This window comes from Candidatus Nitrospira nitrificans, from assembly GCF_001458775.1.
GTDB classification, from domain to species: Bacteria; Nitrospirota; Nitrospiria; order Nitrospirales; family Nitrospiraceae; genus Nitrospira_D; species Nitrospira_D nitrificans.
The window spans coordinates 57,672-115,342 of record NZ_CZPZ01000006.1 but is presented as its reverse complement, the minus strand read 5'-3'; the positions used below and the strand labels follow the sequence as shown (position 1 = coordinate 115,342).

General features: G+C 56.2%; 50 protein-coding genes, 3 tRNA genes and 1 pseudogene (2 of these 54 cut by a window edge). 34 read left to right on the top strand and 20 right to left on the bottom strand.

The genetic code is table 11. The features are described from left to right. Nucleotides 1–26 carry the final stretch of a 30S ribosomal protein S12 methylthiotransferase RimO gene (gene rimO, locus COMA2_RS05490; protein ID WP_090895369.1) on the top strand. It extends 1,429 nt beyond the left edge of the window, so 26 of the gene's 1,455 nt are visible here — the last part of the coding sequence; its start codon lies beyond the left edge, outside the window; the stop codon is at nt 24–26. 65 nt (nt 27–91) lie between these two features. Continuing rightward, nucleotides 92–958: a formyltetrahydrofolate deformylase gene (gene purU, locus COMA2_RS05485; RefSeq protein ID WP_090895367.1), complete on the top strand. Its 867-nt coding sequence runs from the start codon at nt 92–94 to the stop codon at nt 956–958. 99 nt (nt 959–1,057) lie between these two features. Here the strand turns inward: purU and COMA2_RS05480 are convergent, their stop codons facing one another. The 4 genes from COMA2_RS05480 to COMA2_RS05465 form a co-directional block, all read right to left on the bottom strand. After that, entirely contained in the window at nt 1,058–2,545 is a 1,488-nt protein-coding gene (locus tag COMA2_RS05480) for a DegQ family serine endoprotease (RefSeq protein WP_090895366.1), read from the bottom strand. A gap of 259 nt (nt 2,546–2,804) precedes the next feature. Beyond that, nucleotides 2,805–4,208, bottom strand: a complete 1,404-nt coding sequence (locus COMA2_RS05475; protein WP_090895364.1) for an ATP-binding protein — start codon at nt 4,206–4,208, stop codon at nt 2,805–2,807. 93 nt (nt 4,209–4,301) lie between these two features. Then, on the bottom strand, nt 4,302–4,973 hold the full coding sequence (locus tag COMA2_RS05470) for a response regulator transcription factor (RefSeq protein WP_090895363.1): 672 nt from the start codon (nt 4,971–4,973) through the stop codon (nt 4,302–4,304). A 97-nt stretch (nt 4,974–5,070) separates the two neighbouring features. Further along, nucleotides 5,071–5,715: a nuclear transport factor 2-like protein gene (locus COMA2_RS05465; protein ID WP_090895361.1), complete on the bottom strand. Its 645-nt coding sequence runs from the start codon at nt 5,713–5,715 to the stop codon at nt 5,071–5,073. A gap of 49 nt (nt 5,716–5,764) precedes the next feature. Between COMA2_RS05465 and COMA2_RS20075 the strand changes: the two genes are divergently transcribed. The 3 genes from COMA2_RS20075 to COMA2_RS05455 all read left to right on the top strand — a co-directional run bounded on the left by COMA2_RS20075 (nt 5,765) and on the right by COMA2_RS05455 (nt 10,328). After that, nucleotides 5,765–5,932: a hypothetical protein gene (locus COMA2_RS20075; RefSeq protein ID WP_175304414.1), complete on the top strand. Its 168-nt coding sequence runs from the start codon at nt 5,765–5,767 to the stop codon at nt 5,930–5,932. Between the two features lie 78 nt (nt 5,933–6,010). Then, on the top strand, nt 6,011–8,899 hold the full coding sequence (gene gcvP, locus COMA2_RS05460) for an aminomethyl-transferring glycine dehydrogenase (protein ID WP_090895359.1): 2,889 nt from the start codon (nt 6,011–6,013) through the stop codon (nt 8,897–8,899). Nucleotides 8,900–9,008: 109 nt separating this feature from the next. Further along, the gene (locus COMA2_RS05455) at nt 9,009–10,328 is read left to right on the top strand and encodes an aminotransferase class V-fold PLP-dependent enzyme (protein ID WP_090895357.1); all 1,320 of its coding nucleotides are present in this window, start codon (nt 9,009–9,011) and stop codon (nt 10,326–10,328) included. A gap of 99 nt (nt 10,329–10,427) precedes the next feature. Here the strand turns inward: COMA2_RS05455 and COMA2_RS05450 are convergent, their stop codons facing one another. From COMA2_RS05450 to COMA2_RS05440, 3 genes are all read right to left on the bottom strand, one after another. Next, entirely contained in the window at nt 10,428–10,967 is a 540-nt protein-coding gene (locus COMA2_RS05450; protein ID WP_090895355.1) for a tetratricopeptide repeat protein, read from the bottom strand. A gap of 283 nt (nt 10,968–11,250) precedes the next feature. Further along, nucleotides 11,251–11,337: transfer RNA gene (locus COMA2_RS05445), tRNA-Leu, on the bottom strand. Nucleotides 11,338–11,553: 216 nt separating this feature from the next. Then, a complete protein-coding gene (locus tag COMA2_RS05440; RefSeq protein ID WP_175304413.1) occupies nt 11,554–13,008 on the bottom strand; it encodes an AAA domain-containing protein in 1,455 nt (484 codons plus the stop codon). A 155-nt stretch (nt 13,009–13,163) separates the two neighbouring features. On the opposite strand from COMA2_RS05440, the gene COMA2_RS05435 reads away from it, so the two are divergent. Next, nucleotides 13,164–13,433, top strand: a complete 270-nt coding sequence (locus COMA2_RS05435; protein ID WP_090895351.1) for a hypothetical protein — start codon at nt 13,164–13,166, stop codon at nt 13,431–13,433. A 312-nt stretch (nt 13,434–13,745) separates the two neighbouring features. On the opposite strand, the gene COMA2_RS05430 is transcribed toward COMA2_RS05435, so the two are convergent. Together COMA2_RS05430 and COMA2_RS05425 are read right to left on the bottom strand one after the other, a co-directional pair. After that, nucleotides 13,746–14,777, bottom strand: coding sequence for a tetratricopeptide repeat protein (locus tag COMA2_RS05430; RefSeq protein WP_090895349.1), 1,032 nt, complete (start codon nt 14,775–14,777; stop codon nt 13,746–13,748). Between the two features lie 16 nt (nt 14,778–14,793). Continuing rightward, the gene (locus tag COMA2_RS05425; protein WP_217490636.1) at nt 14,794–16,281 is read right to left on the bottom strand and encodes an FAD-dependent thymidylate synthase; all 1,488 of its coding nucleotides are present in this window, start codon (nt 16,279–16,281) and stop codon (nt 14,794–14,796) included. Nucleotides 16,282–16,478: 197 nt separating this feature from the next. Between COMA2_RS05425 and hisS the strand changes: the two genes are divergently transcribed. From hisS to COMA2_RS05380, 8 genes are all read left to right on the top strand, one after another. Beyond that, nucleotides 16,479–17,741 carry a histidine--tRNA ligase gene (gene hisS, locus COMA2_RS05420; RefSeq protein ID WP_090895347.1) on the top strand — a complete coding sequence of 421 codons (1,263 nt, stop codon included), beginning with the start codon at nt 16,479–16,481 and terminating at the stop codon, nt 17,739–17,741. 92 nt (nt 17,742–17,833) lie between these two features. Beyond that, entirely contained in the window at nt 17,834–18,154 is a 321-nt protein-coding gene (locus COMA2_RS05415; RefSeq protein WP_090895344.1) for a DsrE family protein, read from the top strand. 12 nt (nt 18,155–18,166) lie between these two features. Continuing rightward, on the top strand, nt 18,167–18,508 hold the full coding sequence (locus COMA2_RS19700; protein ID WP_139077085.1) for a hypothetical protein: 342 nt from the start codon (nt 18,167–18,169) through the stop codon (nt 18,506–18,508). Nucleotides 18,509–19,076: 568 nt separating this feature from the next. After that, on the top strand, nt 19,077–20,420 hold the full coding sequence (gene dnaA, locus COMA2_RS05400) for a chromosomal replication initiator protein DnaA (RefSeq protein WP_090895339.1): 1,344 nt from the start codon (nt 19,077–19,079) through the stop codon (nt 20,418–20,420). A 23-nt stretch (nt 20,421–20,443) separates the two neighbouring features. Continuing rightward, the gene (gene dnaN / locus COMA2_RS05395) at nt 20,444–21,571 is read left to right on the top strand and encodes a DNA polymerase III subunit beta (RefSeq protein ID WP_090895338.1); all 1,128 of its coding nucleotides are present in this window, start codon (nt 20,444–20,446) and stop codon (nt 21,569–21,571) included. A 93-nt stretch (nt 21,572–21,664) separates the two neighbouring features. After that, nucleotides 21,665–24,133 (top strand): DNA topoisomerase (ATP-hydrolyzing) subunit B, encoded by a 2,469-nt coding sequence (gene gyrB / locus COMA2_RS05390; protein WP_090895336.1) that lies wholly within the window; start codon nt 21,665–21,667, stop codon nt 24,131–24,133. A gap of 81 nt (nt 24,134–24,214) precedes the next feature. After that, nucleotides 24,215–26,692: a DNA gyrase subunit A gene (gene gyrA / locus COMA2_RS05385; protein ID WP_090895335.1), complete on the top strand. Its 2,478-nt coding sequence runs from the start codon at nt 24,215–24,217 to the stop codon at nt 26,690–26,692. Between the two features lie 25 nt (nt 26,693–26,717). Continuing rightward, a complete protein-coding gene (locus tag COMA2_RS05380; protein ID WP_139077083.1) occupies nt 26,718–27,335 on the top strand; it encodes a hypothetical protein in 618 nt (205 codons plus the stop codon). Here the strand turns inward: COMA2_RS05380 and COMA2_RS05375 are convergent. Further along, nucleotides 27,262–27,765, bottom strand: a complete 504-nt coding sequence (locus tag COMA2_RS05375; protein ID WP_090895332.1) for a DciA family protein — start codon at nt 27,763–27,765, stop codon at nt 27,262–27,264. The two genes, COMA2_RS05380 and COMA2_RS05375, sit on opposite strands and share 74 nt — an antisense overlap. Nucleotides 27,766–27,815: 50 nt before the next feature. Here COMA2_RS05375 and smpB point away from each other — a divergent pair, with 50 nt between their 5' ends. Beyond that, nucleotides 27,816–28,289 carry an SsrA-binding protein SmpB gene (gene smpB / locus COMA2_RS05370; RefSeq protein WP_090895330.1) on the top strand — a complete coding sequence of 158 codons (474 nt, stop codon included), beginning with the start codon at nt 27,816–27,818 and terminating at the stop codon, nt 28,287–28,289. Nucleotides 28,290–29,423: 1,134 nt separating this feature from the next. Here the strand turns inward: smpB and COMA2_RS05360 are convergent. The 4 genes from COMA2_RS05360 to COMA2_RS05345 are packed head-to-tail and all read right to left on the bottom strand — an operon-like array spanning nt 29,424 to nt 32,637. Then, nucleotides 29,424–30,860: a sensor histidine kinase gene (locus tag COMA2_RS05360; protein WP_090895327.1), complete on the bottom strand. Its 1,437-nt coding sequence runs from the start codon at nt 30,858–30,860 to the stop codon at nt 29,424–29,426. Continuing rightward, nucleotides 30,857–31,540: a response regulator transcription factor gene (locus COMA2_RS05355; protein WP_090895325.1), complete on the bottom strand. Its 684-nt coding sequence runs from the start codon at nt 31,538–31,540 to the stop codon at nt 30,857–30,859. The genes COMA2_RS05360 and COMA2_RS05355 overlap by 4 nt, the downstream gene beginning before the upstream one ends. A gap of 42 nt (nt 31,541–31,582) precedes the next feature. Next, complete coding sequence (locus COMA2_RS05350; RefSeq protein WP_090895324.1) at nt 31,583–32,200, bottom strand: hypothetical protein; 618 nt, start codon at nt 32,198–32,200, stop codon at nt 31,583–31,585. Further along, a complete protein-coding gene (locus COMA2_RS05345; protein WP_090895399.1) occupies nt 32,197–32,637 on the bottom strand; it encodes a ferredoxin-thioredoxin reductase catalytic domain-containing protein in 441 nt (146 codons plus the stop codon). The genes COMA2_RS05350 and COMA2_RS05345 overlap by 4 nt, the downstream gene beginning before the upstream one ends. 99 nt (nt 32,638–32,736) lie before the next feature. Between COMA2_RS05345 and COMA2_RS05340 the strand changes: the two genes are divergently transcribed. From COMA2_RS05340 to folE, 11 genes are all read left to right on the top strand, one after another. After that, a complete protein-coding gene (locus COMA2_RS05340; RefSeq protein ID WP_175304412.1) occupies nt 32,737–35,733 on the top strand; it encodes a nitric oxide reductase activation protein NorD in 2,997 nt (998 codons plus the stop codon). 13 nt (nt 35,734–35,746) lie between these two features. Beyond that, nucleotides 35,747–36,157: a hypothetical protein gene (locus COMA2_RS05335; RefSeq protein ID WP_090895320.1), complete on the top strand. Its 411-nt coding sequence runs from the start codon at nt 35,747–35,749 to the stop codon at nt 36,155–36,157. A 154-nt stretch (nt 36,158–36,311) separates the two neighbouring features. Beyond that, nucleotides 36,312–37,250 (top strand): malate dehydrogenase, encoded by a 939-nt coding sequence (mdh, locus tag COMA2_RS05330; protein WP_090895397.1) that lies wholly within the window; start codon nt 36,312–36,314, stop codon nt 37,248–37,250. 162 nt (nt 37,251–37,412) lie between these two features. Beyond that, nucleotides 37,413–38,000: a urate hydroxylase PuuD gene (locus tag COMA2_RS05325; protein WP_245630890.1), complete on the top strand. Its 588-nt coding sequence runs from the start codon at nt 37,413–37,415 to the stop codon at nt 37,998–38,000. 388 nt (nt 38,001–38,388) lie between these two features. Further along, entirely contained in the window at nt 38,389–39,870 is a 1,482-nt protein-coding gene (locus tag COMA2_RS05320) for an Eco57I restriction-modification methylase domain-containing protein (RefSeq protein WP_217490635.1), read from the top strand. Continuing rightward, nucleotides 39,867–40,826 carry a BsuBI/PstI family type II restriction endonuclease gene (locus COMA2_RS05315; RefSeq protein WP_217490634.1) on the top strand — a complete coding sequence of 320 codons (960 nt, stop codon included), beginning with the start codon at nt 39,867–39,869 and terminating at the stop codon, nt 40,824–40,826. The genes COMA2_RS05320 and COMA2_RS05315 overlap by 4 nt, the downstream gene beginning before the upstream one ends. A 343-nt stretch (nt 40,827–41,169) precedes the next feature. Further along, on the top strand, nt 41,170–42,471 hold the full coding sequence (nuoF, locus tag COMA2_RS05310) for an NADH-quinone oxidoreductase subunit NuoF (protein WP_090895319.1): 1,302 nt from the start codon (nt 41,170–41,172) through the stop codon (nt 42,469–42,471). 219 nt (nt 42,472–42,690) lie between these two features. Then, nucleotides 42,691–43,026 carry a 2Fe-2S iron-sulfur cluster-binding protein gene (locus tag COMA2_RS05305; protein WP_090895317.1) on the top strand — a complete coding sequence of 112 codons (336 nt, stop codon included), beginning with the start codon at nt 42,691–42,693 and terminating at the stop codon, nt 43,024–43,026. A gap of 75 nt (nt 43,027–43,101) precedes the next feature. Then, nucleotides 43,102–43,422, top strand: a complete 321-nt coding sequence (gene erpA, locus COMA2_RS05300; RefSeq protein ID WP_090895315.1) for an iron-sulfur cluster insertion protein ErpA — start codon at nt 43,102–43,104, stop codon at nt 43,420–43,422. A gap of 102 nt (nt 43,423–43,524) precedes the next feature. After that, nucleotides 43,525–43,929, top strand: coding sequence for a 6-carboxytetrahydropterin synthase (locus tag COMA2_RS05295; protein WP_217490633.1), 405 nt, complete (start codon nt 43,525–43,527; stop codon nt 43,927–43,929). A 17-nt stretch (nt 43,930–43,946) separates the two neighbouring features. Next, entirely contained in the window at nt 43,947–44,594 is a 648-nt protein-coding gene (folE, locus tag COMA2_RS05290; RefSeq protein ID WP_090895313.1) for a GTP cyclohydrolase I FolE, read from the top strand. Nucleotides 44,595–44,626: 32 nt separating this feature from the next. On the opposite strand, the gene COMA2_RS05285 is transcribed toward folE, so the two are convergent. After that, on the bottom strand, nt 44,627–45,454 hold the full coding sequence (locus COMA2_RS05285) for an alpha/beta fold hydrolase (protein WP_090895312.1): 828 nt from the start codon (nt 45,452–45,454) through the stop codon (nt 44,627–44,629). Nucleotides 45,455–45,533: 79 nt separating this feature from the next. Between COMA2_RS05285 and COMA2_RS05280 the strand changes: the two genes are divergently transcribed. Both COMA2_RS05280 and COMA2_RS05275 read left to right on the top strand, forming a co-directional pair. Next, nucleotides 45,534–46,829 (top strand): replication-associated recombination protein A, encoded by a 1,296-nt coding sequence (locus tag COMA2_RS05280; protein WP_090895310.1) that lies wholly within the window; start codon nt 45,534–45,536, stop codon nt 46,827–46,829. A 50-nt stretch (nt 46,830–46,879) separates the two neighbouring features. Then, entirely contained in the window at nt 46,880–47,272 is a 393-nt protein-coding gene (locus COMA2_RS05275) for a PilZ domain-containing protein (RefSeq protein WP_090895308.1), read from the top strand. Nucleotides 47,273–47,353: 81 nt separating this feature from the next. Here the strand turns inward: COMA2_RS05275 and COMA2_RS05270 are convergent, their stop codons facing one another. The 3 genes from COMA2_RS05270 to COMA2_RS05260 form a co-directional block, all read right to left on the bottom strand. Next, complete coding sequence (locus tag COMA2_RS05270) at nt 47,354–49,195, bottom strand: ABC-F family ATP-binding cassette domain-containing protein (RefSeq protein ID WP_090895307.1); 1,842 nt, start codon at nt 49,193–49,195, stop codon at nt 47,354–47,356. Nucleotides 49,196–49,380: 185 nt separating this feature from the next. Then, nucleotides 49,381–49,456, bottom strand: a tRNA-Ala gene (locus COMA2_RS05265). 246 nt (nt 49,457–49,702) lie between these two features. Further along, on the bottom strand, nt 49,703–50,947 hold the full coding sequence (locus COMA2_RS05260) for an ISNCY family transposase (protein ID WP_217490632.1): 1,245 nt from the start codon (nt 50,945–50,947) through the stop codon (nt 49,703–49,705). Between the two features lie 202 nt (nt 50,948–51,149). Between COMA2_RS05260 and COMA2_RS05255 the strand changes: the two genes are divergently transcribed. Then, the gene (locus COMA2_RS05255) at nt 51,150–52,466 is read left to right on the top strand and encodes an adenylosuccinate synthase (RefSeq protein ID WP_090895305.1); all 1,317 of its coding nucleotides are present in this window, start codon (nt 51,150–51,152) and stop codon (nt 52,464–52,466) included. 227 nt (nt 52,467–52,693) lie between these two features. Further along, nucleotides 52,694–52,769: transfer RNA gene (locus tag COMA2_RS05250), tRNA-Lys, on the top strand. Nucleotides 52,770–52,781: 12 nt separating this feature from the next. Here the strand turns inward: COMA2_RS05250 and COMA2_RS20670 are convergent. Then, nucleotides 52,782–53,273, bottom strand: a complete 492-nt coding sequence (locus tag COMA2_RS20670) for a tyrosine-type recombinase/integrase (RefSeq protein WP_456236589.1) — start codon at nt 53,271–53,273, stop codon at nt 52,782–52,784. A gap of 116 nt (nt 53,274–53,389) precedes the next feature. Between COMA2_RS20670 and COMA2_RS05240 the strand changes: the two are divergent. The 4 genes and pseudogenes from COMA2_RS05240 to COMA2_RS05225 all read left to right on the top strand — a co-directional run. After that, nucleotides 53,390–53,960: pseudogene (locus tag COMA2_RS05240) on the top strand (IS3 family transposase); the annotation flags it as partial. Between the two features lie 306 nt (nt 53,961–54,266). Continuing rightward, a complete protein-coding gene (locus COMA2_RS05235) occupies nt 54,267–54,473 on the top strand; it encodes a DUF1653 domain-containing protein (RefSeq protein ID WP_090895303.1) in 207 nt (68 codons plus the stop codon). Nucleotides 54,474–55,926: 1,453 nt separating this feature from the next. Further along, a complete protein-coding gene (locus COMA2_RS05230) occupies nt 55,927–56,304 on the top strand; it encodes a hypothetical protein (protein WP_090895302.1) in 378 nt (125 codons plus the stop codon). Between the two features lie 118 nt (nt 56,305–56,422). Next, on the top strand, nt 56,423–56,734 hold the full coding sequence (locus COMA2_RS05225; protein ID WP_090895300.1) for a hypothetical protein: 312 nt from the start codon (nt 56,423–56,425) through the stop codon (nt 56,732–56,734). A 362-nt stretch (nt 56,735–57,096) separates the two neighbouring features. On the opposite strand, the gene tatA is transcribed toward COMA2_RS05225, so the two are convergent. Continuing rightward, a protein-coding gene (tatA, locus tag COMA2_RS20885) for a twin-arginine translocase TatA/TatE family subunit (protein ID WP_175304411.1) crosses the window boundary here: on the bottom strand, nt 57,097–57,671 show its 3' portion. The gene runs 220 nt beyond the window's last position; the window shows 575 of its 795 coding nt (coding positions 221–795); its start codon lies off the right edge, out of view — the gene reads right to left on this strand; the stop codon is at nt 57,097–57,099.

Genomic DNA, 57,671 nt, shown 5'->3' with positions numbered 1-57,671 from the left:
GACACATCATCACGACTCCTGTCTAAGGGAGTGTGGTTTCTTGCCGCTCCTGCTACACTCTGAGCAGCCAGCAACAGCGGGGAGAGCACCGATGTCGGCACAGGGAAAAGATTCGATCATTCTGTTGATCCATTGCAAAGACCGCAAAGGCATCGTGGCGCGTGTGTCGGGGTTCATTCACGATTTCGGCGGCAACATTCTCGATTCCGACCATCACACGGACAAGGATACGAACGATTTTCTCATGCGGATGGAGTTCGCCACGGAGGGATTCCAGATCCCCTCGGACGACATTCCGGCTGCCTTTGCGCCGATCGCGAAAGTGTATGAGATGCACTGCGAAGTGTATCCGTCCAGTCGACGAACCCCGGTCGGCCTGCTGGTTTCCAAACAAGATCACTGTCTGGCCGACCTCCTGCAACGGCACCGCCGAGACGAACTGCGCATCGATATTCCCGTCATCGTCTCGAATCACGACACCTGCGCGAGCTGGGCGGAGCTCTTCAAGATTCCGTTCGCCGTCTATCCCGTGACCAAAGAGACCAAGCCGCAGCAGGAACAGCAGATCGTGGCGCTGCTGAAAGAGCAGCGGGTGGAGCTTGTGGTGATGGCTCGCTACATGCAGATTCTCAGCGCGGACTTTCTCGCCCAGATCGGCTGCCCGGTCATCAACATTCATCATTCCTTTCTTCCAGCCTTTATCGGAGCCAACCCCTACCGGCAAGCGTACGACCGCGGCGTCAAGATCATCGGAGCGACGGCACATTACGCGACCCAAGATTTGGATGAGGGGCCGATCATCGAGCAAGACGTGATTCGTGTCGGGCACAGGGATACAGTGGACGATCTCGTGCGGAAAGGGCGCGACCTTGAAGAAATCGTCCTGGCACGCGCTGTGCGACGGCACATCGAGCGGCGAGTGTTGGTCTATGCAAAAAAGACGGTCGTGTTCGATTAAGCCTTGAGCACCACATCGTGGCCGACAGACGAAGGGGGAGCAGGCATGAGCCTGCTCCCCTTCTCCTTTGACGGGTCCTTTGACGTGATTTGACCCCCCTTACACTTTTGCGGATAGAAACAGGGCATTCCCTTGCCGATTGACGAGGATCAAGACGTGCCCCCCCTTCTTCATGTGCGCGGATACTTTCTCAAAGTCCTTCACGGACTTGACCGGCTGCCGGTTGACCTCTCGAATGACGTCGCCTGGCATTAACCCAGCCTTCTCGGCCCCACTATCAGACTCAACCTTGGTCACCACGACTCCCTGGGCCTTACTCCTGAAACCCAACGCTCTCGCGGTGTCCTGATCCAGATCCTCGACCGACAGACCGGCCAAGGCATGCTCGTTGTGGTCGCCTTCCGCCTTTGCGATTCGAGGTTGGTCCGGTTGCTCGCCGACGCGCACGGTCAGCTCATGCTCCCGTCCATCGCGAACCACTTTCAGCGGCACCGTGCTGCCGATCGGTGTCCTGGTGACGAGCCGCTGGAGAGCGACGCCGTCTTCAACCCTGATGCCTTGATACTCGATGATCACGTCGCCCTGTTTGAGTCCGGCGAGATCCGCCGGGCTGTCTTCCTTGACATCGCTGACGAGGGCGCCTTTCGAATCCTTGATGTTGAAGGACGTGGACAGATCCTGGTTCAAGTCTTGAAGACCGATCCCCAGATACCCTCGAACCACCGTGCCGGTCTTGACCAGGCTCTCATAGATCGGCTTGGCCATCGTCGTTGAGACCGCAAAGCCGACTCCTTGATACCCGCCCGTCTGCGAAAAGATGGCTGTATTGATGCCGACGAGCTCTCCTTTGGTGTTTACCAGCGCGCCACCTGAATTCCCCGGGTTGATGGCGGCATCCGTCTGAATAAAGTCTTCGTACTGCGTGATTCCCATATGGCCGCGGCCCACGGCGCTCACGATCCCGAGCGTCACGGTGGAATTCAACCCGAAGGGATTGCCGACCGCCAAGACATACTCACCGACCTGCAGTTGCGAAGCATCGCCCCATGGTATGGCAGGAAGACCGCCGACATTGATCTTGATCACGGCAAGATCGCTCTTTGGGTCAGCTCCGATAATCTTGCCCTTGAATTCCCGCTTGTCGGGAAGAGTGACGCGTACTTCATGCTCCTTGGCGATCACATGATTGTTGGTCAAGATATATCCATCCGAAGAAATGATGACGCCCGACCCTTGCCCTCTCCGAGGCCCTCGGTGTTCAAAAGGGTCAGCCGGTCCACGCCTTTGAGGCCCAAAAGGTCTTCCGAAAAATTCTTCCATTCGGTCTCGTAGCTCGTCGGGAACGGAGGACCCGTCCGACACCTTCTCCGTCATGACGGTCGTGATGTTGACGACCGCGGGAGTGACTTGTCTTGCGACATCCGTGAAACCGTTCGCGGGAGTTGTGACGACCGCGGCGACGGGAGTTGCAGTCGGGGCACTGGATGCCTGGGACGCACTGAACGAGTACCCACCCCAAACCAGAACCCCACTCACGAGACAGATTCCGATCGTGGAACCGACCTTGCCAAGCAGGTGTGATGACATATGTCCTCCGTTAATTTTTGAAGCCGGCTGATCCAAACCCTTGGAATGCGTCTATGTCTGGTCATCAACCCTATCGACAGGAAGGTAACTATCGGTGATGAGAGGGAGATTAATCGGGGATTAAACTTCGCTAACAGGGTATCGACGATTGCACGGTTCAAAAGGGCACTGTTCTCACCCACCCGGCCCCGGCGCGCCCGCTTCGCGAAGCCGCTTCGGTAAGGCAGGGAGGCCGCTGACCGACTTTTTCAACAGCCTGCTAAGCAGCGGGATGAGCGAGCGGTAAGACAAGGGTAAAGGTTGATCCCTGGCCGAGATCGCTTTTGACTTCTACCCGACCCTTGTGCAACTCCGCGATCCAGGTACAGATGGCGAGGCCGAGACCCGTCCCCTTCTTTGTGTGGCCTCGGGCAACGTCGGTACGGAAGAAACGTTGGAAAATCTTCTTATGATCGGCAGTGGCGATGCCGATCCCATGGTCCGCCACCGACAGCCGGGCCTCCCGACCGTCGTTCAACAGCGAGATCTCGACCTTGCCACCGGGATACGAATACTTCATCGCATTCTCGACGAGATTGAGCAGCAGCTCACGAAGCCGCAAGTCGTCGCCCTGAACCACTACCGGCATGACGGTCCCCAGCAGGACCTCGATATTGCGGTCCTGTGCGAGCAACTTAGCCTGACGATAAATATCTTCGACGAGAGACTCCATCGCGACAGGCAGCGACTCCACTTTGACTTCACCCATGTCGGCACGCGACAGGAACAACAGTTCGTCGACGATTCGAGTCATTCGATCGATCTCTTCTAGATTGCTCTCCAGCACCGACTTATAGTCGTCGAGCGAACGAGGTCGCCGCAGAACCAGATCTGTTTCGCCTTTCATCACCGTGAGAGGAGTCCGCAACTCGTGCGAGGCATCGCTGGTGAATTGCTGAATCTGACGGAACGACGTATCCAGCCGCCCGATCATATTATTGAAGGTCGCGGCGAGGCGGCCGATTTCGTCGTGAGCCGCCGGCATGCTCAGGCGTTGACTCAGATCTCCGGCGGCGATGCGCTGCGCGGCCAGGGTAATCTTATCGACAGGACGTAACGCTCGTCCCGCCAAGAACCAACCCCCTGCCAGAGACACCGCCAGGGCGATGGGGATCGCCACAACCAGCAGCACAAGGAAACGCTGGAGGGTCTCGCCGACCGATTCCATCGATGTACCGACCTGCACGATATATAGGAGATTGCCTCGATACATGATCGGCATGGAGATCAGCCTCAACGGAGGCTCCCTGGGATACTTGGCCGATTCAAAAATGCTCTGCCCGGCGAACGCGGCATCAAGAGCGGTCCGGCTCAAAGGAACTTCGTGTTGTTTGATATTCGGAGAACGGATGGTGATCGTGCCCGAGGGGCTGAAGATTTGGAAGAACTTATCGATTCGCGTCAGTTCGGGAAATTGGGAGAGGAGTTCCTCTTCATCCAGCAGAGGAAGAAACCCACGTGCTTCGAGCGATCGCACCGCCGTCGTGGCCGTGTCTTCCAACGATTCGTCGACCGTGTCGCGGAGATTTCTCGCCGTGATGGCGTAGAGAACCACGGAGAAAACGATCAAGACCAGCGCGAGGGCGGTTCCATACCACAGGGTCAGCCGGACGCGTAGCGGCATGGGTCAACTCCTGATGGGTGGCGTCGTCGTCGCGCTGTCCGCTCGTTGTGTCTCGAGTCACCGGATAACCGGGGGGCTTGTTTCAAGATCACGCTAGTCGGCCTTCAGCATATACCCGCTACCGCGAATGGTATGGATCAGTTTCTTGGTTCGGCCTCGATCGATCTTGTTCCGGAGGTAGTTCACATAGACATCGATGACGTTCGTAAAGGTATCGAAATCTTGATTCCACACATGTTCGGAGATCATCGGTCGGGTAAGGACGCGGCCCGTGTGACGCATCAGATATTCCAGCAAGGCGTACTCTTTCAGCGTCAGATCGATACGTTGCCCCCCTCGGGTGACATCGCGAGTCGCCGGATTGAGCATCAGGTCATCCACCTGCAAGATTCCTGGGTTTTCGGATGCCCCACGGCGCAACAGGGCTCGAACACGCGCCAAGAGTTCATCGATCGCGAACGGTTTGGTCAGGTAATCGTCGGCGCCGGCGTCCAGTCCTTTGACCCGCTGGTCGATCTGGGATTGCGCCGAGAGGATCAGCACCGGCGTGTGGATCCGTTCCCGGCGGATGTTCTTCAGCACATCCAGACCGGACATGGAGGGCAGCATCACGTCGACGACCAAGAGGTCATAGTTGGTCGCCAGGGCCATTTCCAACCCTTTGGCTCCATCTTCGCAGAGGTCGACGGCATAGCTTTCCTCTTCAAGCGCTCGCTTAATAAAACAGCCGACTTTGGTTTCATCTTCTATGACGAGGACCCGCATACGCACTCCAATGAATGATGATCAGCGGCGTGATTATACCAGACCGATGACTGTGAATCTTATAGCGTGCGGATACGCTCGATCGTCCGCGAAGTGACTAAGTTGAATCCCCGGGGAAGGTCTGTTCCAGAGAAGTAATCATGGGCTTGCCGTCGCGGATAGTGAACACCAGCGTTTCTTCGCCTTCCGTTTTGAATTCCCGATTGGCTTGGAGAAGCGTCTCCGTCGACTTGAAGGAGACTTTCGCGCTCCGCTCATCCGAGGCCAACGAGACGGATGTATTCGTACGAGTGAAGTCGTTGGCGCTGGGAAAGGCGAAACTCATGGCAAGGGTCTTCCGGTAGTCCTCCCGCGTCAGCATGGCCGTCTGTTGTTGCGGACCTTGTTTCAGATGAATGGTGATGGTCGCGTCGTGCGTCATGTGGCGCAGGACGCCGTCGACATCCTTTCGTCGAATCGCATCGTCGAGTACGTCGAGAAGAAGGTCGATTCCTTCACGAGTCAGACGGACATCGGCCTGGGCAGGCTTCGACTGCGAATCTGTGAGCACCACGCCGGGCTGACCTGTCGGTACCGGGGGAGACAGAAACTTGGTGACCAGATTCTGGTCCTTAAAAATTGCGTATCCCGCGTATCCGATGCCCGCGATGCTACCGAGCACAAGGGTCACGACGATCGCCTTGACCATCGAGAAGCGCTGTGGCGATGGCTTCTCATCGGGGTCCCGTTTCATGGCCACCATGGGTCAGCTCCCCAGACTGGAGGTATGAGTCAACCATAACGCGAATTATGTGAAAAGCAATCAAAAGCCGGCGGCTCTGCAAGACAATGGACCTCGCGGCGCGCCGGGAGAGGTCGACGGCTCCTTCGGACAAGGCCTCCTCGCAAATACAGCGATCGTCAGTACCACCATGAAATTATCTCCGGAAACCGAGCCTGATCTCTTGGAAAAGTGGTGATGGCGTGATACGCTGCTCGATCGACAGGGGCACTGCTCATCCCATTCTCTACAAGCTAACCAGAGGGTAGCCGACTCCATGACCACTCAGAATTGGCGCCGACCGACTGACGACTTTATTCACCGGCACCTGGGTCCCACAAGGGCCGATATTCAAGAGATGCTGGCCACATTAGGCCTCCGTTCGCTCGACACGTTGACCGATGCCGCCATTCCTCCTGATATTCGATTTGGTCGAGCTCTTGACATTCCGACCGCCGACGGTGAGCAGGCCGTCCTCACCCGCCTGAAAGACATCGCGTCCAAAAATCAGGTCTATCGATCGCTGATCGGCATGGGCTACTACGATTGCGTCATCCCGGGCGTGATCCAACGAAACATTCTAGAAAACCCGGCTTGGTATACGCAATACACCCCATACCAAGCCGAGATCTCACAAGGCCGCTTGGAGGCGCTGGTCAACTTCCAGACCATGGTGGCGGACTTGACCGGCCTGCCGCTGGCGAATGCCTCGTTGTTGGATGAAGCGACCGCTGCAGCCGAAGCGATGGCGATGTGCTACACGATCGCCCGCAACAGAGGCGATGAACGAAAAGAATTCTTTGTCTCGCGCGACTGTCACCCACAGACCTTGGCGGTGTTGCAGACCAGAGCCGAACCTCTGGGTATCGTCATCAAGACCGGTGTCGCCTCGTCCGTTGATTGTTCGCGTTCTCAGCTATGCGGCCTGTTGTTGCAGTATCCGGCCACGGACGGCTATGTGAGTGATTTCAGCACCTTGGTCGCGCAGGCGCATGAGGCCGGTGTTCTCGTGGCGGTTGCCACCGATCTTCTCGCCCTGACCTTGCTCCGCTCGCCCGGAGAATTCGGTGCCGACATTGCCGTTGGTTCGACGCAACGCTTCGGTGTGCCGATCGGCTTCGGTGGACCCCACGCTGCGTTTCTCGCGACCAGAGAGGACTACAAACGGCAGGTGCCTGGTCGCCTGGTTGGTGTCTCGAAAGATGTGACCGGCAAGCCGGCCATCAGGCTTTCGCTTCAGACGAGGGAGCAACACATTCGGCGAGAGAAGGCCACCAGTAATATCTGCACGGCTCAAGTCTTGTTGGCTGTCATGGCCGCCATGTATGCCGTGTACCACGGGCCGGACGGGTTGCGTCGGATTGCCGAACGTGTCCACGGCCTTACGTTGCTGCTGGCGGAAGGATTGCGTCGGCTTGGGTTCGACGTATTGCCGAAAGTCTTCTTCGATACGGTTCGGATACCGGTCCCTAACGCTCAAGCCGATCAAATTGCGACCAGGGCAAATGAACAAGGGGTCAATTTCCGGCATTATGAAGACGGCTCCATCGGTATTTCACTCGATGAAGCCAGCTCCGAGGAAGAAGTGCGCCGCCTCCTGCACATCTTCGTCGGGCATGACCAGTTGCCGTTTCGCCTTTCCGATCTCGCTGATGCCATCGATCTCGCCTACTCGTCCCCCTTGGCCAGGACGAGTAAGTACCTGACGCATGAGGTTTTCCATCGCTACCACTCGGAGCACGAGATGCTCCGCTATCTTCACAGACTGCAGGCCAAGGACCTGTCCCTCGTCCATTCAATGATCCCGCTGGGTTCATGCACCATGAAGCTGAACGGCACCACGGAAATGCTGCCGGTGACGTGGCCGGAGTTCGCTCGTTTGCACCCCTTCGCGCCGGCTGAACAAACACGTGGCTATCAGACGTTGTGTGGACAGCTCGAATCGTGGTTGGCTGAACTTGCCGGATTTGCGGCCTTCTCGCTCCAACCGAACGCGGGGTCCCAGGGCGAATATTCCGGCCTGATGGTAATTCGCGCCTATCATCGCTCGAAGGGGGAAACACATCGAGACGTCTGCTTGATCCCTGTATCGGCCCACGGCACGAATCCCGCCAGCGCCGCTATGGTCGGCATGACGGTGGTGGTCGTCGCATGCGATCGGAACGGAAACGTGGATGTCGCCGATTTGGAGGCCAAGGCCGCTCAATATCGGGACCGATTGTCGGCCCTGATGCTCACGTATCCTTCTACTCATGGAGTATTTGAGGCAAGCGTGCGGCGTATCTGCCAAATCGTCCATACGCATGGCGGACAGGTCTATATCGACGGGGCCAATATGAATGCCATGGTGGGCCTCTGCCGACTCGGCGACATCGGGGCGGATGTCTGCCATCTCAACCTTCATAAGACGTTTTGTATTCCCCATGGAGGTGGAGGACCCGGTGTCGGACCGATCGGAGTGGCGCGGCATCTCGTGCCCTTTCTTCCAGGGCACCCGGTGGTCAAGCTGGGTGGGTCTCAAGCTATCGGTCCTGTCTCGGCGGCTCCGTTCGGTAGCCCGAGCATCCTTCCGATTTCCTGGGTGTACATTGCCTTGATGGGTCGTGACGGATTGACCACGGCCACACAGGTAGCCATCCTCAATGCCAACTACATGGCGAAGCGGATGGAAAAGCATTACACCATTCTGTACCGGGGCGAGTCCGGATTGGTGGCTCACGAGTTCATCCTGGATCTCCGTGAATTCAAGGAAAGCGCCGGGATCGAGGCGATGGATGTCGCCAAGCGATTGATGGACTACGGCTTCCATGCGCCGACCGTGTCGTTTCCGGTGGCCGGCACGCTCATGATCGAACCGACGGAAAGCGAGACCAAGAACGAACTCGATCGGTTCTGCGAAGCCCTCATCCTGATCCGCGCCGAAATTCAGGAGATCGTTGACGGACGCCAGCCGCGAACGAACAATGTGCTCAAGAACGCCCCTCATACCGCCGAGGTCGTGACGGGGACGGAATGGAACCGCCCCTACAGCCGGGAACAGGCGGCGTTTCCCGCTCCCTGGTTGAAGAACAGCAAGTTTTGGCCCAGCGTGAGTCGCATCGACGAGGCCTACGGCGATCGCCATCTCATCTGCAGCTGCCCACCGATTGAAAGTTATCAGTCCTAGCCGGCTCATCCGCCGCTGTCCTCGCTGCATGAGCGACGGTCGACCCTGCCTTGTCCATTTTGCGCGCGCACAGTAGAGTACGGAAGCGGATTCTGACCAGGAGGATCGTATGAGCGACCTTGGACGTCGAGGTTTCCTTGTGCGGACTGGATTGACCTTGGGCGCGGCGCTTCTTACCGGTGCCTACGCTCGCGCGTTTGCTGATCGACAATCTCCCCGGAGCAGGTTCAAGAACTGGGATGATCTCCGGGCGCAGTTTCCTCTGTCTCCGCAACTCATCCATCTCGCGGCGTTCTTTCTTGCGTCCCATCCCACACCGGTGCGCGAAGCGATCGATCGTCATCGCGCCGGCCTCGATGCCGATCCCATCGGCTATTGGGTTGAGCAGGAAGAGAAGCAGGAAGCGAAGGTCCTCCAGGCCGCCGCCGACTATCTGGGCGTCAATCCCACGGACATCGCGTTGACGGACAGCACCACGATGGGTCTGGGTCTGCTCTACGGAGGCTTGCAGCTTCGAACTGGGCAGGAAATCCTGACGACGACACACGACCATTATTCGACAGAAACCGCTCTGCGCCTCCGTGCCGAACGCACAGGCGCCAAGATTCGCCGGATCTCCCTCTATCGTTCACTCAAGACCGTCTCTCGTGACGAAATGGTCGATTCCCTGCGTAAGGCCATCTCGCCGGCTACGCGCATCTTGGCGGTCACCTGGGTCCATTCCAGCACGGGCTTGAAACTGCCGATCCACGACATGGCTCAGGCCATTCAATCCATCAATCGCTCACGAGACGAGAGGGATCGGATTATCTTCTGCGTGGACGGGGTTCATGCCTTGGGGGTCGAGGACTTCCGCTTGGGCGACCTCGGCTGCGACTTCCTGATCGCCGGGACCCACAAATGGATGTTCGGCCCGCGCGGAACCGGTCTCGTCTGGGGCCACCCAAAAGCATGGCCGATCGCCAGGGCGACGATCCCGACCTTCAACTCACAGGCCTATGACCTCTGGATGGAGAACAAATCGTCAAACGATCTTCCTCCATCGGTCCACATGACGCCCGGCGGGTTTCATTCATTCGAACATCGCTGGGCACTGGACGAAGCCTTCGCGTTTCATCACGCCATTGGAAAAACCAAGGTCACGCAGCGGATCCATGAGCTCAATCAGCAATTGAAGCAAGGATTGGCGGCCATGCCGCACGTGACGCTCCATACCCCAATGTCTCAGGACCTCTCGGCTGGGATTGTCTGTTTTGAAGTCGCGGGCCTGGCGCCCCGGGCCGTCGTGGAACAGCTCCGTCTCCGCGGCATTGTCGGCAGCGTCACGCCCTATGCAACAAAGTATGTCAGGCTTGCGCCGAGTCTTATCAACTCACCGAAGGAAATCGAGACCACGCTGGAGGAGGTCGGGAAGTTACGCGCGTCTTAAAGATCACGCTGCGGAGCAAGTTGGATACTCAGGATGAAGTCTGCCGCGAAGGCTTGGTGCTTGTGGGGAGGGTAATCTCGACGCCTACGGCCCATAGTCTTACTTCTCGCCGCACTTCTTGAATTTCGATTCTTGGCACTGCTCGGCCAGCTGCTGCGCCTTCGTGATCTGCTCCGGCGTCATGCGTGATGCCGTACGATCCCGATCCTTCATGATCTCGGTCTTCGACCCGCCGCTCGACGATGCGATCGCCACGGTGAACCACACATAGGCCAGAACCTGATTCGGCTGAACGCCTTGTCCCTTCGCATACATCTGCGCGAGTTCGTTTTGGCCCCCCGCATGGCCTTGGGCCGCCGCCATCCGATGCCATTTGAGTGCCGCTTGGTAGTCTTGCTCCACGCCCAGTCCACTGGCATACAGCAACCCCAGGTTATACTGAGCTCGTGCGTCCCCTCGTTGGGCGAGGGGGTAAAAGAGTCCCGCCGCGACTCGATAATCTCCACGCTGCAGCGCGTCGTATGGCTCCTCCCCGGCCAGAGGGATCGTTTTCTTCGAATTACCACTCAACGGTTCCACCGCCGAGGAGACGGTTGCACTAGTCAAGATCAAAACAGCTACGAGTACGAGAAGCCTCATCCTGTACCACCTTTCAGCACCATCAACCGCGTTGGAAGTCCCGTACTACCCTCGGTAACAAGACAACCGAGCTTCCTCAGCCCCCACAGCAGGGCAGATTGCGGACGAGCCATTCTTGTCGAGCGAGGCACAAATGTCATCAAAATATTGTTTTCGGCATTCACTCCAACGGATGGAAGGTCACTGGACATGGTTCCCGGGTCGAGGCGAACCCGACGTAGAGCCGGTCCATTGGAAGCAGCGTTGACGCGATGAAGACTCGCAGTGCAAACACAGGCTGTGGTGGTGCCGAAGCCGGGATTTGAACCCGGACACCCTTGCGGGCGCTAGACCCTGAATCTAGTGCGTCTGCCAGTTCCGCCACTTCGGCATACAGGCTGCTGAAAATGTCTTCCAACGGGGTTCTCAGTCGCCCATCCCGCTCAACGTACCGACAGCGTACGTCTCGGGATCAAAACTCCTTGCGGCCTTGCTCCGGTCCGTTTTGAGCACCCTCACGTCAAGAGCCAAACCGCTGAACCACGGGGGAGCCGGATTATCCTGAATTCTCCTCATCGGCGTCAAGCAAACGTTGCCGCATCCGTTTTCACGGTGCGGCACGGATGGCCGGCTGAGGCATGGCCCATTGCCCGACCATCGCGATCTCACGAGGATCGCCGCTCACGATAATGCGTTCGCGGACAAGCCCGGCCGCGGCCAGAAGCGACGGCGCGGCGATTCTCGGAGCCTCATCGACCATAAGGACATCGAAGCGCACTCGGCTGAATAGGGGATCGCTCGCAACCCGCATGGGTGTGGCAGCCACGAGGCGGCGATTTTGAAGGAAGGCTTGACGGTTTGGCTGTTCTTCGGCCGCCAGTAATTCGCGGACTTTCTTGGTTCCCCCCAGTTTGGCGATCTGTTCGTGGAGTTCCTCGAACTCGGCTCGCTTCCCCCTGGGAACGGCCGCCTCCGGAACAAGCTGCTGAATGCGACCTTTGGCGATATCGAGTTCGCTGTGCAGTCGGTCCATCTGCCCCTGATACAGGGCGCCATACTGTTTGAGGGATGCCGCATTTTTCCCGACCGCTTGCATCGTCAAACGTTGAAACAGGGGCAGGTTCTCGAAGTCCTTGAGCAGCTTCTGGACATCGGCCATCTTTACTTGAAGGTCACGCAATTGTGTGACGAGGCGCCATTCCAATAAGCGGACTTCGTCCAGATCTTTTTGTTTCGCTTCTTTCTGAGACAGAAACGGGGCCAATTCACGGAAGCGGTCATACTTGTGTTTCAAGGAGGCCTTGTTCCCTTGCGACTTGGCATAAAATTGATGCATTTGCGCTTCGAACCCCAGTTCCTGAAGGTCGACGCCGCCGGCCTGCGAGGCAATCGGGAGTTCGTACCGAGTGATCCACGTTGTGTGATTCAATCCACCGGCCTTCATGGTACGCCCCACCATCCCCACCATCTCATCGCACGCGAGGTGGTCTGGGCTGATTAGGAGGATGCGCTTGTTGGCGCGAATCAGCTCCATCGCTAGATTCGCCAGCTTTTGACGCCGGACTGACGGGTCGTCCGACCACACCGTCGTGAAGACGGGTGAAACGGAGGAGAACCCTTCATTCTCGACTGCTTGCATCTGCAACAGAGAAGCCAACCGCTCGGTCGGCCCGAGGTGATAAAGGTTGGGCTTTGCCAGCATATCCTTCAGACGGAAGGCTGCCGTGCCGACAAGGCCGGCCTGATCTGGAACAATAGTTACGGAAGGGACTTCACGCCCGAGAGCATCGACCAGTTGAACGGATAGGCTGCTCCCTACCTGCCGCAGCACGATTCCTTCCGTCGTATCCGCCTCATCTGCAAGGACGACGGATACCGGAAGGTCGACGGACAGTTGGACGCCAACAGCGACGGTAAACTCGTACAGATGAAGCCCGCCGGTGGTGCGCATCAAGCGGCCTTGCGACGCCACGACAGGACCATCATGCCCTGTTTCAGTCAGTCGAGCTTGCTCGGTTTCGAGGCGGGTGATCCATAGTTCGATGAATTCCGTTGCAGTCATGAGCACTGATCTCTCCCGCGTTGCAAGGCAAAGAACGGCCATGATAAATGCCCGCCGCAATACCTGTCCACCACGGGGATCACGAGGTTGCCCTTGTCTTCATGACTAGATCTTGTCTAGAATGAGCGGCTTCAGATGGACTTTTGGAGGAACCTGTGAAGGGTCTACGGTTTGAGCGGATCGCCAATGGACGTCACTACAATGTGGTCTTCCACATCGGCAGTACCTATGTGCCGGTGAGTGACGACACCATAGAAGAACTCAAGGAACAAAGTCTGCTGCCCGCCGAACGATTTCTGGATCTCCTCATCGACCGCGTGGGCTATTCATCCTACCTGAAGGATCAGATCCGCAATGAACTGAAAGCGACAGGCGACCCAACCACGCAGATCACCGTTCTCCAAGGCGCGATCCGGGAACTGTAGCTCTCGTCGTTCGTGAAGCGTATCTCGTCGAAATCTTACGGTTGGAAGTTTCTCTTCTGTTTTTCTCAGAGATCAGCTGTCGTTGTTATTCCCGTCGACCTCCTCTAAGAGAGCGGAGCAACCGTACGGATTCGTGCAAGGAGTGCTTCCGAGTCGATCTGGGATTTCGGTTTCATCTTCCTTGCTCCACTTGCTGTGGCGGGCTTTGGTCCTCCCAATGCGCGCATCGAGGAAGCACCTCCCGCGATCTAAAAATCTAACTAGCCTTTGCGTGCGCACTCGGCGAGCACAGAAGAACCAAGCCCGCCACACTCAATCCCCCACCTGCCCTTCCTGAAACAGCTGATTCATGATCTGATTTCGCTTTTCCGGGTCCTGATAGTACTTCAACGCCTTGCTGTAGTTTTCCATCGCGCTTTGGCGCTTGCCCCGAATCGCGTAGATTTCGGCGATGCCGTGATAGGCCCGCGCGTCTTCCTCATTACACTTGAGCGCCCGGCTGAAGATGTCCGCCGCCTCTTGAAGCCGATGTTTGCCTAATGCAAGCCAACCGAGCGCGGAATGGGCAGCGCCAAAGTCCGGATTGGCGTTGAGCGCGTCTTGGTAACTCTTTTGCGCCAGGTCCAGACGCGCGCGCGTTTCGTAGAGTCCGCCCAGCGCGAAGTGGACTTCGGCGTCCTGCGGGTTCAGTTTCAAAGCCGTCTTGTAGGATTGCACCGCCGGTTCCATCTTCCCCTGTTCCGCGAGCGCACAGGCGAGATTGGAGTGCGCAGCCGAATCGTTGGGGGTGAGCTTGACCACTTCTCGGTATTCTTTGATCGCCATTTCCAGACGCCCTTGGTCTTGATACGCGACGCCAAGATTCATCCGTGCCGGGGCAAAATCGGGAGCCAGTCGAACAGCTTCGCGATATTCCTTGATCGCCATTTCCGGATGGCCGGCCCGTTCGTGAATCTGGGCCAAAAAGTAGTGTGGATAGGCAGAGTGTGGAAGCAACTTGGCGGTTTCTGCGTAGAGTTGCAGGGATTGTTCTGATTGACCTGACTGCGCGAGGAACAAACCCTTGATCAAATGGACGTAGCCGCACTCCCTGTGCCTGCCGAGTAGATCATTCACCCACTCCCCCACCACGGCGATGTCCTGTGCGGACTCCAGGCAGAGGGCATGGGTTTTCCAGGCCTCGGCAAACCGGCCCTGCACGAGATACACGACGTTGCGGGCAAACAGCGGACGTGGATCCTTGGCCCCATCCGGATCCCGGCTCCAGGCCATCGACTCGGCAAACACGGTGTCCCATGCTCCGGCCACGATGGCCGTTTCGCATTGTTGCTGATAGGTACTCATGAGCGATATGAGGATTTTATCGAGTCAGCGCGTCTTCGACGTCGGGCGGTGTCGCCTGAATACCTTCGCCCAGGAAAGGAAATTTCTTGGCCAGCTGCTGTTTCATCTGCCAGGCGATCGTTCTGTACGACCAATGGCCCTTCACTCCGGACCGGAGCTTGGCGATATATTCCGCCTCGGCATAGTCCATCTTGAACAAACAGCGCACCTTGAAGCCGAACGGAATGGCATAGAGCGAGGCTTCCTGGTCCTTCTTCTTGAGCAGCTCAATGTCGTTCCGCACCGCCGCCATCGCTTGCCGATATTCCTGATCCAAGCCGGCGGCGATCAACGGCGGTGGAACATCATAACCGTGGACGGACGTGAAATTCTGCTGCACTTGCTGGCACCGCCGATGACGATGCATGTCTCGCCACGCCCCGATGTCCATCAGGATGTCGAAATTGAATGCGTAGCCACAGCGGAATTCCTTGATGAGTTCATCGTACGGCCCGCGCTGTTTTGTGGCGACTTCGATGGTCGCGTGTTTCTCCTTTTCAGACCACTCTTTCACGACCTCAAGTATCTTCCGATACGGGGCCTGCGACACGCGATAGAGGAGCGTCGCCACGATTTCGTCCAGCGGATGGTGCGGATCGATCAACTCGACGGACTCGATGGTCCCCCAGTTCCCAGGTTGATCGAGCCCTGCCCCGCGCAAGACTTCTTTCGCATGGCGGGCCAAATCGGAGTAGACCGATTCCTGATAGGTATTCGCCGTGGCATGCCGCGCGAGTGTCGGAGCCAATGGATCACTCAGGCCGGCGGTCTGCCCGCAGAGCTCACCCCACAGATTCACCGGCGGACGTTGGCAGGCCTCTTTCAAATCTTCGCCGATCGCCCGTAGTTCCGGCAATTGCGACGATAACAGGCGCGTAATCTGCTTTTCCAACGTCCGGATGCTGACGACCTGCCCGACGTTGGTCTTTGCCGAAAGGGGAAGGAGGTAACGGGTAACATCGAACGCGCGTGCCGCGATCGTCCGCTGATAATCGGCCGGTTTCATGGACGCCGGACAGGGATCTCGCTCGGCGAAGTACGCGATCAAGGGATCGTGCAGCAACCGGTAAATTTCGGACAGACTGCGGAGAATGCCTTCATAGACTGCCTCGGTTTCGCTCCCTCGAATCTGGCCCGGCACAAACCACCGGCTTGAGGCAAAGTTCTGATAGCGGCTCGATTTGGCCTGACCGTCCCAGAGCGGCTCGTCCTCCAGGCGGATGGCGGCGAGCTCCGAGATCTCCTCAAAACAGATGATGACGTGGCCGAGATCGGCAATGGACGCATGACCGTAATCGAAATAAAACTGCTCCCAGAACTTTTCCGAGGAGTGTCCGTGAACCCACCGGATGCTTTGTTCGATGGAATCCGGCGAGCGGCTGTAGCGCGCCAGCGCATAGGCAGATTTCTCCGGCGGCATGGGCGCGATGGCCACGACCCGGCGACCTGATTGATCCTGACTCATAGAATGTCTTTCACGTCGGCTCCTCCCCGTAACAAGCTACAGGGGAATCACAAGTTGAACCGTAGGCCGCGCACTATACCTCTCGATTCAGGATGGCGCAAGCTTGGGGGTCCGTTGACTTGTCGCAGAAGGCGCCGTTATAGTCCGCGCGAATTGTGCCTTGTGAGGTGCCACGGGAGAGGAGACGGCCGTTTTTCATGATCAAGGGTATTAAAGGCGTCAAAGATCTATTGCCGGAAGAGACGCCGCGTTGGCGCCTCATCGAAGAGGCCGCCAGACGGTGGGCAGGCCGATATGGATTTCATGAGATCCGTCTCCCGATCTTTGAGGTGACGACCCTCTTCGCGCGCAGCATCGGCGCATCGACCGACATCGTTGAGAAAGAGATGTACACCTTTCCGGATCGCGACGGCACATCTCTCACTCTTCGGCCTGAAGGGACTGCCGGGACCGTCCGAGCCTATATCGAGCACAATCGGGCCGCGATACCTGTTCCGCAGAAGTACTTCTATCTCGGGCCCATGTTTCGTCACGAGCGTCCCCAAGCCGGTCGCCTGAGGCAATTTCATCAATTTGGCGTCGAGTCGCTTGGTATGGCGGATCCCCGAGCCGATGTCGAGGTCATGGCCCTTCTCTGGCGGATCCTGTCCGACCTCGATCTCCCCAGCCTCACCTTGGAGATTAACAACTTAGGCTATACCGCCGATAGAGACACCTATCGGCCTCACCTTGTGAGTTTCCTCACACAACACGAATCCGGCCTTTGTGCAAATTGCCGTCACCGCATCGACGCGAACCCGCTACGAGTTCTGGACTGCAAAGTCCCCGAGTGTCGCGCAATTACAGAGACCGCGCCGCGTCTCGGTGACTTCCTTTCCGAGGCGGCTTGTTCATACTTCACACAAGTCCTAGCTGGTCTCGATGCCGTCAAGATTCCTTATTCATTGAATCATCGTCTGGTGCGAGGACTCGATTACTATAACCTCACCACCTTCGAGGTTACCGCGACCAACTTAGGCGCGCAAAACGCCGTAGGGGCAGGTGGACGCTACGATGGATTGGTTGAAACTCTTGGAGGGCCACCCACCCCAGCTGTTGGCTTTGCCCTCGGCCTCGAAAGAATGTCGATGTTGCTGCCGGAGTCCGCACTAGGAAGAGCGCTGAAGTATGCGGCTATCTATGTCGCCGGCTTCGGCGGCAACGGCGCTGTGGCTGGTCTGACAGCACTGGAAGAGCTTCGTCTGGCCGGACTTCACGCAGTTTCCGATTTTCGGTCTACAACCCTCAAAGCTCACTTACGCCAAGCTGACCGTCTGGCATCTCGCTTCACTCTCATCATTGGGGACGACGAAGTCGTGAAAGGATCAGCTGTTCTTCGCGATATGGAGACGAAAGTACAATACGATGTGAATCTCTCTACTTTAAGTCCTGAGATTCAGTCTCTCCTTCCCAAGTCCTAAGTACGCTTTTTCGGATTGACTTTCCCTTAAAAACAACCTAATCTTCATAGTGGATATAATATATAACTATATATAATTGATCATAAATTCCTGTGGATTCAAAGAAGATAGGTTTTCTCCTAGCTCTTCCCCCCTCACACACCAGCGCTGAGACGGTGCACGGTCTCGTGCGTACGGCCCTTGATGCCGGCCATGAGGTTTACTTATATCTCATTGATGAAGGTGTGAAGAACATTCACACGGACAATTACCGAGATCTCGCCAAAAGGGGAGCCCGCGTTTTTGCCTGCGCTTATGGCTGTCAACAACATCACGTTCCAACCGCAACGATAGACCCCAAAATGTCACTCTGTGGCCTCGTTGTACTGTCTGGAATCATTGAGGCTTGTGATCCATTTTTATCGTTTACCTGATTGTTTTTATCCATGTCAAAAAACGTCGTTGTCGTGATTCAAGAAGATCCTCGAAAGTCCCATAGACCCGTCGAGGCTCTCCGTATCGCTCTTGGCCTTTCGGCTGGATCCCACATGACAACTGTTATTCTCCTTGGCGAGGCTGTCCGTCTCATAGGAGATGAAACTGACGATATTCTCGATATGGAGATCCTTGAAAAGTATCTTCCTAGTATTAAACAGCTCGAAATTCCATTTATTATCCAAGATATACAAAATCATGTCCTCCTCCAGGACGACTTCTCCGTGAAACGGGAAGATGACGAGACTATCAGCTCCTTTATACAATCCACGGACTGCGCACTCGTATTTTAAGTGAGGAGCTCTCTGTATGCTGCCGGTTGTCTATGTCGTTCGTTCTCCACTGAATGCTCTGTCACAAGCACTCTTATCCGAGAACACTTCAGATGTGATACTTTCCCTGGAAGATCCCCTGCTTCCAGGAAGAGTGTTGCGCGCGGCGAACAATACACAATTAACAGAGGGAGACAGATTACCTTATGAGCAGGTACTCAAAATACTCCTTGCCAGCAAGAGGGTCATCACACTATGACTCCGAAGTTGTTCAGTAAAGAAAATTCGCAGTAGTAGGAGGAGTAGTAGGGAAGTGAATAGGGAGTATAGGGGTGAAGTGGTTGATTTTATAAAGTAAGTATTAATTGATAGAGCAGGATAACATTGGGGATTAGTTCTTTATGGAGCAGTTGGAATCTGTGAAAAGATTGTGAAGAGGGAATAAACGACAGTTGTACCTTCTTTTTATAACTCGACATGCCCTGGTATGACATGGTATTCAGCGTCGCTTTTATCAGGTATAAGGAAGACTGTAATGGTAGTTATCCACAAGTGTGAATAATCCTGTGTATAGCCATTAAAGCGCGTTATGAGCATTGACACTGTTTGGCAAGAAGCATTGCAGTACATCCAAGCGAAAGTTCCTAAGCAGGTGTATGACACATGGTTCATACCGGTTCATCTCGACCGGATTGAAAATTCAACGGCGCATATTGGGGTGCCGAATAAGTTTTTTGGCGAATGGTTGGATGCTCATTATGGACCGCTATTAGCGGAAGCCATGGCCACGGCTCGTGGTGGAGGGCTGATGGGCGTTGCATTCACCGTCCGTCAAAAGAACACTATGCCGGATGTTGAACCACAGAGTGTCGTCACCGCGCCACGCGGCGTCACTCAGTCCAAGGCGCGGCGGGGAATCCAACTCAACCCCAAATATATCTTTAAGAACTTTGTTGTCGGCGCTGGGAATCAATTCGCCCATGCGGCTTGTATGGCGGTAGCGGAACAGCCGGGGCAGACCTATAACCCTCTCTTCATTTACGGAGGGGTGGGACTCGGGAAGACTCACCTCTTAAACGCTATCGGAAATCATGTCGCCGAAAAGAGCGATTTACGCATCGCCTATCTGACGACAGAGCAATTTACCAACGAGGTGATCAACTCCATTCGATACGACAAGATGATGGATTTACGGAAACGGTATCGGCATATCGATATGTTGATGATCGACGATATTCAGTTCCTGGTCGGGAAGGAACGGACCCAAGAGGAGTTCTTTCATACGTTCAATGCCTTGTATGAGGGACACAAGCAGATTGTCCTCTCAAGCGACCGTTTTCCCAAAGATATGCCGGATATTGAAGAGCGTCTACGATCCCGCTTCGAGTGGGGATTGATTGCGGACCTACAGCCGCCTGACGTGGAGACCCGCATTGCCATCCTGAGAAAAAAATCAGAGGATGAGGGCCTGAAACTGCCGGAAGACGTCATCCAGTTCCTGTCGATTACGATGAAGAGCAATATCCGTGAACTGGAGGGCAGCCTGGTTCGGTTAGGCGCCTATGCCTCGCTGACGGGGCAGGTGATAAGCCTCGACCTTGCCAAGAACGTGTTGCGCGATCTCATCGGGGACAAGAAAAAGATCGTTGCGATGGATGATATTCAAGAGGCAGTCTGTACGCAATTCCATGTGAAGATGACGGAGCTGAAATCTCGCCGCAGGAGCAAGACGCTCGTACATCCTCGACAGATCGCCATGTATCTCTGTCGAGAGCTGACTGACGCATCGTACCCGGAAATCGGGCGCCAATTCGGCGGCAAAGATCATACGACCATCATTCACGCCTGTCGTCAGGTCGCGAAGGCCAAGGAGGCCGACACAGTCTTGCAAGCAACCCTTGAAACATTGAAAGAGCAAATTCTTCGAAGTTAAGAGCTTGGCAGGGAGAGTTCTCCATGAAAATACGCATTGGGCGAGATGAATTATTGACGGGACTCCAGCGGGTCCAAGGGGTCGTGGAAAAGCGAAACACGATGCCGATTCTGTCGAATATCTTGTTGGAAGCCAAGCAAGATGGGGTGGAGATTGTGGCGACGGACCTCGAGATCGGCTTGCGGGGCCTCTACAAAGGAACGGTTCTTTCAACCGGCGGTGTCACCATCTCGGCCAGAAAACTATTTGAAATCGTGAAAGAGTTACCCTCTGGTGACATCGAACTGACGGCGATGGACAACAACTGGACGACTATCCAAGCAGGGAAGAGCCAATTCAAAGTTGTAGGCCTCCCCAGCAGCGAGTACCCCGCGCTGCCGACGATCGAGCGCGAGGGGTTGACACCGCTTTCAGGAGAAGGGCTTCTGGAATTGATCCGAAAGACGCTCTTTGCCGCCGGTGATAACGATGCCCGATATATTTTGAATGGCCTCTTGATCACTCTCGTGGCAACCGACAAGAAAACCTCGCTGCGATTGGTCGGCACCGACGGGCATCGTTTGGCGGTGGCGGAGCAGGAAGTCGGCAAGGCCGGCAATAAAGGCGTGCCCCAGGAAATGAAAGCCATCATACCGAAGAAAGCCGCGCACGAAATCCGCCACCTCTTGGAAGAGGGCGGTGACACCGAACCGCTCATCGGTTTCTCGAAGAACCTCATGATCTTCCGCAAGAGCGGATTGCTGCTGACCTCTCGGTTGATGGAAGGCAACTACCCCAATTACCAACAGGTCATTCCAAAAGAAAGCGGCAAGAAGATCAGCGTCAATCGAAGTGAATTAGAGAGCGCCCTGCGCCGGGTGTCGGTACTGGCCAAGGATAAAGCCAGCGCGGTAAAGATTTCGTTCGCGTCCGACAAGATGACCTTGTTTTCCAGCAGTCCGGACTACGGGGAAGCCATGGAAGAATTACCCGCCCAGTATGAGGGAGAAGCCATCCATACCGGATTCAATGCCCGTTATCTTCTGGATGTCTTCAGTGTGATGGACGGGGAAACTCTATCGCTTCAGATGGAAACTCCGCTCAGTCCCTGTCTGATTCAGGAACCGGAAAGCCCCGGGTTCAAGTGTGTCGTCATGCCCATTAAGATTTAGCGGGATGATGGTGGAAAAGTCCGCCGGCATCGTGCGCGTGCCACAGGATCAAACTATGCGAGCCTTGTTTCTCGACAGGCGGTTAAAAAACGGATGACCACAGACGACTCTTCCCAGCCCAAATCAGACAGCTACAGCGCCGATCAGATCAAAGTCCTTGAGGGCCTCGATGCCGTCCGAAAGCGGCCGGCGATGTATATCGGGAGCACGGGTGTCGATGGACTCCATCACCTCGTCTATGAAGTCGTCGACAACAGTGTCGACGAGCACATGGCGGGGTACGGTGAGGCCATCGAGGCCATGATCCACATCGACGGGAGCGTGACGGTCATCGACAACGGGCGGGGCATTCCCACCGGCATGCACCCCACGCAAAAAAAATCCGCCGCCGAAGTGGCATTGACGGTGCTTCATGCAGGCGGCAAGTTCGAGCAGGGAGCGTATACGGTCTCCGGCGGCTTGCACGGAGTCGGTATCTCCGTCGTGAACGCCCTCTCGGAGTGGCTTGAGCTGGAGATCTGGCAGGATGGTCAAGTGTTCGAGCAACGCTATGAACGCGGGAAACCGAATGCCCCGCTCAAGGCGACAGGGAAAACAAAACGCCGAGGGACCAAAGTTCGGTTCAAACCGGACAGCCAAGTCTTTGAGACGCTGGAGTTCAGTTTTGACGTGTTGGCCCAGCGGCTCCGCGAACTGGCATTTTTAAACAAAGGCCTGGCCATTAGCCTGAGGGATGAGCGGAAAGAGCCGGCGAAAGAGCAAGTGTTTTTGTACAAGGGTGGCATCATGTCCTTCGTTGAGCACCTCAACGAAGCCAAAACGCCACTGCATAAGCCGATCTACGTCAAGGTCGAGAAGCCCGAAATGGTTCTGGAAGTGGCGCTCCAGTACAATGATAGCTACGCGGAAAACCTGTTTTCGTTCGCGAATAATATCAACACGAAGGAAGGCGGCACGCATTTAGTCGGGTTCAAGGCGGCTCTCACCAGGACGATCAACACGTACGCCAACGCGAACGATCTCTTCAAGAAAGAAACCGAATCGTTGACCGGAGACGATGTGCGGGAGGGCCTGACGGCGGTGGTCAGCGTCAAGGTCCGTAATCCGCAATTCGAGGGCCAGACGAAAGCGAAGCTCGGCAACAGCGAAGTGAAAGGCGTGGTCGAGGCCGCCGTCAACGAAGCCTTGGGCAATTACTTCGAGGAAAATCCTCCGGTGGCTCGCAAAATCATCGGCAAGGCCGTCGACGCGGCCCGCGCCCGCGAAGCGGCTCGGAAAGCCAAGGATCTGATCCGGCGAAAGAGCGCGCTCGACGGCGGCTCGTTGCCCGGGAAGTTGGCTGACTGTTCGGAGAAAGATCCGGCCTTGAGCGAACTCTACATCGTGGAGGGTGACTCAGCCGGCGGATCAGCAAAACAAGGACGTGATCGTAAGTTTCAAGCGATCCTGCCTCTGAAAGGCAAGATCTTGAATGTCGAGAAGGCGCGCTTCGACAAGATGCTCTCCAGCGATGAGATCAGGACCCTGATCATGGCATTGGGGACCGGCATCGGCCGCAAGCGCGAAGAGAGCGACAAGCCGGAGAAAGATGCGTTCGACATCGCAAAGGCCCGCTATCACAAGATCATTCTGATGACCGATGCCGATGTGGACGGCAGCCACATTCGAACCTTGCTCTTGACGTTCTTTTTTCGGCAGATGCCTGAGCTGATCGAACGCGGATATATCTACATCGCGCAGCCGCCGCTGTTCAAAGTGAAAAAAGGCAAGACGGAGCGGTATCTCAAAGACGAAGGGTTATTGAACGAATACTTAGCCGATCTGGCGGTCGAAGATGTCGAACTGTATCTGGAAGGGGCACAAGGGTATGTGACCGGACGTCGGCTGTTGCCGACTCTGAAGAAAATGATTGCCTTTGAAACCTTGCTCGGTCGGCTCAATAAGAAGTCCCACGAAGCCGGGATGCTCCGTACCTTTGTCGACGAACCAGGGCTTGATCGCGAGCTTCTCAAGGATCGAACCGCGCTCCAACGATCGATCGAGAACGTTAAGAGATCGCTGGCTGTGGTATTTCCAAAGGTCACGCCGGAGTTCGACGTGCTGGATGACGAAGAGCATCGATCGAACAAGGTCATCTGCCGGTTGCATGCGAACGGCGTCACTCATGAACTGTGCGTCACACATGAACTCGTCGGTTCCGCGGACTTTCGTGAACTACAGAAACTGACTCCGTCCGCCATAGGGCTAGGACGTCCTCCCTACAAGCTCAAAGCCAAGGGGCAAGAACATCACCATCGGGCGACCGATGAGCTGGTGAAGGCTATCTTGGATATGGGGAAGCAGGGGCTCGGCATCCAGCGCTACAAAGGGCTCGGCGAGATGAACCCGGGGCAGCTCTGGGAAACGACCATGAATCCTGAAATGCGCACGCTGTTGCGCGTGACGCTTGAAGATCTCACCGGAGTCGATGAAATCTTTACGATCTTGATGGGCGATGAGGTCGAACCGCGACGCAATTTCATCCAAACCCACGCCCTTGAGGTGAGAAATTTAGACGTGTAACGTCGTTCGTGAAGCGCAGGCTGAACAGGATTTCGGGTCCTTGCGCTTCACGTTTCACGAGATCCGCTTCACGAGGATAGAATGCCACCTGATGAACGTTTAGGCCACATCGCGATAGAAGACGAGATGAAGTCGTCATACCTCGATTATGCGATGAGCGTGATCGTAGGACGAGCCCTGCCCGACGTCCGCGATGGGCTTAAACCGGTCCATCGCCGCATCCTGTTCGGCATGAACGAAATGGGCCTCGCCTCCAATCGGGCCTACCGCAAGTCAGCCAAGATCGTGGGCGAGATCATGGGCAACTATCACCCCCATGGGGATACGGCCATTTACGATACCCTCGTGCGGATGGCGCAGAACTTCAACATGCGCTATCCCCTCGTCGACGGCCAAGGCAACTATGGCTCGATGGACGGCGATTCAGCGGCCGCGATGCGCTACACCGAAGCGCGCATGACCAAACTTGCCGAAGAGATGCTGGCCGACATCGACAAGGAAACCGTCGATTTCGGCCCGAACTACGACGAATCAAGGCAGGAGCCGCTGGTGTTGCCGAGCAGGGTGCCGAACCTTCTCATTAACGGAGCGGGCGGCATCGCGGTCGGCTATGCCACGAATATCCCGACGCACAACATCGCGGAGATCATCGACGGATCGCTTCTGCTGTTGGAGAATCCGGACGTCACGATCGCCCAGTTGATGAAGAAGATCCCGGGGCCGGATTTCCCCACGGCCGGGTTCATCTACGGCATGAGCGGTATCAAGGAAGCGTACGAGACCGGTCGGGGTCTCTTGAAGTTGCGGGCAAAAGTCGTGGTCGAGATCGATGAACGCACCGAGCGCGAACGGCTCATCGTCACGGAGATTCCGTATCAGGTCAACAAGGTGTCATTGATCAAAAAAATTGCCGAGCTGGTTCAGGAAGACCGGATCAAAGGCATCTCCGATTTGCGGGATGAGTCATCGGACCGTGAGGGAGTCCGAGTGGTCATCGAGCTCAAGCGAGGTGAAATCCCGCTGGTTGTGCTGAATAATCTGTACAAACACACCCCGCTTGAAACCACCTTCGGCGTTATTATGCTGGCGCTGGTCAACAATCGTCCCGAAGTTCTGAATCTGAAACAAATTCTGCATCATTTCCTCGACCACCGACGGGAAGTCGTCGTCCGCCGCACCGCCTATGAGCTGCGTAAGGCGGAAGAGCGGGCCCATGTTCTCGAAGGGCTTAAGATCGCACTCGATCATCTCGATGCCGTGATCACGCTCATACGGAGGTCGCAATCGCCGGACGAAGCGCGGGCCGGGTTGATCCGGCAGTTCGGTCTCACCGATATCCAAGCTCATGCGATCCTCGACATGCGGCTCCAGCGCTTAACGCAGCTTGAGAGGACCAAACTCGTCGAAGAGTATCAAGACGTGCTGAAGCAGATCGAGTATCTGAAGTCCGTCCTCGCCAACCAAGAACTGGTTCGGACTATCATTAGGGGGGAGCTGACCGAAATTCGGGAGGCCTATAAGGACGAGCGGCGGACGCAGATCGTCAAGGAAGAGGCGGAAATCAGCCTGGAAGATCTGATTGCCGCGGAAGAAGTGATCGTCACGATCTCTCATGCCGGATACATCAAACGAAATGCCGTGTCGCTCTATCGTGCCCAGCGGCGTGGAGGCAAAGGCAAGATCGGCATGGGGATCAAAGAAGAAGATTTCGTCGTGAATCTCTTCACGGCCTCCACCCATGATTCGCTGCTCTTTTTCACGGATGCCGGCAAGGTCTATTGGTTAAAGGTCCATGAAATTCCTGAAGCCAGCCGTGCCGCGAAGGGCAAAGCGCTCGTCAATCTGCTCGCGCTGTCGAGTAATGAAAAGGTCACGGCCACATTGCCGGTGAAAGAGTTCAGGGACGATCGGTATATCGTGATGGGCACCAAAAAAGGCATCATCAAAAAGACGGAACTGTCTGCGTTCAGCAATCCACGGCAAGGCGGGATCATCGCCTTGGGACTTGAGAGCGGCGACAAACTGATCGGTGTGCAACTGACTGATGGACAGCGGGAAATTCTTCTCGGGACACGGCAGGGCCTCACCATTCGATTCAAGGAAGAAGAGGTGAGATCCATGGGTCGAATGGCGTATGGCGTGAAAGGCATCACGCTCGAAGAAGGAAACGAAGTTATCGGCATGGAAACCATCACCCCTGATTCCACGACATCCATTTTGACCGTCACGGAAGGCGGCTACGGCAAACGAACGCCCGTGGGCGAATATCGCATTCAGGGTCGTGGCGGCAAAGGCATCATCAGCGTCAAGACGACGGAGCGAAACGGTCTGGCCGTGGGATTCCTTCAAGTACGAGATGACGACCAAATCATGTTGATGGCGGCGCAAGGGAAGGTGCTCCGTTGCAAAGTGGACGATATCCGGGAGATCGGCCGGAATACCCAAGGGGTCCGCATTCTCGACCTCGATGGTGAAGGAGATCGAGTGGTGGGCGTCGCCAGATTGGCGGAAGTGGTCGAACGAGAGGACGCGGGTTCGGAAGACGCCCCCGAAGCCTAATCCGACCGAGCCGCGCAGTGGTTCCATGCATGAGCAAGTGTCTTCTCCCATGCCTCCGTCTTCCTCCGGTCCCAAGACCAAGAAGCCGCTGGATATCGTCGTCAAGTTCGCGCTGAGCGTCTTCGTTGGATCGTTCGCGTTGATCTGGGGGGGTATGTATCTCAGCCGTCCCGATCGAACGATTCCTCCGTATACCGTCGGAGCTCAGTCCGGCCCCATCGTGACGACTGATGTTCCTGCAGGGACGGAAGATGATCAGATCGAAAAACTCTTAAAACGGTTTCGGAAAGTCGGCCATCAGACGCGCGATTTCGGTCCCATGAAGATCTACCCGACGACTCCAGGCGATTCAGAAGGCCGGTACCGGCACATTGTGATCTATGTGTTCGATGATCACAGGCGGACGGATCCCGAAGTCCTGGCGAGGTATCTGGGCGGAGATGGGGGAGTGATCAGGGACTATGAACATTCGATGCGTGGATACTATCGCTTACAGGATCAGGAGGAAGAAGGGGGACTGGGGCCCATTCCCAAGAACCACGATGTGTCCAACGACACGAGAATTCTCTTTAAGGGACGCGTGACGGACCCCTTGCCGGTGGAGGCGGAGCCTGGACCAGGTAAGCCGATATCACCTTTCTGAAGTGTTCCCGGAGCGCGGGATCTTGAATGACGGTGGTATGCGAGCATACCTCAGCTGAAGACTCCTCCGGCCGAGGTGTTCCGAGGTCGGTGGTGAGACATGATGAAGAAGCCGCCGAATCGGCGGGAATTTCTCCGACACGACACGCAATGTCGGTCACGCATTCCGTTCCGAACTCTGCCTGCAGTTTGGTCAAGAGCGCCGGCTTGAGGAACGTCAGTTGTTGCAGCCAGACGGAGTTTCTGACGACGAGGTAGAGCTTCTTGAAGCGGATCTGTGCCGGCCAGGTGTGGGACGCCATGGGCTCGCCCACGAGCTCATGCCAACGACGCTGCAAGCGAAGTTCCAACAGTCTCGATTCAAGACCCAGCCGCTTGGAAAGACCGGACAGGATGTTCCCAAAGGAATCGAGCGTACGAGGGCCAGCCATGTGGCATCATAGGCGGTAGCAGAGAACGGATCAAGGCATCGGTTCAGTTCATGGCCAAAGAGACAGATGATCAGCAGGCAGTCGTCGCCACCAATCGGAAGGCGTACCACGATTATTTTATCGAGGAAAAGTTTGAGGCTGGCATTGTCCTCAAGGGGACCGAGGTGAAATCGCTTCGTGACCGGCGAGTGAATTTACAGGACAGCTACGCCAGTGTGAAAGAGGGGGAGGTTTTTCTTCATCACTGCCACATCAGCCCCTACAGTCACGGCAACATGATGAACCATGATCCGATCAGGACCCGCAAACTGCTCCTACATCGAAAGGAGATCAACAAGCTCCTGGGGAAAACCCAGCAGAAAGGCCTCACGCTGATTCCGCTCCGCATCTATTTTTCAGCGCGGGGCCAGGCCAAGGTCGAGCTCGGGCTAGCCAAAGGAAAGAAGCAACATGATCGCCGAGAATCGATCAAAGCTCGGGAGGCCGGCCGAGAAGTGGAACGGGCGATCAAAGAACGGAAGTGAGGAGGACATTCGCGACCCGTTCGAAGGACGCCGTGTCGCCGTCCATAGGCAAGACTGCGGACACGGCGCGCTTCAGGAATATGTCGGCGAGAGGACGCTCCTTTTTACTCACGGTCGAGGAACGCCAGCTTGTACATCGTTCCGAAAACAGCGGTCAGCGCGAGCAACGCAAAGAATAATGTCGTCATGGTCTTTACCTCCTGTTACGATCAACTCACTTGAATAAAAGATAATGCTCGAACATGAATGGGCGATGATGAAATTATGAAGAAGTCTTCATAATTCAACGAGAGCCAGCTAACTCAGTTCCGTCCACCGGCGAGCTGCACCATTGCGTACAACACTCCGAATATAGCGGCCAATAGGAACACTTCGATAAAAGAAATCATGATTGTTGTCCACCCCCTTTCACTTTCATGTTTTTATACACCGTCAAGATGAAGTCTCCATGATGAAATCGTGAAGAGTCCTTCATGTAGAAGGTTTCCTCAATGGGCTATGAAGCACATCTTAGTATTCCTCTGATGTTCCATGTCCTGATCCTCAACGTGGTGCAAACACGGAACAGCCCGGTATAAAGCAAACCTTGCAACGTGCATCTGCTTTGCGCGATGCCATGAGTCCCTCGTCAAATATCGCGAGAGGGATCTTCCGACCTATCATCTCGTCGGCTGTATCACGGACTGTTCGTCCGGCCGAGTGCGTCCCCACGATAATTGCTTGTCCCAATCCCGCCATAACGTACGGAAAACACACCATGGAAGCATCGATTATATTGGCCATGTTGTTCCCTTCCTTTCTATGGACTCTTTCGTAAAGTATTTACAAATTCAGCATAGCGGACCGTCGTGAAGAGATTATGAATCCATAGTGAAGATCTCTTCATGTTCTCGCTGGAACACGGCTGCCGCCGATGTTATTGTGCCACGGCGCCCGGCGGGCTCTCTCTATCCCAATGATAGGACTTCATGGGGACAGGCTATCGAAAGAACGTTTCGCGTTGGTTATGGTCGTGTACTTGTGTGAAGAGATGCTGCGATGGCCTAATCAGAGGTGGGTGAGGATAAGCGCCGCATGAGAACGCCGTGCGCACGCACGCGCTAAAGCGGTCGGAGCCAGGCGCTTCGAGAATCGCTAGGCAGAAACCGTCTGCTGAGGGAGAGCCGGCAAGCGCAAAGTGAAGATGGAGCCTTTGTTGACTTCGCTTACGACGGAAATGCTGCCGCCGTGAGCCTCCATGATTTCCTTCACGATAGGAAGTCCCAGCCCGGTACCGGCCGAATCTTTCGCCCTGGCCCAATCGGTGCGGTAGAATCGCTCGAACAGATGGGGAATATTCTCCGGCTCGATTCCGTGGCCCGTGTCCTCGACCGCCACCGCCACCTCTTGGCCGACGGTCTGCAGTCGGATGGTGACGGCTCCACCGGATGGAGTGTAACGCAGCGCATTGTCGAGCAGATTGATCATGGCCTGTTTGAGCCACTGGGCATCGCCGAGCACGAAGGGAACCGGTTGAGATTCAAACCGTAAAGTGATCTGACGATCATCCGCCAAGAGCATCAACTCATCCACAAGCTCTTGAATGAGAGGTTCCACGGCGAGCGGCACGAGATTGACCGGCGGTTTACTGCTGGTGAATTTCGCGAGCGTCAAGAGTGGACGGGTCAAGGCGATGAGCCGATCCACTTGCTGAAGATTGTTGAGTAACACTTCATGATATTCTTCCGGAGTCCTCGCTTTCATGAGCGCCACTTCCAGGTTTCCCTGCAGGATGGTCAGGGGCGTCTTCATTTCGTGGGCGGCGATTTCACAAAAGTTCCGTTGGACCTCACTGCCTCGCTGGAACTGATCCAACACGGAATTGACCGCCTGGGTGAGTCGCCGAAACTCTCGATAGGGTGAATCCATCGTCAAGCGTTTTCCAAGGTCGGATTCCGACAGGGTTTCCGCTCCCGTACACAACGCGTCAATGGGAGCCATCACTTTCTTTGCCAGCCAGAGGCTGCCGACCCAGGCCAGGATCAGAGTGGCCCCGGATCCAAGGGCGAGCAGAAACACAAGGCCATTCAGAGTTTCCTGATAATGGAGCAGCGAGGTTTCCGCCTGCAAGATGTACCGCGCATGGTCCTTACCGGTAAAGAAGAGGAACAGGTGCCGCGCAGGCGTCCCATCGGGCGCGTCGAGGGTCTCGAACCAGATGTTCTTGAGTCGGACCTGCTCCAACACGCGAGGGGGAAGCGACTCTTGCGCGGTCGCGTGCGCGCTTCTCCACAAGAGCGAGCCGTCCGTTGAAAAGATACGAAGGGCGTGAGTCACATCGGGCAGTACCTGTTGTTCCGTGGCGCTGTGAGTCAATTCGTTGGTCGGAGCGGAGTCCTTGCCGCCGGGTTCAAAGAATTCGGGATGCCACTCCACAAACTCGGCTAGGGTTTCCGCCAATACGAGCAGCCGTCCATCCACAAAACGATGGAGCAAGATCTCACTCGTGGCATACACGAGAGCGGAAAAGAGGAGAAGCCCCGCCATCAAGACGAAGGCGGACCAACTGATCAAACTACGCAGGGATTTCATGCGGAGGCGTCCGGCTCTTCCAGCATATACCCGGCGCCACGCACCGTGGCGATCAAGGCTGGCGAAAAGTCTCGGTCGATCTTTGCCCGGAGGGCTCGGATGTGGGCGTCGACGATGTTCGTCATGGGATCATAGCTGATGTCCCACACATGTTCGATGATCGCCGTTCTCGTGAGCACACGATTCTTGTTCCGCAAGAGGAACTCCAGCAGGGCATACTCTTTATTCGTCAGGGAGATTTCCTGTCCAGCGCGCCAAACGCGATGAGACGCCGGATCCAATCTCAGGTCGGCCGCCTGCAGATGGGCGAGTGGTTGAGAACTACCCCGGCGCAACAGCGCTCTGATCCCAGCCAACAATTCCGCGAAGGCGAACGGCTTCGCCAAAAATTGATCCGCGCCCGTATCAAAGCCGGAGACCTTGGTCTCCACCGTATTGCGCGCCGTCAACAGGAGCACCGGAGTGGAAATGCCCTTGTCGCGAACGCGACGGCAGAGAGTCAGGCCGTCAAGCTTCGGCAACATGATGTCGAGGATCAAGAGATCGTACGCGTTGTTCAACGCCAACAACAAGCCTTCTTCACCGTCGGCGGCTACATCCACCACATAGTGCTCTTCTTTCAATCCCTTTCTGATGAATTGAGCCAGATCGGCATCGTCTTCAACGAGCAGAATTCTCATGGCCTATCCTCATGACCGGACCACACGAACGGCAGCGGTGGATCAACAGAGGATGCTCTTGCAGTCCGTGACCACCAGGTTGGTTGCTTTTTCGTCGACCTCGAGATCCATGGTCAGCCAGGCGATCCCCACGGCTCGTTCATCCTGGTGGGCTCCCCCGCTCCCCTCGAGCAGGCTGACGACATAATAGCGGCCGGCCGGAACTTTCGTGAACCAAAAATGACCGGTCGGATTGGCCCTCGTCGCACGAAGATAGGGAATCAGTTTCTTATCGGTCAGCAGTTGAGCCATGACCTCACGAAGGCATTCCACAGGCGACCCCTGCGGCATGGGGCTTTCCGAGGACGATGCTCCGCCTTTTGACGGGCAGGAGTTCTCCCGCACATGTTTGTCGAACCAGGAGCGAGTAGAGGAAACCATCGGAATCAAGTAGATCGAGGCGCCGGCCTGAGTCACGGCTTTTCCAGAGGATGCGCGCAGGAATACTTGTCCGGCCGCACTTCCTCGACCTTTTGCCCTGTAGGCGAACAGCTCTTTCTCGTTGAAGGTCGGTGGGTTCGATGAGCCCGACATCACCGCCTGTGCCGGTGCCGCGTGGAAGCTGCAGATCAGCAGCAGACTGATGAACGAGTATCTGAATTGCCCGTCACGCCACCTCATGTCGAGGAAGCCGACATTGACGTGGACTCGTCCGGCTCGGTTGGAGTCCGGACAGCCTTGTGCTTGAGGGCGCGACCCTTGTCAGGGGTCGGATCAATGACCACACCATACACTTCTCGACCTTCATGGCCTTCCGGCAAATATTCGGTAATCGGCATCCCGTCTTCGCGAACGAACAGGAGGCAGTGGCAGTATTTGTAAATTTGCATTTCATCGCACGCGCAGATCCAACGTCGGAGCTTGGCTTCGGCTGCTTTGTCCTTGTAAAAATTACAGGGGCAGAGCGGTTTCCCAAGTTCGTCGATATGAGACCCTAATCCCTTGACCACCGCCTCCGTCACGGCAGGGTTGGGATGCATGGTGGTCCCGCTTTTCTCGGCAAATCCTTGCACGAACTTTCGTATCTTCTCGAGACTTTCCTCTGTCGGCTCAGCCATGGACCTCCTCCTCTTGAGCGACGATGGGCAGAAGCGCTAGTTTACAAGGGTAATTCGCTGCTTTACAATCCGTCACTCAACGGATTTTCGTCCTACGCCATGACAGACATGTCGAGTCAACAGATCTTGCTCCAACGGGTGGTCCGCGAGGTGAGTCCGGCGGTCGCAGAGCCGCTGGTGACCCGTTTGCCGCAGGCCACCGGCAAACCGGATGCTGCCGCACGGGCACTGACCCTGCTCGATGAACTCCAGGAGTTGTCCGAGAAAGCAGCTACTGCGGCGTTGGCGGCAGTGCCTGAGCTCGACCGGCGCGGCGGACTTTCGCATATTCTTTTATGGCTCGATCTCGGGGTCGCACTGGCTGAATCTTCCGGGGCATCCGCGCTCAAATATTTCAAGGATAGTCCCATGGTCCTCGGGCTGATCGAATCAGCCGATGCGCGCACCGAGGTTCTGACCATCGGTCTGGAAATCGCCGAGCAAGATGCCAACGTCGCGCTCGAATACATCCGGCAGGCTCCGCAGATTCTCGCCGATGTTCCGACTGCACACGTGCGACCCTGGCTCGATATCAGCATAGAACTGACTCAGGTCAATGTCGTCGTCGGGCTTGAGTTCATCCGACAGATCTCCAAACTGGCCCCTGTGCTGCCTTTGGAAAGCGTGAGGGATTGGGCAACCGTGGGCATGAAATTGATTGTGCCGAATAGCCTAGGGAAGCCGGATTACGTGGCGACCATGGAGTATCTCAGAACCAGCCCGGCCATTCTGAGAAACATCGAACACCCGGCTATTCGGGAAAAGGTCGTGTCCCTGTGCCTCGTGCTGGCCGAACATTCCCCCGAGTCCGGCATGACGTGGCTTGCAGAATCACCCGACCTCTTGGGAACGTTGCCGTCGATGGAATGGCGGATCCGGCTGTTGCAGTACGGCGCTTTGCTGGCGGAGAAGCATGCCGAAGCGACACTCGAGTACCTGCGTCGCGCCCCGGAACTCGCCGGACTCATCGGAGATCGACCCGAAGCGCTCACACGATTTGAAAATTGGTTTAAGGCCGGGATGGAAGTCGCGGCCTACAGCCCAGACGGAGCGCGCGCCTATTTTTCAGTGGAGTCGCGGAAAGCGCTGGCTTCGGTCGAACAGGCCTTGAGCGGCGTGCCGTTTCGGCTGGTCGCGCGACGGGTGAAACTCTTCGTGCAGGGACTCTGTGGAGCGGATGTCGCCGTGGCGGCGCTTCCGGATTCGTTGACGGCACCGGTTCGCGCGACGGTCAGCGGAGACGGGAGCGCCATTTCGTTCCCGGCGCTGCTCCGTCGGTATCCGACGGCCGTGGAAAACGAGCGTCTCTATCTCGTGATGGCGGCCCATGAAGCCGGGCACTTGGAATTCGGTACGTATCGACTCAGGCTCGACTCCCTGGCCGATCTGATCGAAACCGTGAGACAGCGTTATGGCCGAACCAATGAAGCGAGACCAGGGACGCTGGCTGCGCTGTTTCAGCTCTATCCGAATCCTGCCCTGGTGCGGGACCTCTGGACCGTGCTGGAAGATGCGCGTATCGAATTCTTGCTGCAAACCGAGTATCCGGGACTTCGGTGCGATCTCGCTCGATTGGCTGCTGAATCCATCGTCCCACGCGATCCTGCGCAAGGGGTGATGCCGAAAGAACTGGTCGTCGACTGCCTCCTCAGACTCTCCACCGGTGAAGCGGAGGATACCGCAGTACCCAAGGCTGTGCGGGAAGAAGTCTCGATTCTCTGGAACATGTGCCGGTCCGTTCTCAAGACCACGGCTACGGCGGAAGAAACGGTTCGGGTGGTCGATCAGGTCTCTGTCCGGTTGGAGGAGCTGCTGGCGGCTCGCGGCGCGATGATACCGGCGGAGCGGTGCGAGGAACAAAAAGATGTGGAAGCGGGACAGACGAAACCGGAGCAGCCGGGCGACCAATACCGAGCAGTGACCGACGTGGCCTATCGCGGCGCGATGAATCCTGAGTTCATCACGTGGAGCCCGGAACGGTTCGACCGGCAACACAAGTCTCCGACGGAATCGGATCGTTCTCCGGGGGAACACGTGCGGAGCGGGGACCACGAACCCGGAAGCGGCGACATGTTGCGCGAAGGGCGATCATTGCCGTCGGTCGTTGAACAATGTCTGACCCTTGAAATCGATGCCCCACAGACTCAGGAAACAATGGCTCACGGCGAACGAGCCGTCCTCTACCCTGAATGGGACCATCGGATCGAGGATTATCGGATGAATTGGTGTCGTGTGGTCGAACGCCCAGCGGATTCTGGGTCTGACGAATTCGTCATGAAGACGTTGGCCACGCAGCGGAGTACCGTCAAGTCGCTACGCCGGTTTTTTGAAGGCTTGCGACCGCCGGCCTTTCGCCGCGTCGCGGGGCAAACCGACGGCGAAGAGGTGGATCTCGATGCCGTGGTCCGACGAGCCGGAGAACAGCGGGCAGGGGCGGAAGGCGACGATCGGCTGTACATCCGGCGGGAAAAACGAACGCGTGACGTCGCGGTGTCCTTCCTCATCGACATCAGTGGATCAACCAGTCGAGACCTGGGAACCGGTCGGCGGGTGATCGACATTGAGAAAGAAGGTCTGGTACTCCTGTGTGAAGCGCTGGATGCCGTCGGCGATCAGTACGGACTCTATGCCTACTCGGGCCAAGGACGAGGGAATGTCGAGTTTCTCACGATCAAAGATTTTGACGATCGACTCGGGGCGACGACGGCGCATCGGCTTGGTGGCCTGGCTCCTCGTCATCAGAATCGAGACGGTGCCGCTATCCGGCACGCCACGGCGAAGCTGGTGGCGCGGGACGCCAAGAACCGCGTCCTCGTGCTGCTGAGCGACGGCAGACCATTGGATGATCAGTACAAGGATGAATACTCGTTGGAAGATACAAAGGCGGCGCTGCGGGAAGCAAGACGACGGGGAATTGAGACCTTTTGTGTGACGATCGACCGAGATGCGGAGACCTATCTGCGCCGCATGTATGCCGAGGCACGGTACTGCGTCATTCATAGCGTCGAAGCCCTTCCAACAAAGCTGCCGCTTCTATACAGGCAATTGACAGCGTAACTCCATCAAGCGTATGACCAACTCGACAGGAAAGCCGACGGTTCCCCCCTGGTTGTATAAGCTCTTCACGGGGCATCAGTATCCCTATGTCCGTCGCCTAGCCAAGTTCGGACAGGCGGTGAAACCCGGCGAAGATCGTCCGGAGCCGACGAAAGAGATGATCGAAGCCAAGTTCTGGGAAGTCTATCCTCGGTGCCGGATGAAGGTACTGCAGGAAGTCAAAGAAGGGATGATCGTGGTCTTTCATGACTTGGGCGAGTATCCTCCGGGCGGCTTTCAGGAACTCGTCGACAATCCGGAAGAGTTTTTGGCGAACACGTTCGGCAAAAAGAAGATCAAGGTCAATTTCTATGACGAAGAGAATTTCGTCTGCACGATCAACTTCAAAGTTGCGGGCTGGACGGAGCACGAAGGTGGGCATTGACGGTCTCACGATGTCTTTGTGCTCGCGCACCGCGCACGCAAGTTTATCGAATTTGACACCATGGGCGGTGCTCGGTGCATGCGCGCAGTGAAAGACATCCTGAGGCCGTCAACTTGGAGGATGAAAAAAGGAACTGAGGATTGAGGTGGAAATGATGGCACGACCGAAAATCACGGTAGTCGGTGCGGGAAACGTCGGAGGGACGACGGCGCAGCGGTTGGCCGAAAAAGATCTCTACGACGTGGTATTGGTCGATATCGCCCAAGGAGTTCCACAAGGCAAGGCACTCGATATTTCCCAGGCGGGGCCGGTCTGTGGATACAGCACGCAGGTGGTCGGCACCAACGAGTACAAGGACACGGCCGGATCGTCGATCGCCGTGATCACGTCCGGCATGCCGAGAAAGCCGGGCATGAGTCGCGACGAGCTATTGGCGACGAACGCGAAAATCGTCAAATCCGTCGTGTCGGAATTAGTCTCCCGTTCACCGAACATTATCCTGATTCTCGTGACCAACCCCTTGGACGCCATGGTCCATGTGGCGCATTCCGTCAGCGGTCTTCCCAAATCGAGAATCATCGGCATGGCGGGCGTGTTGGATTCGGCGAGAATGCGCACCTTCATCGCCGCGGAGCTGAATGTGCCGGTGACGGAGGTGCAGGCCATGGTGTTGGGCGGCCACGGCGATACGATGGTGCCGCTGCCGCGCTATACCACCGTGAGGGGCAGGCCCGTGTCGGAACTGATGTCGAAAGAGAAGCTCGACGCCATCGTCAAACGAACACGGGATGGCGGAGCTGAAATCGTCGGCCTTTTGAAAACGGGCAGTGCCTTCTATGCTCCATCCGCTTCGGCGGTGGCGATGGTTGAATCGATCCATAAGGACGAGAAGCAGGTGATGCCTTGCGCGGTCTTGTGTGACGGGGAGTACGGCCTGAAGAACGTGGTCGTCGGCGTGCCGGTGAAGATCGGACGGGGCGGAGCCGAGCAGATTCTGGAGTATGAACTGACGAGTGATGAGCGGGCGGCGTTGGAGACGTCGGCCAACGCGGTGCGGGAACTCTGTCGCACCGTGGATCGGCTGATGGCGTAGGGCGGTCAATCGTCATTAGTCACCGGTCATCGGCGGGTAGAACGAGTCTTCACTATCGGCCAATGACTGATGACCGATCGGCAATGGCTGCTTGACATTCGAAGAAATACTCCAGTACAGACATCGGGCTAGACAGTCAACCGTTTTTGAAGAGAGGGAGCTATGAAATTTCTTGAAGATCCGATGCAGACGATGGGAGTGGGATTCGTGCTCACCATCGTGTTGGTAGGGATATATTTGGGTTTGACCGGCATCAGCGCGGGTGAAGGCGACTGGGGCCAGATGATCCTTCGCTGGGTGCACTTCCTGGCCGGGATCACGTGGATCGGCCTCTTGTATTTCTTCAACTTGATCAATGCCTCGTTCTTGAAAAGTTTGGATGGGCCGACCAAGAACATCGTGATTCCGAAACTGATGCCGGCCGCGCTCAATTGGTTCCGACATGGAGCCACGGTGACCGTGCTGGCCGGCGTGTTGTTGTATGGCCACATGTATCATAAAGGCGGAACAGGAGCGGTGGCCTTGGCGATCGGCGGGTTGCTCGGCATCATCATGATGGGCAACGTCCATGGCATCATCTGGCCGAACCAGAAGAAGATCATCGCTGCCGTTACGGCAGCCGCGCAGGGCACTCCCGCGCCGCCCGAAATGGCGCAATGGGGACGGACCGCGTTGCTGGCTTCTCGCGTGAATTTTATGCTTTCGATTCCCATGCTGTTCTTCATGGGAGCCGGCAGCCACTTCAGATAAAATTTCCAATTCTGCGCCGGTGGGGTACCCCACCGGCGACAGTGACCTTCCAGATTAGGGTCCTCGCCCGCGACGCTCTGCTTCTCCGTGCAGTTCCATGACGGCGTCATCTCCCAATGATGCAACATCCTGGCATTTGCTACGGCGAGGACTCACGCCATATTACGGTTTCCTCTAAGTGGCTGGCGGGATCACAAGATAATGGGAGCTCTGCAAGAAATAGCGCCATAGTATCTCATTGAAACGCCAACGGTTACGGCATTATGCTTGGACAATTCGATAGCGCGGGTGCGGACGGAAACCGCATATCGGTTCTTCCTGAGGATCGTCGCGGCGCCTCGCGCTTGCAGGTGATCCGCGAGCCAGTAAGATCATTAGGAGACGGCGATTGCTGTCAGAAGTTGAACAAGCTCGGTTGCGGTTGTCCAAAGGTACTGACGGGAAGAAGAAAGCTCAGTTCGGTCAGTTCCTGACGCCTGCGAGGACTGCGGCCTTTATGGCTGGTCTTTTCCCAGCCGCCGATGGCATCTGCCACTTGCTTGATGCAGGCGCTGGTATTGGATCGCTTACTGCGGCCTTTCTGGAGCGATGCCGTTCCGGTGACCTTCGCTTCCAACGCGTGGAACTCGATGCGTTCGAGATCGATGGTTCACTGCACGCCCAGTTGGCCCAGACATTGTCGAAGTACCGCAGTAGCATGTTTTTTGCGCATGTATGTGGTGACGATTTCATACACGCGGCCGTCGATTCGCTTTCCGGGGACATGTTCGCAAAATCATTCCCAAAATATAGTCATGCCATCCTTAACCCGCCATATAAGAAGATAAGCGGCAATTCCGCTCATCGACTGGCCCTGCGTCGCGTCGGTATCGAGACGGTAAACCTATATTCGGCCTTTGTGGCGCTGGCCGTTGCACAAGCAGCACCTGGCGGGCAGATCGTGGCGATCATTCCGCGCAGCTTTTGCAACGGGCCGTATTATCGCCCCTTCCGTGACTTTATCCTTGAGCGCGCAGCTATCCGACACATCCACTTGTTCGAGTCACGCAGTACAGCTTTCAAGGATGATGCGGTCCTTCAGGAAAATATCATTGTGCGTCTTGAGCACAGTGGCCTACAGGGTTCTGTGACAGTTTCGACGTCGACCGATGATACCTTTTACGACCTTGTTAGCTTTGAACACGCGTTTGAGCGGATCGTGTTTCCCTCCGACCCGGAGCGGTTTATTCATGTGCCCACGTCGCCTGAGCTGAACGGGATCGAACTATGTCCTACTATCCAGTACACGCTGGCCGACCTTGGTATCAAAGTATCGACAGGACCAGTAGTCGATTTCAGACTCAAGGAGCACCTGCGTGCCATGCCTGGAGAGAGCACGGTTCCCTTACTTTACCCCGGCCATTTCTCCGACGGCGAGATCACATGGCCCATCGAAGGCATGAAGAAGCCAAATGCCATCGAACGCAATGCCCACACTGAAAAATGGCTTTATCCGACCGGCTACTACTGCGTGGTTCGACGCTTCTCGTCTAAGGAAGAAACGCGCCGGATTGTGGCAAGCGTAGTCGAACCCACCGCATTCGGAGGCGTGCCTATGCTGGGGTTCGAAAATCATCTAAACGTTTTTCACGGCAACAGACGTGGTTTGCCCCAAGTACTGGTCCATGGACTGGCCCTGTTCCTGAACACGACCGCAGTTGACAAGGCTTTCCGTCGTTTCAATGGTCATACGCAGGTCAACGCAACCGACCTGATGCTCATGAAATACCCCAGCCGCGATGTTCTAACGCGGCTGGGCGAATGGGCCATGGAACAGGAGGATCTCACTCAAAGCCTGATAGACGCTAAGTTCGGGGCCGTGGCTGCATGACCACCAACATGAGAAGCCGCTACATCAAGGCCGCGCATCAGATTCTTGCATCACTTGGGCTACCTCGTGCACAACAGAACGAGCGGTCGGCACTCTGTCTGTTGGCGCTGCTCAACCTCACGCCGGAGAGGCCGTGGTCGAAGGCTGAAAATCCACTTATTGGCATTACACCCATCATGGATTGGGCTCGTGAACATTACGCCAAAGAATATGCGCCGAATACGCGCGAAACTGTCCGTCGTCAGACCATTCACCAGTTCTGTGATGCGGGCATCGTGGTTTACAACCCAGATCAGCCCGACCGTCCTGTGAACAGCCCAAAAGCTGTCTATCAGATCGAGCCTGACGCTCTGTCCTTGCTGCGCACTTTCGGGACGCACGCGTGGCATGATGCGCTGACGGGCTATTTGACCAGACGCGAGACGCTGGTCGCCCGCTATGCCAAGGAGCGCAAGCAAAACCGTATCCCGGTGAGGATTGCGCCGGGGAAAGAGATTACCCTCAGTCCTGGCGAACACAGTGAACTGATCCGAGCCGTAATAGAAGACTTCGCTCCGCGCTTTGCGCCGGATAGCCTGCTGGTTTATGCCGGTGACACAGGGGACAAGTGGGGATACTTCGATGCCCCTTTACTGGCCGAATTGGGCGTCGATGTGGAATTACACGGCAAGATGCCAGATGTAGTGCTGCATTACACCGAGAAGAACTGGTTGCTACTGGTCGAGTCGGTCACCAGCCATGGGCCGGTTGATGGCAAAAGACATGAAGAGCTTGCTAAGCTCTTTGCCAAGTCGACTGCGGGGCTGGTTTATGTCACTGCCTTCCCGAATCGGGCCATTATGAGCCGCTACCTTGGGGAAATTGCGTGGGAAACTGAGGTGTGGGTTGCGGATGCGCCATCTCACCTTATTCACTTCAACGGCGTGCGCTTTTTGGGTCCCCATAGGGCGCCCTAGAAATGGTGAATCAGTGTTGGGTTCCACAGTATCCGATGTTTGCACGACTTCGATAATCACCAGCAGCTAGCGTATAAGCGTCAGTGCCGGTTGGACTCGAGCGTGACCGCCGTCGCGATAACCACTCTCGACAGGCTCCGTCATGGCAAGCTTTTGAGCCGACACCATCATCATGGTTTCTCGAATCTGTTTCTCTCCCTTGCCCGCTATACCCAGCCCTCCCGTAGGCCCCTAGCCCTAACTGCTTGAGATTCAGGCCCATTTCGGCTTCGTTGCCTTGACGGATGAAGAGATGGAGCCGTATAGTACGGCTTCAGCCTTGAGGAGTCACTGACGCATCGTTATGCCTACTGCCGCAGAACCACGCCTTGTCCAACAGATGGAAGGAGCCCCTTGGGAGATTGAGGGGTATCTCAAAGTCGGTGGCTATGAAGCCTGGAAGCGTTGTGTGAAGGAGCTAAAGGCGACTCAAGTGATTGATGAGCTGAAGAAATCAGGCCTGCGTGGGCGAGGTGGTGCTGGATTTCCGACTGGCATCAAATGGGACAAGGTGCTCAACCACCGGGTGAAAGAGCGCTATTTCGTCTGCAATGCCGGCGAACACGAACCCGGCACGTTCAAGGACCGCCATTTGTTGAAGACTTTGCCGCACCAGTTGATCGAGGGCTGTTTGATTGCGTCGTTCACGGTGCAGGCGAAAGCCTCCTTCATTTATGTGAATCATGAGTACCATGAGGAACAGCAGAATCTGAAAAAAGCCTTGGCCCAGGCAAAAGAACAGGGACTTCTTGGGAAGAATGTGCTCGGCAGCGGAATCGATATTGAACTGGAAATGTTTGACGGCCACGGCAGCTACGTGGCGGGTGAAGAGACGGCGATGCTCGAGTCGATGCAGGGCCGTCCGGCCATGCCCAGGCAGAAGCCTCCGTTCTACCCGACGGACTTCGGCCTTTATGGCAAGCCGACTCTCGTCAATAACGTGGAGACGTTGTGCAACATCCCTCGTATTCTCCATAAGGGTGCCTCGTGGTTTACAGAGGTGGGGACGGAAAAATGCCCAGGCACCATGATGTTTTCGCTGAGTGGAGCGGTCAATCGACCCGGTGTGTATGAGATGCCGATGGGTGTGACGATCCGCGATCTGATCGAACAATGCGGGGGCGGCGTATCCAATGGCCGCAAGATCAAGGCGGTTTTTCCGGGTGGGCCGGCGTTTTCCATGGTGACGGCTGATCAGCTCGACCTTCCCATGGACTTTGATTCGTTGAAGAAAGCCGGGACAGGGTTAGGGTCAGCCGGCGTGATCGTCGTCGACGATGCAACCTGCATGGTGGCTAAGACACTGCACTTTTCAAATTTTTTCAAGAACGAGAGTTGCGGCCAATGTCCGCCCTGTCGGATGGGAACCATGAACTTAGCCGCGCTGATGACGAAAATTGAAGCAGGGCAGGGTACTCAAAAGGATCTCGATAGCATGTTGCAGCTCTGCGGCTTTGTGAAAGGAACCGGGTACTGCACGCTCGTGACCGGGGCCTCCGTTTTGGTGCAAAGCAGTTTGAAGCTGTTCCGGCACGAATACGAAGATCATATTCGGCTGCAGCGGTGCCCCTATCAGGAAGCACCGGCAGTGGTTGCTCATTTCTAGGAGGCAGCGGAAGGTATTAATGCGGGAACAACCTCAGGATGCTCAAGAAAGCCGTCCAGCAAGGCCTCAACAAACGAAGAGACGAGGCGTACGCTTCGGTACGTTGAGTCTCTGAGCCCGTATTCGCGAGGCGTGCGATGTGACCTGCCTCGCGAAGCCGCTTGGGCAAGGCGGGGAACGCCGCTGACGGAGTTTTTCAGTATCCTGCGAGGAGGAGTCATGCCGCGGGTGACATTTCTTCATTCAGACGGACGAAGCGGGGATGTGGAAGAGAACATTTCGCTTCTCGAGGCTGCAAAAGAAGTAGGTTTTCGGTTGAACCACGACTGCGGAGGAAATGCTTCCTGCACGACCTGCCGAGTGGAGGTCCAGTTGGGGCATGAGCATCTCTCGGAGATCGATTTCGACGAGCAAGACCTGCTGGATCGGGAGGCGTTGACGCAGCCCTGGCATCGTCTGGCGTGCCAGGCACGTGTCTTAGGGGATGTTGTGGTGCGTGTGCCGGAAGCCAAATGGGAGAATCCAAAAACGGCCACATCGGAAGCATGGGGTTGATATTCGAGTAAGAGGTGTTAGACTATCACTCTAGCTTACGGTGGTGAGCTAGACGACTTATAGAGGAGGAAGCCGATGGTTACGATTACACAGGTTGCGGAACAGAAGATACGCGAGTTGATGGCTGAAGAGAAGGACGTAGTGGGGCTCCGGGTATATGTCCGTGGTGGTGGATGTAACGGCTACCAATACGGTATGGCCTTCGAGTCCAAAATGGCCGAGGATGACACCGTCATCGAGATGGGTGATGTGAAGGTCATTATGGATTCTCAGAGTGCGCCGTTGCTTCAAGGCGCGGAAGTGGACTACGTGGACAGTGTGCAGGGTTCTGGCTTTTCGATCAAGAATCCCCAGGCCAAAACGACGTGCGGCTGCGGCAGCTCGTTTAGCGCATAAGCGTCCTCGTCAGAATGCCGACCAATGGACCTTTCAGCAAGGACCGCTCGTACCCCGAGCGGTCCTTGCTATTTATGCCGTTCACCAGAGACACGCAATCGAATGTCGCAGGTACACGTGACGAGGCGTTATCGATTTTGCGCCGCCCACAGGCTTCACACTGATCAGCTCACGCCTGAGGAAAATTGGGCCGCGTTCGGAAAATGCAATAATCCGAACGGGCACGGGCATAACTACGTCGTGCTGGTCACGGTTCAAAGCGGAGGAACCCAAGAGATGTGGGACCTCAACCGTCTCGACCAGCTGGTCAACGAGAGGATTATCGATCGGTTCGATCATCGTGACCTCAATAGCGACCCGACGCTGGAGGGACTCACGACCACCGGGGAGAACATCGTCAAATTGATCTGGGATATTTTGGAGCCCCAATTGCCCGACGGGTGTCTGTATAAAGTAGGTGTCATCGAGACGAGAGACAACTACTTCGAATATGCAGGCGTCGCTTGAAACGACGAGGGAATGGAGTGAGAAAGCAACAGAAGAGAGACAAACGACGAGAACGAGTTGAGGACACCAGCGGGAGCGGGAAGCCGGCTGACTTACCGGTGCTCCAGTCGCTCGTCACCGAAATGCTCCTCGCGCTGGGGGAACGACCGGGTCGCAACGGTTTGCTGAAAACGCCGGAGCGCGTGGCCAAAGCACTGGCGTTTATGACGCAGGGCTATCAGCGTGATATCGACCATCTATTGAACGGGGCGCTGTTTCCGATCGAATACGACGAGATGGTCATCGTCAAAGACATCGATTTCTTCAGTATGTGTGAGCACCACCTGCTCCCGTTTTTCGGCAGAGTGCATGTCGGCTACTTGCCGAACAAGAAAGTCGTCGGTCTCAGTAAGATTCCGCGGATCGTCGATACCTTTGCAAGGCGGCTGCAGGTACAGGAACGGTTGACGGTTCAAATCGCCGAAACTCTCAGTAACAAACTGAACGCGCACGGCGTGGGTGTCGTCGTCGAAGCGCGGCATCTCTGCATGATGATGCGCGGGGTGGAGAAACAGAATACCGTGGCCGTCACCAGCTCTATGTTGGGGGCGTTCCGTAGCCAATCCCAGACGCGCGTAGAGTTTTTGAAATTGATTCGCCACGGCCGCGTCAGCGATCCAGACTGATCGCTCAGACGGTACCCCTCTCACCCACCCGTTTATCTCGGTGCCTTCAAAATAAATGAGCAGATGGTCTCATTGAACAGGTCCGGCTGCTCGAGATTTGAAAGATGGGCGGCTCTTGGAATGATGGTCAAACAGGCACCGGGAATATGGTCGGCCATGAGTTTGGCGTCCGCCGGCGGGGTGGGAAGGTCCTGCTCACCGACGATGATCTGGGTGGGACAGGTGATCTCTTTCAAAAGCGTGACGGAGTCGGGCCGTTCGGCCATTGCCATCAAGCCTCCGGCTATGCCGCTGACTTGATTGCGGTCGATCATCCTTCGCACTCGGCGCACCAAGTCCGGCTTTGTCTGGACTGTCGCGGGACTCAGTAATTTCGGGATCATGAGATCGGCAATGGCCGATGATCCGTTCTTGTAGGCAGTCTGCGCCATCTGAAACCGCGCTTCTTTCCCTTCTGCTGTATCGGCCTGCGCTCTGGTGTCAGCGAGCACCAAGCCTGTTACGCGGTCTGCATACTTGCGGTAGAGAGCAAACAGGATATAGCCGCCCATGGATAATCCGACAAAAACCGCCTGTCGGATCGAGAGGTTATCAAGAAGCCCGATCACATCGGCGGCGGCTTGGTCCAGAGCATATCGCCCGAGCGGCGCGTCGGATTCCCCATACCCGCGCAGGTCGACTGTAATAACCCGGAACTGTGATGAAAACCGGGATTCCTGCTCTACCCACATGGTGCGGTTAAGCGGAAAGGCGTGAAGAAAGATGAGGGGAGGGCCGGAGCCCTGATCGTTATAAGCGAGGGTGATGCCGTTGACCTGAGCTTGCACAGTCTGCTCCGTAGGTTGCGGTGTTCGTACCATCGGCCGCCTGTATGGTCAAGAGGCTATTTGCGATCATCCGGCACGGAGTATACAATTTCAGATCGTTCCGAGGAGTACGATGACTCGCGCTCGTGACCAAGCTCCTGATTTGTTCACGCCTCCAGACCGCGAAGACACGGTCGAGGCCCCGCTCGCCGAGCGGATGCGGCCGCGTGTGTTTGCCGATTTCGTGGGGCAAGACGATATTACGGCGCCGGATCGGCCGCTTCGGCGGGCCATCGAGGCCGACCAACTCTCGTCCGTGATTTTCTGGGGGCCGCCCGGTTCGGGGAAGACGACGTTGGCCCATCTGATTGCCCGGCATACGAAGGCGCAATTTGTTCCGTTTTCAGCCGTAACCAGCGGTGTGCCTGAGTTGCGCACGATCATCAAGGCAGCCGAACAACGTCGGTCGATCAATGGGCAGAGGACCATACTTTTCGTCGATGAAATCCACCGCTTCAACAAAGCTCAGCAAGACGCGTTTCTCCCGCATGTCGAACGGGGCACCGTCATTTTGGTCGGTGCAACCACAGAGAATCCTTCCTTCGAAATCATCAGCCCTCTCTTGTCCCGTTCGCTGGTGGTCCTACTCAAACCGCTGACCGAGGAAGCATTGGGTCAGATTCTAGATCGTGCGCTTGCCGACTTCCGCTGGGGGCTGGGCAAATGGAAGGCGCGTTTTTCATCGGAGGCACGACAACGACTGACTGCGTTCGGCAATGGTGATGCGCGGGCGCTGCTCACATCATTGGAATTTGTGGTGACACAAGCGCCTCCAGGACCCGATGGCGAGCGCGTGATCGATGCAGCGATGTTGGAAGCGGCCCTCGGCAAGAAATCCTTGCGCTACGATAAGTCAGGCGAGGAACACTACAACGTCATTTCAGCCTATATTAAAAGCCTGCGCGATTCTGATCCGAATGGAGCGCTGTACTGGCTGGCTAGGATGCTGGAGGCCGGCGAAGATCCGAAATTCATCGCTCGGCGGATGGTGATCTTTGCCTCGGAGGACATCGGCAACGCCGCCCCCCTCGCCCTTCTCGTCGCCACATCGGTGGCGCAAGCCGTCCAGTTCGTAGGGCACCCAGAGGCGCAGATCAACTTGGCTCAAGGTACCACATACCTGGCCTCACGACCCAAAGACAACGCGTCTTACGTTGGTCTCTTGGAAGCGCTCCAGGACGCCAGAACCTACGGCAATCTTGGGGTTCCGCTTCATCTCCGGAACGCCGTGACCTCCTTCATGAGGGACCTAGGCTATGGAACCGACTACCGCTATGTCCACGACGACCCGTCGGCGCGCACCGAACAAACCCACCTCCCACCGCCACTCAAAGGCCGACAGTACTACCGCCCAAAGCCTCTGGAATAGGGCCGATTGTCATGGTTTACATTCTTGTCTAATCGGTTATACTTAGAGAGATGAAGCGAGGTCAAGGAAAACCGTCGGCCGGCGTAGTTGCACTGAGTGAGCGGAGGAAATTTGTCCGAGCCACCTTGGTCGGTTCCGCCTTGGTGTCGCCGAAGAAGGGCGGGCGTGCCTGTACCGCAGTCTTGGATAATGTGAACATGATCGGGGCCGGGCTTCACACTAAAGATCGCTTCCCTTCGAGCGAGAAAGTCACCGTCTCGCTCGCCTTCCTCGATTCCGATCGAGTCGAACAACAGGAAAAACTCGATGGGACGGTCGCCTGGGTCAGGCCCTGGGAAAAAAAAGGATTCTTGATCGGTGTCGTCTGGGATGAATTGGTGACGAAAGAGAAGAACCGCTGGCTGTACTACTATCTAGAAGAAACCCTCAAAGCCTCTGTCTAACGGGCCCCGGAAAAATTCAATTAATACCCGCTATACGCGGTCCGGTTGTTTCATCCACCAGCCATAAGACGAATCATAGGACTACCCCAACAAGACCAGCTGTTGTTTGACGTTTTCTAATTCAGCCGACAGGGATTCCCACCGGGCGGTCAGCCGCTCAAGGTCGCGCTTCCACTCTCCCTGTTCATGATGCAGAAGGTTCCACCTGTCGAACTGTTCGTAGAGCTTCGGATCGGCCAATTCTGTCTCGCGGGTCTTGATCTTCTCTTCGGCCTCGCTAATCTCCGTTTCGGCGCGTGATACCTGCTTCTCCAATCGAGCCTGCGTCTTGGTGAGATCACGTCGCTCTCCACCGCGCCCTTTTGGTTGAATCTGTTGAGCCATCGCTCTGGTAGGGCCGGAAGAGGAAGGAGAGGAGGCTCGTTCGAGTTCTTCGCTCGTTTCTTTAATCGATTCAAACTCTTGGGCCTTCTTCCACAAATAATATTCGTAGTCCCCGATGAAGTTACGCGCCTGTCCCTCTTCAATCTCAACGACCCGGGTGGCGATGCGCGCCAGAAACGTCGGGTCATGGGAAATGAAGATGATGGTCCCAGGGAATTCAGCCAATGCATCCGTGAGCATATCCACGGAGGCTGGGTCCAAATGGTTCGTCGGCTCATCGAGCAGCAAGGTATTAGCGGGTTCGACCAGCATGCGGGCGAGGGCCACGCGGTTTCGCTCACCCCCGCTCAACGCCTTGATCGGTTTTTTCTGATCCTGACCAGAAAACAAGAAGGCGCCGGCGATGCCGCGCAGGAAATTCATTTCTGCATGTTTGGTGACTTCTTCCAGCGATTCGAGAATCGAATGTTCGGGATTCAAGGTTTCGGCCTGATGCTGGGCGAAGTAGTGCAATGTCACGCCGTGTCCGACGGTTCTGGTGCCGGTATCGGAAGGAAGGACACCGGCGAGCATCTTCAAGAGGGTACTCTTTCCGGCTCCGTTCTCACCGACCAGGGCGATACGTTGGCCACGCTCTACGGAAAAATCGAGCGTCTTGTACACCACTTTTTCGCCGTAGCGCTTACTGGCTCCAGCCAGGTCTAATACCTGACGGCCGCTGGCCGACGGGAGGGGAAACCTGAACTTGACTCGTTTCGGATCGCGCTGGATTTCAATCCGCTTGACCTTATCGAGCTGCTTCAGGCGCGATTGAACCTGACTGGCTTTGTTCGCCTGGTATCGGAAGCGATCGACAAACTTTTGAACCCGAGCGACCTCTTTGGATTGGCGAGCCGCCGAGGCCTGTAGCTGAGCGTCCTTTTCAGCTTTCAGTTTGCAGAAGAGTGAATAGTTGCCACGGTATTCCTCGATCTTATGGTGCCGTAGTTCCCAGATGTGCGTGACGACGCGATCCAGAAAGGCGGTGTCGTGGCTGATGATCAGGAGGGTCATGCCCGACTGTAAAAGAAACTGCTCGAACCAGCGCTGTGTCGGCTTGTCCAAATGGTTGGTCGGTTCGTCCAGCATGAGCACGTCGGGATTGGACAAGAGCAGATGCCCCAAGGCGACCCGCATCCGGTAGCCTCCGGACAGTTTCTCGACGGGGCGATCGAAGTCGACCTCCGTAAATCCCAACCCCATCAAGATGCGCTTGGCTTCGTGCTCAGGGTACTCGTCGCGATGTGTGGCATCGAGGACAGTCTTGCCGGTAATGGTTTCGAGTTCCTGTGGAAGGTAGCCGATTCGAAGGCGAGGTCGTTTACGGATCGAGCCTTCATCAGGTGACTCTTCGGCTAGGATCATACGAAAGAGTGTGGTCTTACCGGTGCCGTTCGGTCCAACCAGACCGACTCGTGAATGTGGGCGAAGATGCGCAGAGGCCTCGGAAAGCAGGACTTTTGTGGAATATTGCTTGCTGATGGATTCAATCTGGAGCATCGGGACAAACCTTCCGTGTAATGATTATGGGATGACTGGGTCACCCGAGATAAACTTGAACGAGGGAAACAGCTAGTAGGTCGGAAGGCGAGGGAGCTGAAGAAAGTTGAGCATAAGTGAGACGTACAACGGAAACATTACGGTTACGCGAAACCTTCTATGGAACGGCCGGCACGTGCGAGGTTTGGTGGAGCTGGCCGGGATTGAACCGGCGACCTCGTGAATGCCATTCACGCGCGCTCCCAACTGCGCTACAGCCCCACCCTTGGAGATTCAGAGAGCGAAATTACTATGGAAAATTGAGGCGTTGAAACAATTCGCAGCATGCTAACACGCAGCTGAGAGCCAGTCAACCGACCAGTCGTTGCATCGGAGTTTCATGATTTGAAGAAAGAATTGAATGCGAAGGGCCGTAATGATCATCTGTAGATAGCAAGTGAAGTTGTCCGGTTTTTGTAGCACAGAATCTGCCCGGGACTTTCCTCGAATATTTCCACTGTGCCGAAATTATTTCGCACACCGTTGCTCTGAGCACGACGATTGTCTGGGTACCCGACTCCTGGGTCGGGCTTTGGCAATCGGGGGAAGCCGGGTGGGCTCACGCAATTGCCCCGTCGCATCGTAGCGCGCCACACACCGGGGGCCGTGCAACACCGCCAGCGCGCCCTCCGGATATGCATGAATCCGGACGGTGACCTTCACATAATGGAAGCGGTGCGGGTCAGGTGGGATCTGGAGCCTCCGGCCTTGAGAGCGCACCGTGTTGTCATTCGCGACGACCCGTTCTTCTTGCACACACAGAATCTCCGCAAGGTTCGTCCCGATCCACGGGACCAAGGCCGTCCCCGACTCTGCCGCGGGAACCGCAAACCGCTGGTGGTAGGCCGGGACAAACTGCTCGGTGAGATACCGGTTGGCTGCGGCCATCGTGGTGATCCCCGCCAAGGCCAACTCTTTCGGCAGCCGATCTTGCAGGGTGCGGAAGACGCGCTCCGACCGACCCCGGGCTTCCGGGGAATAGGCGGGAATCAGCGTGATACCCAGCTGCTGTAAGGCGCGGTGCACTTGCGTCGGGCGTGTCTTGTCGCCCCGCCCCCCAGCCGCCTCAGTGTACCAGTAGTGCGAGCCCCGATCGGTATATAGGGAACTGAACAGCCCCTTCGCCTCAATGACCTCCCCCAGGCCCTGGAAACTGCTCATGGTTCCCTCTTCTTCACCGAAGAAGGCCGAATAGATCTCGCTCGTCGCGTCATCCACGGTCACAATCAGATCCCACTGAGAGCCCACCACCCACTCATGCGTGGACCCATCTTGATGCAGCATTATGCCGGGCATCGGTTTGCGAGGCCGCTTCTTGCGATGCGCCCCACGCCGGGGCGCCCGCGCCACGGGTCCCGCCCGTTGCAATCGGTTCTTGGTCCACGTAGAGGACCGGGTCCCGCCATGCTCCGCGTGCCAGCGTTCATGGAAATGTTTGACGGTCCAGCCCGTGTAGCGGCTCTCATACAGCTGCACCATCTGCAGGGCCTCATCGATGGGGACCGCCCGGGCAGAGGCCCGACCCAGCCGTCGACCCTCCAGCCCCTCGATCCCCTCCGTTTCATAGCGCGTACTCCACCGACGGAAGGTCCGTTCTGTTACGCCCAAGAGCTCCGCCGCTTCCACCATCGTCAGTTCTCGGCGCTGTCGCCGGCTATACAGCTCTTCAAATCGCATCTGTCGCACCTCCTGCAGCACGTTCGCCCGTGTCATCGTGGCCCCTCCTTGGGGCCCACCTTAAACCGGACACTTCACGTGCTACACAAATCGGACAGATGATGTGCTATCTACAGGTCGTAATGATCATCTTGACAAAAGAATAGGCTGCACCTACCATGAGGCCCCTTGGCTCTGATCTCCCAATCGGGTCAGAGCCATTTTTTCGCGCTGATTCCAGCAGAAGGTAGCTTGAATTATGGGCAATCTCGTCATTATCGGCGCTCAATGGGGCGATGAGGGTAAGGGCAAGATCGTTGATATCTTAGCCCGGGGCGCTGACATCGTCGTCCGCTATCAAGGCGGCTCCAACGCCGGGCATACCGTGATCAATGAGAGGGGGACCTATATTTTCCATCTTATCCCCTCCGGAATTTTGTACCGAGGGACGACCTGTGTCATTGGCAACGGTGTCGTCGTCGATCCTGGTTCTCTGATCGAAGAGATGGATTTGCTCCAGACTAAAGGCATCACGATCGGCAAGAACTTCGCCGTCAGCCAGCGGGCACACCTGATTCTGCCGTATCATAAAGCGATCGACCGCGCGTCGGAACAGTCCAAAGGGTCACGGAAAATCGGCACGACCGGACGTGGGATCGGCCCCTCGTATGCCGACAAGATGGCGCGGATCGGAGTTCTCATGGGAGATCTGCTGAATCCTCCTCTGTTCAAGAAAAAACTCGAAGAAAACCTTGTCGAGATGAACTGGTTCTTGGAGCGACTCTACAAAGTCGAGACTTTTCAGGTCGAGAAGGTCTTCGCCCAATATATGGGGTATGCCGACCGGCTCAAGAGCCACATCGCCGACACGACGGTCGTACTGAATCGTGCGGTAGCCAAGAACAAGACGGTCTTGTTCGAAGGCGCTCAGGGGACGAGCCTGGATGTGGATTTCGGCACGTATCCTTACGTGACCTCATCCAGTGCCACGGCCGGCGGGGCTTGCACGGGGACCGGTGTCGGTCCGACCATGATTGACGCGGTCATGGGCATTGCAAAAGCCTACTCCACCAGGGTGGGCAGCGGGCCGTTTCCGACTGAGCTGACCGACGAAGTCGGCCGTGGAATACAGGAGCGAGGGAAGGAGTTCGGATCGACCACCGGGCGCGCCAGACGATGCGGCTGGTTTGATGCGGTCGTGGTTCGCCATGCGACAGTGGTAAACGGGCTTACGTCACTGGCTCTGACCAAGCTGGATGTACTCGACGGTTGCAAGGAGTTGAAGCTCTGTACCGGCTACAGATATGGGAGCACCATCTATAAAGATATGCCGGCCGATCTGGACGTGTTGACCGGCTGCGAGCCTGTCTATCAACGGATGAAAGGCTGGACAGCCTCGACAACCGGGGCCACCGCGTACAAGCAGCTTCCGGCGGAGGCCAAGCGCTACCTCGCCCGTATCGAAGAGTTGGCACAGTGCCGAATCGACATGATCTCGACCGGGTCCAAGCGCGCCGAAACGATCATGCTGCGCAATCCCTTGGATTGCTCCCGCCGCCGCCCCAAACGCTCCTGAATAGTCAATGGTCATCGGTCATCCAGGAATGTTAGGATAGTTCGATTGTTTCGTCGTCATCCGACAAGAAAATAGAACTGGTGAGTTGATGTGAGCTGCAGGATGTTGAAAATGGCCGACAACAAGGCCGCAACGCGCGAACATCCGAGGCGTACAATCGTTGGTACGTCGCAGGGTTTGAGCGATGCGAGACACACAGTTGGCGGCCATTTTCAACATCCTGCCGTGAGCCGGTAGCTCAGTCGGTAGAGCATCGCCCTTTTAAGGCGAGGGCCCTGGGTTCGAGTCCCAGCCGGCTCACCATAAATCAACGAGTTAGTCCCTCGTTGCCTCCCTCATCCTGGTTGCTTGTGTCAAATTTGTGCCAATCCGGAATGGCTTTTCGAGCACGCTGAGACCGGCCCGAAGACTTTCCGACGAGTGATGCGCATAGCGTTGCGTCATGTTGCCTGTCTTAAAATCGACATGCTCCCAGTGAAGGTTCAGGATTTCACCTTGGCGCATCCCTGTATTGAGCGCGAACACGATGATGCCATGAAGCCAGGGCGACGAGATCGCCATCAGATGCATCTCTTCCTCAACCGTGAGCCAACGATCCACTTCATTCCGGACTTGCTCTAAGGCAACCCGATGCATGGGATTGGTACGACACCATTCCCATTCGCGAACCGCCAAATTAAACGCATGCTGCACCAGCTGGAGCTCCTTGTTCACGGTTGCCGGAGCGGCTCCTTCCAGGCGCCGTTGGACCTTGTACTCTGCGAACATCTTCGGCGTCATGTGGCCAAGCACCCTCTGGCCAAACATCGGCAGGAGATGCTTGAGAGCTGATTGGTCCCGAATCCCGCTCTTGGGCGCGCTTTGAGGGGCGAGCGTTCTACAAGATAGCGTTGCATCATGTCGTCGAACGTCCGTGCCGACCCTGGCGGCGGAAGGCCTCTGGTTTCCCGCCGGCCGGGACGCAGAACCATTTGGAGCGCGACTTCACGGCTACCGCTCTCAGTACCAAATGGGTCACCGACATCACCTACGTTCGCACGGCCGAGCATTGGCTGGATCTCTGCATCGTGCTGGATTTGTATTCCGGTGTGGTCGTCGGCTGGTCGATGAGTCCACGCCAGGACTGTCACCTCGTGGTTCAGGGCGGTGTTGACGGCTGTGTGGCAACGACCGGGTCGGACGCCGGTCATTCTCCATTCCGATCGCGGCTGCCCGTTTACGTCAGACGAGTACCAGCAATTCTTGGCGGCGCATCACATTACGTGCAGCATGAGCGCCGTCGGCAGTTGTGCCGATAATGCGGCGGCCGAGAGTTTCTTTGGGGTGCTCAAACGCGAGCGCGTGAACCGACGGCAGTATCAGACCAGGGCCGAGGCACGAGCGGATATCTTTGACTACATCGAGCGCTGGCACAATCCCCGGCAGCGGCGGAGGCTGACGTTTCAGCAACAAACAGCGAAACTCTTAACTCAGGTGTCCGTGGAAACAGGGTAGAACCCCTGTGCACACAAAAACATGGGAAGCTTCCGATTTCTTGAGGGGATCATGGAGGACTACATCGCCAGGGTTCGGCCTGCTGCGCAGAACTTTCTATTATGGAAACCGTTCCTCGTCGGCGGAAACTATTAGGAGTGGCGCAAATGGCATTTGTTCTGATAGTAAAAGACATGATCATCAAAGAAGAATTCCAGCTCTGTCATTGGCAGAATTAGGACGCCGCCTATTGGAACACGAGGCTAGATTGTCAGGTAACTGTCAGGTGAGCATTGCAGGTGCCCACACGACGAGGAACAGGCGATCATGATCTCACCAGGGGTTTACCGTCACCATAAAGGCCAGGACTATGAAGTTTTGGGAGTCGCCCGGGATTCCGAAACTGAGGCAGAGTTTGTCGTTTACCGGGCATTGTATGGTGAGCGAGGTCTCTGGATAAGACCGCTTGCCATGTTTATGGAGAGCGTCGATAAGGGAGGCATTTCCGTCCCACGCTTTTCGCGAGTAGATTAGAAAACAGCAGTTCCTTTTGAGTGGATTGAAGCGGTTCTCTTGTGTAAAGAGCCAGCCGCTCGCGGGCATTCTGAAAGCGGTGCAACTGGACGTGGCACGATCAGCTTTCATTATGTCGAAGATTTCATTCGCCAGGTAAAATCATGTAGCGATCTTTCCCTCTGGTCTCTGTGAGCATGCCTTCTTTGACGAACTTGTTAAGTGCCATTGAAGTCCTTCAAGTTCCAGGACGGGCGGCGTACGTGGGAGACTGTATGCAATTGTCGTTTTATGGTCGTCGCTCAGTCCCCGTATAGGAACCAGTCGGGGCAAATCCACCACGATCCATCTCACTCAAGCCCCTGACGCTTGGATCGCTTAAGGAACTCCGGTCTCTCCCCGTGTGGCCGTGGACGCTAGGAAAGATATCGGGAGATGGAGTGAGCCCATGATCATCCTGGGACTTCTCCTCGCGGACCTCCTTGTTCTTTTCGGACGGATTCGGCTCGTCAAACCCGGGCCCGGCTAGTCTGTCTCGGAGTGTACCGGTTGAACCATAGTACGTTGACTGCACTTTGTGGATTAAGGGGCTTCCTATACTCCAGCCCTCTCCGGTGTGCGGCAGTCCCGCAGCTGACGCAAAGACAGGCGCGGCTAACCAAACACCCGTCCATAGCAAACACGTATTGAAATATGTATGTTTCATCGGGTTACTCCTTGCGATTATGTGAACTGCATGCAACGTTACATAAAGATCCTATCCCTGGTTTTCCTCGCCGACTCACGATTTCACTGCAATCTATTATCCCCTGAGTAGAATGATAGGGACTGCCAAACTTGGCTATTAGGAATTCGCCTAGCCGGCGGCGTTCGCGATGAATGCGACAGGGCAGCGACCGAGATCTTGCTGACCGACAGTGAAGCGTTTTGCACTAGAGATGGATAGCCATGGAGAGATCAATAGGGAGAGACAAAGCGAAACAAGTAGTCTGGACTGCTGACGATGCGAGGATTGGGAGGATTGCCGGTTGTTTCAATGACTTCGGCAATCCTCTCTGATATAGGCCCGCCTCGACATTAGGCCTTTTGAGTCTCGGTTCAGCCTGCCTGATCTCGTAATCCACTCCGAGACCTGTAAACGAGTTGCAAACGACACCTACCAATTCCGAAAAGGAAGAGGGGCTACTCCACATCCGTATGGATCGAATCGCCAAGGAAGGCTACAACCTGATCTCCCGCTAAACGCTCCTCGGCGGCGGCTGAATTGCATGTTTTGACGCTCAATCGTCTGAAGTATGCCTGGAGCGCTAGCTCACCTTCTTATTACTGCAACGATTCGGTTCTATTGCCTGAGTTCTTATCGCTCATACCACGGCCATTGACTAAATTTTCTGTCACGACGCCATGCTGGCTTTTGCTAGTCCCACCGTTCGGACAAAACGGGCACCATAATTCAAAATGAAAGGAGTGCAATATGCCTCATACAATGAAATTCTCAGTGTTCCTCTGCGGGCTATTCCTCTCAGGCTGCGCCTTAACCAGTACCGCGCCGAACTTCAACGGTTTGCATAATTTCGACGGCTCCGAAGCGCCAGTGCATATCAATTTGACAAAGGTAGCCCTGCATTTTGGGGTGGTGCTGCCGTTAATCGGGGACGCCAGCCTCGACGGTACGGTGGAGGAGTTCACCAAGGCAGCGAAAAAGGCGGGCGCCGACCGGGTTCGCATCGTCCAATCTGACGAAACTACACTGTGGTGGATCTTTCCACCCTTTTCGTTTCTGTTCACGCCGAAATTTACGAATGTCGCGGGCGACGCGCTCACGCAGCCGCCGACGTGGTGTGCCCAATGAAGGCTCGCCTTCTCGTGTGGCGCTGCCGGCACAGATGCGAACCTCAACCCAAGGTGTATTCCCAGCTCCCGACACGGTTGGCTTATGCGAGGATACGTGAAACCTACAGGGAGGCCATATGAAAACAGGATTACTATCCATATGTGTGGTTGGACTACTGAGCTTCGGACTGGGCGTGACCTACGCCGCAGATTCCCTGGCGGAGAAAGAAGCCACTCCCACCATCAAAGAGCGTCTGACCAAGGATACGATCAAGGGCACGCTCATGAATATCAAGGGAGAGTACTACTACATTAAAGATAACGACGGGAAAGAGCATATGATTCATGTCGACAAGAGTACGAAGTTGGACACGGTAAGACCGGGCGACATGGTCAAAGCTTATGTGACGGACCAGGGTCATACGACGACGTTGCAGCGTGATAATTGAGGTGAAAGGAAGGGGCGCACGTGAGATTCCCCACTCGTGGTTCTCATCGTGGCCATCACCTGTTCGGTGCTGGTTCCTCCGGCTTGGAGTGAGTCCTCCTCCTGACATACAGCGAACCGCAGCCGTCTCCACGATCCTCTAAGGCGGCATTCGCTCTCGGGGGAGAATCGCCGTGGACTTGCCTAGGTGTGGTCGGGATTCTGTGAGTCCACGGCGAACAGTATTTGAATCCGCGACGGACCGAAAGGGCAGCCCGGTAACGCCTACGATCGCGATTACCCGCGGTCCGGCTGAAAAAACGAAAACCCGAATCAGTCATCTCCAAATGAGAACAACCGAATAGGAGGAGGCTCTGATGAGGGTCACGCAGATTTCCGGGGATCTTCTTGCGGCGGGGGTAATTCTTTAGCGGCTTCCATCGATTGTTGAATTTCTTTTTTAGCCGCATCCAGTTCGGCCTGAATCGTATTCATTTGAGGGTCGACGCTGTTGCGGACATCCGTCACGGCTTGCCGGAACGTTCGCACGACCTCTCCGAGGCCTTCACCGAAATGCTGAAGGTCATCGGGCGATACCGCTGCTGATTGCGTGGCTTTGAGCGCGGCCTGTTGCGCCTGTACGCGGGCCACCGCCTCTTTGTTCACAATGGCGGAAGGACGTTTGGCCGCCGGCTTTGTCTCGGAACCAGCCGGTAACGGTGGATACGACGCGTGAGCTCTCGGAGGGGGGGCTGCGGCCCGCTCCTCCATTGATAGCACGGGGCCGGCGGCGGATGCCGAGGCTGGATTCGAGGAAGGGGCCGATGGTCGCTGGGTCTGAAGGCTTGTGTTGTAGAGCAATGAAGCAGTGGTGCCGGGCGTGAGTTCTGGACCAGGGGCATAGGGAGCTAGTGGCCTCGTCGTTGCCGGCGATGATCCCGTGGCCGGTGGTGGAACTG

Excerpts from the sequence above, each read along its gene's own strand:
- purU (WP_090895367.1), top strand. The coding sequence starts at position 92 with ATGTCGGCACAGGGAAAAGATTCGATCATTCTGTTGATCCATTGCAAA.
- COMA2_RS05480 (WP_090895366.1), bottom strand. The coding sequence starts at position 2,545 with ATGTCATCACACCTGCTTGGCAAGGTCGGTTCCACGATCGGAATCTGT.
- COMA2_RS05475 (WP_090895364.1), bottom strand. The coding sequence starts at position 4,208 with ATGCCGCTACGCGTCCGGCTGACCCTGTGGTATGGAACCGCCCTCGCG.
- COMA2_RS05470 (WP_090895363.1), bottom strand. The coding sequence starts at position 4,973 with ATGCGGGTCCTCGTCATAGAAGATGAAACCAAAGTCGGCTGTTTTATT.
- COMA2_RS05465 (WP_090895361.1), bottom strand. The coding sequence starts at position 5,715 with ATGGTGGCCATGAAACGGGACCCCGATGAGAAGCCATCGCCACAGCGC.
- gcvP (WP_090895359.1), top strand. The coding sequence starts at position 6,011 with ATGACCACTCAGAATTGGCGCCGACCGACTGACGACTTTATTCACCGG.
- COMA2_RS05455 (WP_090895357.1), top strand. The coding sequence starts at position 9,009 with ATGAGCGACCTTGGACGTCGAGGTTTCCTTGTGCGGACTGGATTGACC.
- COMA2_RS05450 (WP_090895355.1), bottom strand. The coding sequence starts at position 10,967 with ATGAGGCTTCTCGTACTCGTAGCTGTTTTGATCTTGACTAGTGCAACC.
- COMA2_RS05440 (WP_175304413.1), bottom strand. The coding sequence starts at position 13,008 with ATGACTGCAACGGAATTCATCGAACTATGGATCACCCGCCTCGAAACC.
- COMA2_RS05430 (WP_090895349.1), bottom strand. The coding sequence starts at position 14,777 with ATGAGTACCTATCAGCAACAATGCGAAACGGCCATCGTGGCCGGAGCA.
- COMA2_RS05425 (WP_217490636.1), bottom strand. The coding sequence starts at position 16,281 with ATGAGTCAGGATCAATCAGGTCGCCGGGTCGTGGCCATCGCGCCCATG.
- hisS (WP_090895347.1), top strand. The coding sequence starts at position 16,479 with ATGATCAAGGGTATTAAAGGCGTCAAAGATCTATTGCCGGAAGAGACG.
- COMA2_RS19700 (WP_139077085.1), top strand. The coding sequence starts at position 18,167 with ATGTCAAAAAACGTCGTTGTCGTGATTCAAGAAGATCCTCGAAAGTCC.
- dnaA (WP_090895339.1), top strand. The coding sequence starts at position 19,077 with ATGAGCATTGACACTGTTTGGCAAGAAGCATTGCAGTACATCCAAGCG.
- dnaN (WP_090895338.1), top strand. The coding sequence starts at position 20,444 with ATGAAAATACGCATTGGGCGAGATGAATTATTGACGGGACTCCAGCGG.
- gyrB (WP_090895336.1), top strand. The coding sequence starts at position 21,665 with ATGACCACAGACGACTCTTCCCAGCCCAAATCAGACAGCTACAGCGCC.
- gyrA (WP_090895335.1), top strand. The coding sequence starts at position 24,215 with ATGCCACCTGATGAACGTTTAGGCCACATCGCGATAGAAGACGAGATG.
- COMA2_RS05380 (WP_139077083.1), top strand. The coding sequence starts at position 26,718 with ATGCATGAGCAAGTGTCTTCTCCCATGCCTCCGTCTTCCTCCGGTCCC.
- COMA2_RS05375 (WP_090895332.1), bottom strand. The coding sequence starts at position 27,765 with ATGGCTGGCCCTCGTACGCTCGATTCCTTTGGGAACATCCTGTCCGGT.
- smpB (WP_090895330.1), top strand. The coding sequence starts at position 27,816 with ATGGCCAAAGAGACAGATGATCAGCAGGCAGTCGTCGCCACCAATCGG.
- COMA2_RS05360 (WP_090895327.1), bottom strand. The coding sequence starts at position 30,860 with ATGAAATCCCTGCGTAGTTTGATCAGTTGGTCCGCCTTCGTCTTGATG.
- COMA2_RS05355 (WP_090895325.1), bottom strand. The coding sequence starts at position 31,540 with ATGAGAATTCTGCTCGTTGAAGACGATGCCGATCTGGCTCAATTCATC.
- COMA2_RS05350 (WP_090895324.1), bottom strand. The coding sequence starts at position 32,200 with ATGAGGTGGCGTGACGGGCAATTCAGATACTCGTTCATCAGTCTGCTG.
- COMA2_RS05345 (WP_090895399.1), bottom strand. The coding sequence starts at position 32,637 with ATGGCTGAGCCGACAGAGGAAAGTCTCGAGAAGATACGAAAGTTCGTG.
- COMA2_RS05340 (WP_175304412.1), top strand. The coding sequence starts at position 32,737 with ATGACAGACATGTCGAGTCAACAGATCTTGCTCCAACGGGTGGTCCGC.
- COMA2_RS05335 (WP_090895320.1), top strand. The coding sequence starts at position 35,747 with ATGACCAACTCGACAGGAAAGCCGACGGTTCCCCCCTGGTTGTATAAG.
- mdh (WP_090895397.1), top strand. The coding sequence starts at position 36,312 with ATGGCACGACCGAAAATCACGGTAGTCGGTGCGGGAAACGTCGGAGGG.
- COMA2_RS05325 (WP_245630890.1), top strand. The coding sequence starts at position 37,413 with ATGAAATTTCTTGAAGATCCGATGCAGACGATGGGAGTGGGATTCGTG.
- COMA2_RS05315 (WP_217490634.1), top strand. The coding sequence starts at position 39,867 with ATGACCACCAACATGAGAAGCCGCTACATCAAGGCCGCGCATCAGATT.
- nuoF (WP_090895319.1), top strand. The coding sequence starts at position 41,170 with ATGCCTACTGCCGCAGAACCACGCCTTGTCCAACAGATGGAAGGAGCC.
- COMA2_RS05305 (WP_090895317.1), top strand. The coding sequence starts at position 42,691 with ATGCCGCGGGTGACATTTCTTCATTCAGACGGACGAAGCGGGGATGTG.
- erpA (WP_090895315.1), top strand. The coding sequence starts at position 43,102 with ATGGTTACGATTACACAGGTTGCGGAACAGAAGATACGCGAGTTGATG.
- COMA2_RS05295 (WP_217490633.1), top strand. The coding sequence starts at position 43,525 with ATGTCGCAGGTACACGTGACGAGGCGTTATCGATTTTGCGCCGCCCAC.
- COMA2_RS05285 (WP_090895312.1), bottom strand. The coding sequence starts at position 45,454 with ATGGTACGAACACCGCAACCTACGGAGCAGACTGTGCAAGCTCAGGTC.
- COMA2_RS05280 (WP_090895310.1), top strand. The coding sequence starts at position 45,534 with ATGACTCGCGCTCGTGACCAAGCTCCTGATTTGTTCACGCCTCCAGAC.
- COMA2_RS05275 (WP_090895308.1), top strand. The coding sequence starts at position 46,880 with ATGAAGCGAGGTCAAGGAAAACCGTCGGCCGGCGTAGTTGCACTGAGT.
- COMA2_RS05270 (WP_090895307.1), bottom strand. The coding sequence starts at position 49,195 with ATGCTCCAGATTGAATCCATCAGCAAGCAATATTCCACAAAAGTCCTG.
- COMA2_RS05260 (WP_217490632.1), bottom strand. The coding sequence starts at position 50,947 with ATGACACGGGCGAACGTGCTGCAGGAGGTGCGACAGATGCGATTTGAA.
- COMA2_RS05255 (WP_090895305.1), top strand. The coding sequence starts at position 51,150 with ATGGGCAATCTCGTCATTATCGGCGCTCAATGGGGCGATGAGGGTAAG.
- COMA2_RS20670 (WP_456236589.1), bottom strand. The coding sequence starts at position 53,273 with ATGTTTGGCCAGAGGGTGCTTGGCCACATGACGCCGAAGATGTTCGCA.
- COMA2_RS05235 (WP_090895303.1), top strand. The coding sequence starts at position 54,267 with ATGATCTCACCAGGGGTTTACCGTCACCATAAAGGCCAGGACTATGAA.
- COMA2_RS05230 (WP_090895302.1), top strand. The coding sequence starts at position 55,927 with ATGCCTCATACAATGAAATTCTCAGTGTTCCTCTGCGGGCTATTCCTC.
- COMA2_RS05225 (WP_090895300.1), top strand. The coding sequence starts at position 56,423 with ATGAAAACAGGATTACTATCCATATGTGTGGTTGGACTACTGAGCTTC.